The 55185-nt window shown below is 69.3% G+C and carries 59 protein-coding genes (2 of these 59 running past the window's edge); 27 read left to right on the top strand and 32 right to left on the bottom strand.

The features are described 5' to 3' along the window. On the bottom strand, positions 1–140 hold the 5' portion of the coding sequence (locus tag N177_RS10815) for a ferredoxin reductase family protein (protein ID WP_023432360.1). It extends 1324 nt beyond the left edge of the window; the window shows 140 of its 1464 coding nt (coding positions 1–140); it begins with the start codon at positions 138–140; its stop codon lies beyond the left edge, outside the window. Positions 141–382: 242 nt separating this feature from the next. Here N177_RS10815 and N177_RS10810 point away from each other — a divergent pair, with 242 nt between their 5' ends. Further along, on the top strand, positions 383–604 hold the full coding sequence (locus tag N177_RS10810) for a hypothetical protein (RefSeq protein ID WP_023432358.1): 222 nt from the start codon (positions 383–385) through the stop codon (positions 602–604). A 39-nt stretch (positions 605–643) separates the two neighbouring features. On the opposite strand, the gene N177_RS10805 is transcribed toward N177_RS10810, so the two are convergent. Then, entirely contained in the window at positions 644–1705 is a 1062-nt protein-coding gene (locus tag N177_RS10805) for a helix-turn-helix domain-containing protein (protein WP_023432357.1), read from the bottom strand. A gap of 208 nt (positions 1706–1913) precedes the next feature. Between N177_RS10805 and N177_RS21665 the strand changes: the two genes are divergently transcribed. From N177_RS21665 to N177_RS10780, 5 genes are all read left to right on the top strand, one after another. Then, complete coding sequence (locus N177_RS21665) at positions 1914–2186, top strand: hypothetical protein (RefSeq protein ID WP_160170928.1); 273 nt, start codon at positions 1914–1916, stop codon at positions 2184–2186. Between the two features lie 113 nt (positions 2187–2299). Further along, on the top strand, positions 2300–2755 hold the full coding sequence (locus N177_RS10795; protein ID WP_040485570.1) for a YeeE/YedE family protein: 456 nt from the start codon (positions 2300–2302) through the stop codon (positions 2753–2755). After that, on the top strand, positions 2755–3201 hold the full coding sequence (locus N177_RS10790; protein ID WP_023432354.1) for a DUF6691 family protein: 447 nt from the start codon (positions 2755–2757) through the stop codon (positions 3199–3201). Before N177_RS10795 ends, N177_RS10790 begins: the two co-directional genes overlap by 1 nt. Next, positions 3198–4112, top strand: coding sequence for an MBL fold metallo-hydrolase (locus N177_RS10785; RefSeq protein ID WP_023432353.1), 915 nt, complete (start codon positions 3198–3200; stop codon positions 4110–4112). Before N177_RS10790 ends, N177_RS10785 begins: the two co-directional genes overlap by 4 nt. 97 nt (positions 4113–4209) lie before the next feature. Beyond that, the gene (locus tag N177_RS10780) at positions 4210–5955 is read left to right on the top strand and encodes a SulP family inorganic anion transporter (protein ID WP_023432352.1); all 1746 of its coding nucleotides are present in this window, start codon (positions 4210–4212) and stop codon (positions 5953–5955) included. A gap of 44 nt (positions 5956–5999) precedes the next feature. Here N177_RS10780 and N177_RS10775 read toward each other — a convergent pair whose 3' ends face one another. Beyond that, complete coding sequence (locus N177_RS10775; protein WP_023432351.1) at positions 6000–7940, bottom strand: hybrid sensor histidine kinase/response regulator; 1941 nt, start codon at positions 7938–7940, stop codon at positions 6000–6002. A gap of 339 nt (positions 7941–8279) precedes the next feature. Here N177_RS10775 and N177_RS10770 point away from each other — a divergent pair, with 339 nt between their 5' ends. Together N177_RS10770 and N177_RS10765 are read left to right on the top strand one after the other, a co-directional pair. Further along, entirely contained in the window at positions 8280–8645 is a 366-nt protein-coding gene (locus tag N177_RS10770; RefSeq protein WP_152527895.1) for a hypothetical protein, read from the top strand. A gap of 33 nt (positions 8646–8678) precedes the next feature. Beyond that, positions 8679–8954, top strand: coding sequence for a hypothetical protein (locus tag N177_RS10765; protein WP_023432348.1), 276 nt, complete (start codon positions 8679–8681; stop codon positions 8952–8954). Between the two features lie 64 nt (positions 8955–9018). Here the strand turns inward: N177_RS10765 and N177_RS10760 are convergent, their stop codons facing one another. Next, a complete protein-coding gene (locus N177_RS10760) occupies positions 9019–10242 on the bottom strand; it encodes a LysR family transcriptional regulator (RefSeq protein ID WP_023432347.1) in 1224 nt (407 codons plus the stop codon). Positions 10243–10506: 264 nt separating this feature from the next. Between N177_RS10760 and N177_RS10755 the strand changes: the two genes are divergently transcribed. From N177_RS10755 to N177_RS10740, 4 genes are all read left to right on the top strand, one after another. Then, complete coding sequence (locus tag N177_RS10755; RefSeq protein ID WP_023432345.1) at positions 10507–11475, top strand: Bug family tripartite tricarboxylate transporter substrate binding protein; 969 nt, start codon at positions 10507–10509, stop codon at positions 11473–11475. A 99-nt stretch (positions 11476–11574) separates the two neighbouring features. Continuing rightward, a complete protein-coding gene (locus N177_RS10750) occupies positions 11575–11997 on the top strand; it encodes a tripartite tricarboxylate transporter TctB family protein (protein WP_023432344.1) in 423 nt (140 codons plus the stop codon). 1 nt (position 11998) lies between these two features. Then, a complete protein-coding gene (locus tag N177_RS10745) occupies positions 11999–13555 on the top strand; it encodes a tripartite tricarboxylate transporter permease (RefSeq protein ID WP_023432343.1) in 1557 nt (518 codons plus the stop codon). Beyond that, positions 13552–14574 carry an amidohydrolase family protein gene (locus N177_RS10740; protein WP_023432342.1) on the top strand — a complete coding sequence of 341 codons (1023 nt, stop codon included), beginning with the start codon at positions 13552–13554 and terminating at the stop codon, positions 14572–14574. The genes N177_RS10745 and N177_RS10740 overlap by 4 nt, the downstream gene beginning before the upstream one ends. 25 nt (positions 14575–14599) lie before the next feature. Here the strand turns inward: N177_RS10740 and cuyB are convergent, their stop codons facing one another. After that, the gene (gene cuyB, locus N177_RS10735; protein WP_244444269.1) at positions 14600–15334 is read right to left on the bottom strand and encodes a cysteate racemase; all 735 of its coding nucleotides are present in this window, start codon (positions 15332–15334) and stop codon (positions 14600–14602) included. Then, positions 15335–16357, bottom strand: a complete 1023-nt coding sequence (gene cuyA / locus N177_RS10730; protein WP_040485568.1) for a D-cysteate sulfo-lyase — start codon at positions 16355–16357, stop codon at positions 15335–15337. 114 nt (positions 16358–16471) lie between these two features. Here cuyA and N177_RS10725 point away from each other — a divergent pair, with 114 nt between their 5' ends. Next, on the top strand, positions 16472–17368 hold the full coding sequence (locus N177_RS10725; RefSeq protein WP_023432339.1) for a LysR family transcriptional regulator: 897 nt from the start codon (positions 16472–16474) through the stop codon (positions 17366–17368). 219 nt (positions 17369–17587) lie between these two features. Here the strand turns inward: N177_RS10725 and N177_RS10720 are convergent, their stop codons facing one another. From N177_RS10720 to N177_RS10710, 3 genes are all read right to left on the bottom strand, one after another. Next, positions 17588–19489, bottom strand: a complete 1902-nt coding sequence (locus N177_RS10720; RefSeq protein WP_040485567.1) for a TRAP transporter permease — start codon at positions 19487–19489, stop codon at positions 17588–17590. Positions 19490–19554: 65 nt separating this feature from the next. After that, positions 19555–20526 (bottom strand): TAXI family TRAP transporter solute-binding subunit, encoded by a 972-nt coding sequence (locus N177_RS10715; protein WP_023432337.1) that lies wholly within the window; start codon positions 20524–20526, stop codon positions 19555–19557. Further along, entirely contained in the window at positions 20523–20966 is a 444-nt protein-coding gene (locus N177_RS10710) for an AtuA-related protein (RefSeq protein ID WP_244444268.1), read from the bottom strand. The genes N177_RS10715 and N177_RS10710 overlap by 4 nt, the downstream gene beginning before the upstream one ends. Positions 20967–21129: 163 nt before the next feature. On the opposite strand from N177_RS10710, the gene N177_RS10705 reads away from it, so the two are divergent. Together N177_RS10705 and N177_RS10700 are read left to right on the top strand one after the other, a co-directional pair. Next, positions 21130–21765: a GntR family transcriptional regulator gene (locus N177_RS10705; protein ID WP_023432335.1), complete on the top strand. Its 636-nt coding sequence runs from the start codon at positions 21130–21132 to the stop codon at positions 21763–21765. Positions 21766–21800: 35 nt separating this feature from the next. Further along, positions 21801–23162: an acyclic terpene utilization AtuA family protein gene (locus N177_RS10700; RefSeq protein WP_040485618.1), complete on the top strand. Its 1362-nt coding sequence runs from the start codon at positions 21801–21803 to the stop codon at positions 23160–23162. A gap of 67 nt (positions 23163–23229) precedes the next feature. On the opposite strand, the gene N177_RS10695 is transcribed toward N177_RS10700, so the two are convergent. The 3 genes from N177_RS10695 to N177_RS10685 all read right to left on the bottom strand — a co-directional run bounded on the left by N177_RS10695 (position 23230) and on the right by N177_RS10685 (position 26484). Then, the gene (locus N177_RS10695) at positions 23230–24240 is read right to left on the bottom strand and encodes a taurine ABC transporter substrate-binding protein (protein WP_023432333.1); all 1011 of its coding nucleotides are present in this window, start codon (positions 24238–24240) and stop codon (positions 23230–23232) included. 82 nt (positions 24241–24322) lie between these two features. Next, entirely contained in the window at positions 24323–25183 is an 861-nt protein-coding gene (locus N177_RS10690; RefSeq protein ID WP_023432332.1) for an ABC transporter permease, read from the bottom strand. After that, positions 25180–26484 (bottom strand): M20 family metallopeptidase, encoded by a 1305-nt coding sequence (locus N177_RS10685; RefSeq protein ID WP_425280796.1) that lies wholly within the window; start codon positions 26482–26484, stop codon positions 25180–25182. The genes N177_RS10690 and N177_RS10685 overlap by 4 nt, the downstream gene beginning before the upstream one ends. A gap of 153 nt (positions 26485–26637) precedes the next feature. On the opposite strand from N177_RS10685, the gene N177_RS10680 reads away from it, so the two are divergent. From N177_RS10680 to N177_RS10665, 4 genes are all read left to right on the top strand, one after another. Next, positions 26638–27546, top strand: a complete 909-nt coding sequence (locus N177_RS10680) for a LysR family transcriptional regulator (protein ID WP_023432330.1) — start codon at positions 26638–26640, stop codon at positions 27544–27546. A gap of 171 nt (positions 27547–27717) precedes the next feature. Then, positions 27718–28725, top strand: a complete 1008-nt coding sequence (locus N177_RS10675; RefSeq protein WP_023432329.1) for an ABC transporter substrate-binding protein — start codon at positions 27718–27720, stop codon at positions 28723–28725. 13 nt (positions 28726–28738) lie between these two features. Continuing rightward, on the top strand, positions 28739–29539 hold the full coding sequence (locus N177_RS10670) for an ABC transporter permease (RefSeq protein WP_040485566.1): 801 nt from the start codon (positions 28739–28741) through the stop codon (positions 29537–29539). Then, positions 29539–30402, top strand: coding sequence for an ABC transporter ATP-binding protein (locus N177_RS10665; protein WP_023432327.1), 864 nt, complete (start codon positions 29539–29541; stop codon positions 30400–30402). Before N177_RS10670 ends, N177_RS10665 begins: the two co-directional genes overlap by 1 nt. A gap of 96 nt (positions 30403–30498) precedes the next feature. On the opposite strand, the gene atzF is transcribed toward N177_RS10665, so the two are convergent. The 5 genes from atzF to N177_RS22040 all read right to left on the bottom strand — a co-directional run bounded on the left by atzF (position 30499) and on the right by N177_RS22040 (position 34684). Further along, entirely contained in the window at positions 30499–31905 is a 1407-nt protein-coding gene (gene atzF, locus N177_RS10660) for an allophanate hydrolase (protein WP_023432326.1), read from the bottom strand. Continuing rightward, positions 31902–33338: an amidase gene (locus N177_RS10655; protein ID WP_040485565.1), complete on the bottom strand. Its 1437-nt coding sequence runs from the start codon at positions 33336–33338 to the stop codon at positions 31902–31904. Before N177_RS10655 ends, atzF begins: the two co-directional genes overlap by 4 nt. A gap of 162 nt (positions 33339–33500) precedes the next feature. Beyond that, positions 33501–33824, bottom strand: a complete 324-nt coding sequence (locus N177_RS22325; protein WP_023432324.1) for a polysaccharide deacetylase family protein — start codon at positions 33822–33824, stop codon at positions 33501–33503. Then, entirely contained in the window at positions 33800–34429 is a 630-nt protein-coding gene (locus N177_RS22320) for a polysaccharide deacetylase family protein (protein ID WP_023432323.1), read from the bottom strand. The genes N177_RS22325 and N177_RS22320 overlap by 25 nt, the downstream gene beginning before the upstream one ends. Before the next feature lie 15 nt (positions 34430–34444). Next, a complete protein-coding gene (locus tag N177_RS22040) occupies positions 34445–34684 on the bottom strand; it encodes a hypothetical protein (protein WP_040485564.1) in 240 nt (79 codons plus the stop codon). A gap of 245 nt (positions 34685–34929) precedes the next feature. Between N177_RS22040 and N177_RS10640 the strand changes: the two genes are divergently transcribed. After that, positions 34930–36090, top strand: coding sequence for a M20 aminoacylase family protein (locus N177_RS10640; RefSeq protein ID WP_023432321.1), 1161 nt, complete (start codon positions 34930–34932; stop codon positions 36088–36090). Positions 36091–36150: 60 nt separating this feature from the next. On the opposite strand, the gene N177_RS10635 is transcribed toward N177_RS10640, so the two are convergent. The 10 genes from N177_RS10635 to N177_RS10590 form a co-directional block, all read right to left on the bottom strand. Next, positions 36151–36726, bottom strand: a complete 576-nt coding sequence (locus N177_RS10635; protein WP_200863388.1) for a HupE/UreJ family protein — start codon at positions 36724–36726, stop codon at positions 36151–36153. A gap of 32 nt (positions 36727–36758) precedes the next feature. Then, positions 36759–37403, bottom strand: coding sequence for an urease accessory protein UreG (gene ureG / locus N177_RS10630; RefSeq protein ID WP_040485562.1), 645 nt, complete (start codon positions 37401–37403; stop codon positions 36759–36761). Further along, positions 37400–38080: an urease accessory protein UreF gene (locus N177_RS10625; protein ID WP_023432318.1), complete on the bottom strand. Its 681-nt coding sequence runs from the start codon at positions 38078–38080 to the stop codon at positions 37400–37402. The genes ureG and N177_RS10625 overlap by 4 nt, the downstream gene beginning before the upstream one ends. Continuing rightward, positions 38077–38580 (bottom strand): urease accessory protein UreE, encoded by a 504-nt coding sequence (ureE, locus tag N177_RS10620; RefSeq protein ID WP_023432317.1) that lies wholly within the window; start codon positions 38578–38580, stop codon positions 38077–38079. Before ureE ends, N177_RS10625 begins: the two co-directional genes overlap by 4 nt. Before the next feature lie 15 nt (positions 38581–38595). Then, positions 38596–40305: an urease subunit alpha gene (gene ureC / locus N177_RS10615; protein ID WP_023432316.1), complete on the bottom strand. Its 1710-nt coding sequence runs from the start codon at positions 40303–40305 to the stop codon at positions 38596–38598. Then, positions 40305–40928 (bottom strand): urease subunit beta, encoded by a 624-nt coding sequence (locus N177_RS10610; protein ID WP_023432315.1) that lies wholly within the window; start codon positions 40926–40928, stop codon positions 40305–40307. Before N177_RS10610 ends, ureC begins: the two co-directional genes overlap by 1 nt. Before the next feature lie 28 nt (positions 40929–40956). Continuing rightward, positions 40957–41724, bottom strand: coding sequence for an urease accessory protein UreD (locus N177_RS10605; protein ID WP_210163431.1), 768 nt, complete (start codon positions 41722–41724; stop codon positions 40957–40959). A gap of 67 nt (positions 41725–41791) precedes the next feature. Continuing rightward, positions 41792–42490 (bottom strand): urea ABC transporter ATP-binding subunit UrtE, encoded by a 699-nt coding sequence (gene urtE / locus N177_RS10600; protein ID WP_023432313.1) that lies wholly within the window; start codon positions 42488–42490, stop codon positions 41792–41794. A 2-nt stretch (positions 42491–42492) separates the two neighbouring features. Then, positions 42493–43245: an urea ABC transporter ATP-binding protein UrtD gene (gene urtD / locus N177_RS10595; RefSeq protein WP_023432312.1), complete on the bottom strand. Its 753-nt coding sequence runs from the start codon at positions 43243–43245 to the stop codon at positions 42493–42495. A 301-nt stretch (positions 43246–43546) separates the two neighbouring features. Next, a complete protein-coding gene (locus N177_RS10590) occupies positions 43547–44527 on the bottom strand; it encodes a LysR family transcriptional regulator (RefSeq protein ID WP_023432311.1) in 981 nt (326 codons plus the stop codon). A 134-nt stretch (positions 44528–44661) separates the two neighbouring features. On the opposite strand from N177_RS10590, the gene speB reads away from it, so the two are divergent. The 6 genes from speB to N177_RS10560 all read left to right on the top strand — a co-directional run bounded on the left by speB (position 44662) and on the right by N177_RS10560 (position 50250). Next, a complete protein-coding gene (gene speB / locus N177_RS10585; protein ID WP_023432310.1) occupies positions 44662–45615 on the top strand; it encodes an agmatinase in 954 nt (317 codons plus the stop codon). A gap of 74 nt (positions 45616–45689) precedes the next feature. Beyond that, positions 45690–46757 (top strand): extracellular solute-binding protein, encoded by a 1068-nt coding sequence (locus N177_RS10580; RefSeq protein ID WP_023432309.1) that lies wholly within the window; start codon positions 45690–45692, stop codon positions 46755–46757. 27 nt (positions 46758–46784) lie between these two features. Next, entirely contained in the window at positions 46785–47648 is an 864-nt protein-coding gene (locus tag N177_RS10575) for an ABC transporter permease (RefSeq protein ID WP_023432308.1), read from the top strand. Further along, on the top strand, positions 47648–48448 hold the full coding sequence (locus N177_RS10570; protein WP_023432307.1) for an ABC transporter permease: 801 nt from the start codon (positions 47648–47650) through the stop codon (positions 48446–48448). The genes N177_RS10575 and N177_RS10570 overlap by 1 nt, the downstream gene beginning before the upstream one ends. Further along, positions 48445–49518, top strand: a complete 1074-nt coding sequence (locus tag N177_RS22380) for an ABC transporter ATP-binding protein (RefSeq protein ID WP_023432306.1) — start codon at positions 48445–48447, stop codon at positions 49516–49518. Before N177_RS10570 ends, N177_RS22380 begins: the two co-directional genes overlap by 4 nt. Positions 49519–49521: 3 nt before the next feature. Beyond that, the gene (locus tag N177_RS10560; protein WP_023432305.1) at positions 49522–50250 is read left to right on the top strand and encodes an MBL fold metallo-hydrolase; all 729 of its coding nucleotides are present in this window, start codon (positions 49522–49524) and stop codon (positions 50248–50250) included. 24 nt (positions 50251–50274) lie between these two features. On the opposite strand, the gene N177_RS10555 is transcribed toward N177_RS10560, so the two are convergent. From N177_RS10555 to N177_RS10535, 5 genes are all read right to left on the bottom strand, one after another. After that, positions 50275–50829 (bottom strand): HpcH/HpaI aldolase family protein, encoded by a 555-nt coding sequence (locus N177_RS10555; protein ID WP_023432304.1) that lies wholly within the window; start codon positions 50827–50829, stop codon positions 50275–50277. Positions 50830–50992: 163 nt separating this feature from the next. Then, positions 50993–51409 carry an aldehyde dehydrogenase family protein gene (locus N177_RS22245; protein WP_280113384.1) on the bottom strand — a complete coding sequence of 139 codons (417 nt, stop codon included), beginning with the start codon at positions 51407–51409 and terminating at the stop codon, positions 50993–50995. A gap of 66 nt (positions 51410–51475) precedes the next feature. Further along, on the bottom strand, positions 51476–52237 hold the full coding sequence (locus N177_RS10545) for a DUF2243 domain-containing protein (RefSeq protein ID WP_023432302.1): 762 nt from the start codon (positions 52235–52237) through the stop codon (positions 51476–51478). Positions 52238–52424: 187 nt separating this feature from the next. Then, positions 52425–53726: an NAD(P)H-dependent oxidoreductase gene (locus N177_RS10540; RefSeq protein WP_023432301.1), complete on the bottom strand. Its 1302-nt coding sequence runs from the start codon at positions 53724–53726 to the stop codon at positions 52425–52427. Between the two features lie 13 nt (positions 53727–53739). Then, positions 53740–54600 (bottom strand): branched-chain amino acid aminotransferase, encoded by an 861-nt coding sequence (locus N177_RS10535; protein WP_023432300.1) that lies wholly within the window; start codon positions 54598–54600, stop codon positions 53740–53742. A gap of 179 nt (positions 54601–54779) precedes the next feature. Between N177_RS10535 and N177_RS10530 the strand changes: the two genes are divergently transcribed. Then, a protein-coding gene (locus N177_RS10530) for a c-type cytochrome (RefSeq protein ID WP_023432299.1) crosses the window boundary here: on the top strand, positions 54780–55185 show its 5' portion. 41 nt of this gene lie beyond the right edge of the window; the window shows 406 of its 447 coding nt (coding positions 1–406); the start codon lies at positions 54780–54782; its stop codon lies beyond the right edge, outside the window.

Here is a 55185-nt window from a genome sequence, read left to right as displayed (position 1 = left end):
GCATCCGCGGGGGGAACGCCCGTGCCGACGGCGAGGACCAGGGGAAGGAGAGCCGCGGCGACGTAGAGCGACGCCAGTGCCCAGCCCGGCAACGCCGCGCGCGCCGGAGCGGAAGCCGCGAACACGCTCTGATCTCGCATCGGCTCTCCCTGCCAGGCCACCGGGTCCCCGTCGTCTCCCCAGCCTACGGGCCGTCGGCGGGCGTGCAACTCCGTCAAAACACGGGTGGGTTGCGACCGCCGCTGCTGCGCCTTCTCTTCGGGAAAGCGCGGTCGCCACGGGCCCATGGTGACGCTGGCCAAGCCGGCGGGCCCGAGGGCTTTGACGGACAGGGCGTCGCGCCTATGTCGAGGCGGGTGAGACCTCATCGAGGAGATGACGGATGACATTGACACGAAGCGAGGTGACCGAGGTTCTGGGGCCGGTCGGCAACACGCTCGCGGCCGACATCATCGCGACCGGGGCGACGCGCCAGGAGCTCCTCGAGGCCTGGATGTGGGTCAACAGCGACGAGGCGCTCGTCGGCGAGGGGAGGGAGCTGCCACGCGGTCGCGTGGCGCAGCTCGCCGACCTTCTCGCGCCGCAGGACGACGAGGACCTCTGATCGTGCACGCCAGCGCCGCCTTCCATCCCGCGGCTGGACCTAGACGGCCAGGTGGTGCAGCCAGTGCTCGTAGCGGTGGCCGGCGCCCGAGGCGGTCCGGGCCGCCGGGGCGAGGTCGACGCCCTCGTGGCGAGCTTCGCGGGGGGAGCGGCCGAAGCGCCGGCGGAAGGCGCGGCTGAACGCGCTCTCGTTGCGGAAGCCGCAGGTGGCCGCGATCTCGTAGACCGGGCGAAAGCGGTTGCGCGGGTCGGCCAGAGCCGACAGCGCCCGGCGCAGCCGCCGCTCCCGGATGTGGGCGTTGACGCCGCCGAGCGGCGCGAACAGGGCGTAGAGCTTCGTGCGGGACAGGCCGGCCGTCCCGCAGATCTGCGAGGCCGATAGCCCGGGGTCCGAGAGGTTCTGCTCGATCAGCCGCTTGCAGGTCCCGAGCTGGGCCACGCGCGGAGCGGCGTCGAGCCCGGCCGCGTGCTCGCACCCGTTGAGGCAGGCGGCGACCATCGTCGTGGTGGCCCGGGAGACTTCCCGGGCCTGGGTCGTGGTCAGCCGCCGGCCGACGCGCGTCAGGGCCACCAGATGGTCGCGCAGCATCGCTGCCAGCGGCTCGGCGGTTCGCAGCGTCCGCATATGCTGGTCGTCGGGGGCGAACAGCGCGTCTGACAGGGCCTCGCGCGGTATCACGAGGGAGAGGTTCGTGAAGCTCGGCGTGCGGCTCGTCATCTCCCGGGCGAGGTCGAAGACGACGAGAGCCTGACCGTCGGCGAAGGTCGAGCGGGGCCCGTCGCCGGCTTCCATTTCCCCTTCGGCGAAAAGCTGGACCATGTAGTGGTCCATCCCGTCGCGCGCGATCGTCGAGGCGGAGCGGCGCCAGCTCTGGGCCCGGCTCGTCGTGCGCGCCAGCATCAGCTGGCCGAGAAGCCACGCCTCGACCTCCGCGTCGAAATCGAGAAGCCTCGTCTCCCTCTCGGCTTCCACGTCGAAGATGCAGGAGATGCTCTCCTTCCAGAGCCCGAAACGCTCTCCCGGCGGCGCATCGACGACACGGAAGACGGAGTGCGGGACGGGCACGGCGGTGCGCGTGCGATGCTCGTCTTTCCCGTTCATGGCGAACGCCCCCCTTCGCGCCGCGTTCGGCCCCCGCCGCCCTCGGCACCGTGCGGTAGCTGCCGGAACCCACGACCCCACGACCCGTTTCCATCGGCCGGGACGGACGGCACGGTTTCCCGGACGCCAGGCAAGGTAGAAGTCGCATCTTATCAGGCCGTGAATCCTACGGTCGGACGGGATCGCAGTGAGGAGACGTCGCGCCGCCATGTCCGGACCGCCAATCGAAAGCTCGAACCGCCAAGCTCCCTCTCGCCACGTGCGGGATGGAGCCCTCGCGGCGGGCGGACGTCGTGCGGCGGCGGTCGCGCTCGCGGCGGTCGCGGCGGCCGTCGCGTTGTCCTTCCTCATCGAGAGCGCAGGTCCCCTTCTGGCCGCCGGCCTCATCGATGCGGGGAACACGGCGGACGTCGCGGCGGCGGAGCCTCCGGTTCCGCAACCCTCCCAAGCGCGACCCGGCGAGCCGCTCCGCCTCTTCTGAGCCCGTAGCCTGCCTCTTTCGTATATTAGGCTTGACTAATGTAAGTAGAGCCAACATATGTCGCCTCAGACCCGGCGGCGCCCCTCGCGCCACGGCCGGTGCGAGAGGTTGAGATGTTGTCCGTTCCCACAGAATTCACGCCCGTGGCATCGCTTCTCGGCGGCGTCCTGATCGGGCTCTCCGCCGTGATGGCGATGGCCCTGTTCGGCCGGATCGCCGGCATCACCGGCATCGTCACCCAGACGATGTGGGCCAAGGCCGCCCACAGGGCCGGGGACTGGAGCTGGAGGGCCGCCTTCCTTCTCGGGCTGCTCGCCGCACCGCTCCTCTATGCCCTCGCCACGGGATCGCCCGTGGAGCAGACGGTGTCCGGCAACCTGCCGCTGATGGCGGTGGCGGGGCTGCTCGTCGGCTTCGGCACCGCTCTCGGCTCCGGCTGCACGTCCGGCCACGGCGTCTGCGGTCTCGCCCGCCTGTCGCCGCGCTCGCTCGTGTCCGTGCTGGTCTTCATGGGCGTCGCGGTCGCGACCGTCACGATCGCCCGTCACGTTCTGGCTGGAGTTCTCTGATGCGTCCGTTCCTCGGTTTCGCGGCCGGCCTCGTCTTCGGCCTCGGCCTCGTCATATCCGGCATGGCCGACCCGGCGAAGGTCCTGAACTTCCTCGACCTCTTCGGCACATGGGACCCGAGCCTCGCCTTCGTCATGGGCGGTGCGGTGGTCGCCACGTTCCTCGGCTACCGCCTCGCCTGGCGGCGGTCGCGGCCGGTGCTCATGCAGCGCTTCGAGCTTCCGAGCTCGAAGACTATAGACGGCAAGCTCGTCGCGGGCGCCGCGATCTTCGGCCTCGGCTGGGGGCTCGGCGGCTACTGCCCGGGGCCGGCGCTGACCGCCCTGCCGCTCCTCGCGCCCGGAACCCTCGTCTTCGTCCCGGCCATGCTCATCGGCATGTGGGCAGGAGTGCGCACCCGCAACACGAACTTCTTCTCGACCTCCAACAAGGGAGCAACCGCATGAGCGATCGCATGAATGAACGGGTCGTGCGCCATTCCCCCTCGCGCGGGCCCGGAAGCCCGGACGTATGGGGCATCTACGAGCCCGACACCGGCTCGATCCAGTACCTCTGCGCCGACCCGGCGACGAAGAAGGCGGCGCTGATCGACGTCGTCTGGAACTTCGATCCGAAGCACTACCGAACCGACCTCGGCTCGATGAACCAGATCCTCGACCTCGTGAAGGAGAACGGTCTGACGGTCGAGTGGGTGCTCGACACCCACCCGCACGCCGACCACTGGATGGCCTCGGCGCATCTGAAGGCGGCGACCGGAGCACCGACGGCGATCGGCGAGAAGGTTCGCGAGATCGCCGGGATCTGGCGCGAGATCTACCACATGCCGGACGCCTTCGACCCGGACAGGGACTTCGACCGCCTGTTCAGGGAGGGCGAGACGTTCCGGATCGGCGAGCTCAAGGCGAAGGTCATGCTGTCGCCCGGCCACACGCTCGGCTCGATCACCTATGTCGTCGGCGACGCGGCCTTCGTGCACGACACGCTGATGCATCCCGACGCCGGCACCTCGCGCGCCGATTTCCCCGGAGGGGACGCAGCCGTGCTTTGGGATTCGATCCAGGCGATCCTCACCCTGCCGCCGGAAACGCGGCTCTTCGTGGGGCATGACTACGGCACCTCGGACCGCAAGGAGCCGATGTGGGAGGCCACCGTCGCCGAGCACAAGGCGTCGAACATCCACGTGAAGGACGGCACGACGCGTGAGGACTGGATCAAGCGCCGGCAGGACCGGGACAAGACGCTGTCGCTGCCCGACCGCATCCTCGCCGCGCTCCAGGTGAACCTCCGCGGGGGACGCCTGCCGGAGGCCGAGAGCGACGGCCGGCACTACCTCAAGCTGCCGGTCAACCGCTTCTGACCGGGAGCGAAGGCGCCCTCTCTTCGCCCCCGGGGAGAGGGTGCCGACCTTCCAATGCGGCTGATCGACCCGGCCGCACCACGTCCGGACGACACCCATGAGCCGACCTCAGCTAGCCCGCCACCTGCCGATCCTCGGCTGGGCCCGCACCTATAACGGTCACACGCTGACGAACGATCTCGTGGCGGCGGCGATCGTGACGATCATGCTGATCCCGCAGTCGCTCGCCTACGCGATGCTGGCGGGGCTGCCGCCGGTCGTCGGCCTCTATGCCTCGATCCTGCCGCTCGTCGCCTACGCGATCTTCGGCACGAGCCGCACCCTCGCGGTCGGGCCGGTCGCGGTCGTGTCGCTCATGACGGCAGCCGCGGTCTCGGAGGTGGCGGCGCCCGGCTCGCCGGAGTACGTGGCAGCGGCGGCGGCGCTCGCCCTGATGTCGGGTGCGATGCTTCTCCTCATGGGGATCCTGCGCCTCGGCTTCGTCGCCAATCTCCTGTCGCATCCCGTCATCTCGGGCTTCATCACGGCGTCGGGGATCCTCATCGCGGCCTCGCAGCTCCAGCACATTCTGGGCGTGCGGGCGGGGGGCCACACGCTGCCCGAGGTGACGGCCTCGCTCTGGTCGGCCGCGGCACAGACGAACCTCTTCACGCTGGCGATCGGCTGCGGCGCGCTCGGCTTTCTGTTCTGGGTGCGCAAGGGCCTGAAGCCGCTTCTCCTGAGAGCGGGACTGCGCGACTACGCCGCCGGCCTCGTCGCGCGCGCCGGTCCGGTGATCGCGGTGGCGGCGAGCATCCTGCTCGCGGCCGGCCTGGGCCTGGCAGAGAGGGGCGTCGCGGTCGTCGGCGACATACCGTCCGGCCTGCCTCCTTTCGGCATGCCGCTGCTCGACCTCTCGCTCTACGCCTCGTTGGCCCTGCCGGCGCTGATGATCTCGGTCATCGGCTTCGTCGAGTCGGTCTCCGTCGCGCAGACGCTCGCCGCCAAGCGCCGCCAGTCGATCGTGCCGGACCAGGAGCTCGTGGGCCTCGGCGCCTCCAACATCGCGGCGGCCTTCTCCGGCGGCTATCCCGTCACCGGCGGCTTCGCACGCTCCGTCGTCAATTTCGACGCGGGCGCCGAAACCCCCGCCGCCGGCGCCTTCACGGCCGTCGGCATCGCGGCGGCGTCGCTGTTCCTGACCCCGTTCCTCTACTACCTGCCGAACGCCGTCCTCGCCGCGACGATCATCGTGGCGGTGCTGAGCCTGGTCGACCTCGGGTCCCTCCGGCGCAGCTGGCGCTACTCCCGGCACGATTTCGCGGCGATGCTCGCCACGATCATCGTGACGTTGGGCTTCGGCGTGGAGGCCGGCATCGTCGCCGGCGTCGCCATCACGGTGGCGCTGCTCCTGTGGCGCACCTCCCGGCCGCACATCGCCGTCGTCGGGCAGGTGCCGGGCACGGAGCACTACCGCAACGTGCTCCGGCACGAGGTGGCGACGGACGAGAGCGTCCTGTCGATGCGGATCGACGAGAGCCTCAGCTTCGCCAACGCGCGCGCGATCGAGGACTTCATCCTGCGCGAGGTGGCGGCGCGGCCGAGGCTGCGCCATGTCGTGCTCCAGTGCACGGCGGTGAACGAGATCGACGGCAGCGCCCTCGAAACGCTCGAGCTCGTCATGCACCGGCTGGCGGCGCAGGGGATCGACCTGCATCTGAGCGAGGTGAAGGGGCCGGTCATGGACCGGCTGGAGCGCAGCGACTTCCTCAGTCACCTCACCGGCGGCGTCTACCTGACGCACCACCGGGCGATAATGGATCTCGCCCCCGAGCTGACGCGCCGGACCACCGGCGCGCCGTGAGGCCCGTCGGCGCCGGCCGACCCCTCATCCGGACCCGGCGTGGGTCACCATTCGCCGACGGCGCGGATGGCCCGCACGAGATCGTCCTGCAGGAACGGCTTGGACAGGCGCGGCAGATCGTTGTCGGCGTCCGGCGGAAGCTCGGCGTAGCCGGTGGCGAGGATGAACGGCAGGCCGGGGCGCTCCGAGCCCACCCGCTTCGCGAGCTCGGTGCCGGTCATGTGCGGCATGGCCTGGTCGGATATCACGAGGTCGATAGCGGGCTCGCGCCGCAGGATATCGAGGGCCTGCTGGCCGGATGCCGCCTCGAAGACGCGGTGCCCCAGATCCTCCAGCATGGCCGCGGTGCTCATGAGGACGAGGCCGTCGTCGTCGACGGCGAGGATGCGGAGGGGGCGGATCTTCGCCGCCGTCCCTTCCTCCTCGGCCGCCGCCTCCGGTATCTCGGCGACGGCCACCGGCTCGTCCGCCGCCACCGGCAGCCAGATCTCCGCCGTCGTGCCTTCGCCCAGCCGGCTCTTCAGGACGAGCCGACCGCCCGACTGCTCGGCCAGGCCGTGCACCATCGAGAGGCCGAGCCCGGTGCCCTTGCCGACCCCCTTCGTCGTGAAAAACGGGTCGAGCGCCCGGGCGAGCGTCTCCTCGTCCATGCCCTGACCCTCGTCGGTCACGGAGAGGCAGACATAGGGCCCCGCCGGCAGGCCTGTCGGGTGCCTGCCGCCGAGCGTCTCGGACCGCGCGGCGATGACGAGCCGGCCGCCGCCAGGCATCGCGTCCCGCGCGTTGACCACGAGGTTCAGGAGCGCCGTCTCGAGCTGGTTCGCGTCGGACCGGACCGGCGGAAGGGCGAGAGGGAAACGCGTCTCGATCAGGATTTCGGGCCCGATCGAGCGCTGCAGCAGCTCCGCCATGCCGCGCACGAGGTCGGGCAGGTCGACCGGCAGCATGTCGAGTTCCTGCCGCCTCGCGAAGGCCAGCATGCGCTCCGTCAGGGCGGCGCCGCGCCTGGCCCCCTGGACCGCGTTCTCCAGGAGGCGCAACGCCGCCGGATCGTCGTCGGGCAGCCTCTTGCGCAGGAGCTCGAGGCTGCCCAGCACCGCCATCAGCAGGTTGTTGAAGTCGTGCGCCACCCCGCCGGTGAGCTGCCCGATCGCCTCGGTCTTCTGCGCCTGGAAGAGCGCCTCGCGTGCCTCCTCCAGGGCGCGCTGGGCCTCCTTGCGCTCCGTGATGTCGCGGGTGACCTTGGCGAAGCCGATGAGCGTGCCTTGCTCGTCGCGGATCGCGACGACGACGACGTGCGCCCAGAAGCGGCTGCCGTCCTTCCGGATACGCACCGCTTCCCGCTCGAAGCGCCCCACCCGGGCGGCGGTATCGAGCGCGCGCTCCGGCTCTCCGGCGTCGCGGTCCTCCTGGGTGTAGAACCGGGAGAAGTGCTCCCCCAGGATCTCCTCCGGCAGGTAGCCCTTGATCCGCTGGGCGCCCTGGTTCCAACTCGTCACGCGGCCGCCGGGATCGAGCATGTAGATCGCGTAGTCGCTGACACCCTGGACGAGGACCCGGAACTGCTCCTCGCTCCGCCGGAGCGCCTCCCGGGCGAGCTTGCGCTCCGCCAGGTCGTGGGTGATCTTCGCGAAGCCGATGAGCGTTCCGGCATTGTCCCTGATGGGGTCGATCACGACATGGGCCCAGAAGCGGCTGCCGTCCTTGCGCAGCCGCCAGCCCTCGGCCTCGAAGCGTCCGTCGCCGGCTGCGGTCGCGAGGGCCCGCTGCGGCAGGCCAGTCCGGCGATCCTCCTCGGTGTAGAAGCGGGAGAAGTGCTCTCCCAGAACCTCGCCCTGCTCGTAACCCTTGAACCGCTGCGCGCCGGGGTTCCAGCTCGTCACGTGACCGCCGGCGTCCAGCATGTAGATCGCGTAGTCGGTGATCGCGTCGACGAGCAGCCTGTAACGCTGCTCGTCGGAGTTCTTCGTCAGGGGGATATGCACTCCCGTGGTGTCCTCAGGGTCGATCAGGGCGCTGGCTCCAAGGCATATCCGCCGATTCATAGGCCTAGCTACGTTGCGTTCACAAGAACGTCATCGTGGACGCCTGGATCGTGAGGGACACACCCACCTCCGACATTCCGGCCGGGCGTTGCAGGAACGCAACCAGTGGCGGCCGGGAACAGGGCGGCAGCTTCCGGGCCGTTTCCCCGGGACGACGTGCTTCCTCCCTCCGTCGCCAGGCCGTGATTTCACCGCGCACCACGCGTTTCCAGTCGGATTCCTCTTGTTCTGCGGCCGAAGTGCGGCAAGATCACGCAGGGGAAGAGACGAGCGGGGCAGATGGAAAGGCGAGGGATCGCTCCCGTCCCGGGGATGATCGGGGCGGTCGCGACGGTGGTGGTGGCGACACTCCTGGTGGCGCTCCTCGCCAGGAAGCAACCCTGGATCGGGCTCGGGCTGGCGCCGGATGACGGCGGATTGCGGATCGTCTCCGTCGATCCGGCCGGCCCGGCCAGCGAATCGCTGGAGCCGGGAGACAGGCTCGTGGCGATCTCCGCTCCCGCCGGCGGCAGGATCGCGCTCGAGCCGTCCGACATCGCCGAGGACCCCGACGCCTTCGACAGCTACGCGTCCCTGGACAGGTTCTACGAGCGGCAGGAGGCGATATCCCGGCTTCTCGCCAGCGGAGGGATAACGCTCCGATGACGGCCGACTTCGCCGCCGGCACCTTCGCGGGCGATGCGACGGGGCTCGCGACCAACGCGGGGGGGCACGGCGATCGACGGCGGATCGGCGAGCTTCAGCGGGACGATAGACGGCAGCAGCTTCGCGGCCGACACGGTCGCGCTGCAGGGAGGCGGCGGTGCGGCCTTCACGGTGGACGAAGGCTACATGGCCGGTGGGTTCTTCGGCGCCGATGCGAAGGAGGTGGCCGGTGTCGCCGGCGCGGCGGGCGTCAATCCCGCCGGCGCCGCCTATGAGGTCGAGACGATGTTCGCGGCAGGCAAGCAGTAGGCCCCGCGACGGGACATGGCGGCCCCGCCGCCATGTCCCGTTCCTTGCCCAGGGTCCCACCCCGTCAATGGCCCCTGGCCACGTCGCGCAAAACGGCGAGCGCGTCGGCGGCGGCCGCGGTGAGGATCGCCCCTTTCCGCTGCAGCAGGCAGATCTCACGCGCCGGCAGGTCGAAGGCCAGGTCGAGGGGGACGATCGACACGTCCTCGCCCTCGGGGGAAAACTCCGACACCGAGCGGAAGCAGATCTGCCGCGATTCCATCACCAGCTTCCGGATGATCGTGTAGGAGCTCGTTTCGACCGCACCTTCCGGGTCCCGCCCCGCCACTGCGCGGAAGGTCGAAACCAGCAGAGCCCGGGTGACCGTCCCGACCGGCGGGAGGATGAAGGGGTAGTCCAGAACCTCCCCGGCGGGCACGGCCTTCCGTCCCGCCAGCGGATGGTCGCGCGACACGAAGAGCTTCATCCGGTCACGCAGGAGGGTCTCGACCTTCACCCCCTCGAGCATCACCGCCTCGGGCCGGGCGCAGATGATCACGTCGACCTCGCCCGCATGCATCGCGACGAGCAGGGAATCGAGCGGCCCCTCGACCGTGCGCACGACGATCTGGGGGAACCGGCCCACGACCTCCTTGATCGCCCGGGGGAGGACGGCGTTCCGGGAGTATGCGAGGCCGCCGATGCAGACGAGGCCCGATGGCGCGCCGCGAAGCGACGCGATGTCGTCGTCGATCCGGCGCAGCTCCGACAGGATCCTGCGCGAAGCCATGGCGACGGACGCTCCTGCCGGCGTTGGGATCATGCCCCGCGGCGTGCGCACGAAGAGCGCGACGCCGAGATCCGTCTCGAGGGCCCGGATGGAGGAGGAGACGGCCGGCTGCGTGACGGAGAGCAGGTGCGCGGCGCCCTGCACCGAGCCGAGATTGTGGACGGACACGAGGGCGCGCAGCCGCGAGACGTCCACCTGCATCCGGAACAGGCAGGCCTGTCGGCCGCGCAACCCCGCATGCCCCGACCGCTCCAGAAGGTCCCGCAGGCTCGCGAGCTCGTTCTCGATGATGCGGCAGCGCGCATCGCACGCCAGGCCCGCAGGGGTCGGTGCCACGCCGGCCCGGGATCGGGTGAGAAGCGGGCGCCCGAACCGCGTCTCAAGCATTTCGAGCGACCGGGCTATCGCGGAATGGCTGCGCCGCAGCGCGTCTCCTGCGGCGGAAATGCGGCCGCAGTCGACCACGGCCATGAAGGCCGAGAGATGCCTGAGGGAGAGTTTGGCGCTGGCCTCGCGCACCGCCAGGTCCTTTGCTCGGTGACGGTCTTGCGGCGGCGGCTTCACTCCGACCGGTGGATCTGCAAAGCCGAGCTGTCCCTTCATGTCATGCAAATCGCCCGGGAACAAAGGACTTTCCTCCGGGCTTCGCGGCGGTTGCGATCCCGGCCCGAAGGCTGATGCTGCCAGGGGTATAAGCGGATTCGACGGTCGCATAGCGAGATTGTCGTGGCCGCCTGGCGTCCGGGCATGGCTATCTCACGGGAAAAAACCGGGAGGAAAGCCATGTTGAAGAAGATTGTCGGACTGACCGCTGGCCTTGCCTTCGCGCTGGGAGCAGCAGGGGCAGCCAATGCCCAGTACCCCGAGCGTGCCGTGACGATCGTCGTGCCGTTCTCGGCGGGCGGCAACAGCGACGTCATCGCACGGATCGTCGCCGACCATATGAGCGGCGAGCTCGGACAGCCGGTCGTGGTCGAGAATCGCGGCGGCGGCGGCGGCACGGTCGGCGCCAGCATGGTCGCCGGGGCCGAGCCGGACGGCTACACGCTGCTGCTGGCGACGGCCGGCACGCACTCGGTCAACCCGGGGCTGCGCGACGTCGGCTACGATCCGATCGAGGACTTCGACCCGATCAGTGTCGCCGTCATCTCGTCCGTCCTTCTCGTCGTGCACCCTTCCGTCGAGGCGGAGACGGCTGAGGAGTTGATCGAGCTGACCTCGTCGGGCGAGGGGCAGTTCAACTACGCCTCCGGAGGGATCGGTACCGTCGCCCACGTTGCGGGCGAGCTCTACAACGAGATGACCGGCTCGCAGCTCGTGCACGTTCCCTACCAGGGCGCGGGCGCCGCCCTGAACGACGTCGTCGCGGGGCGGATCCATGTCTACATGAACAACATCCCGGCGATCCTGACGCATGTCCGCTCCGGGGCCCTGCGGCCCTTGGCGCTGGCCGCCGACGAGCGCTCGAATCTGTTGCCGGACGTGCCGACGACGGGCGAGGTAGGGCTCGAGGGCTTCGAGATGGGGTCGTGGTTCGGCATCGTCGCCCCGGCCGGCACGCCGGACGAGGCGGTGACCCGGCTCCACGAGGCGATGGCGTCGATGAAGGACTCCGAGAAGGTGAAGGAGCGGCTCGAGGCGGTCGGCTCCGAGGTCGCCGTGTCGGAATCTCCGGAGGTCTTCGGCGAGTATATGCGGGAGCAGCTCTCCTGGTGGGCCGACGTGCTCGACAACCCCGCTTTCCGCGAGTGAGGCAGGCCCACGGCCGCACATTCCGCCCGACCGCAGCCACCAGGTGACGACCGGTCGGGCGGCAGGCGCCCGCCGGCTTTCGCTTAGCAGGGAGTGACCATGCGCAGGGATCTCTTGTGGCTCGTGCTCGCCGTGCTCGGCGGCGTCGCCTTCGTCGTCGCACTGGGCTTCAGGATGGGGACGGTCTCCAATATCGGCTCGGCCGTCTACCCGCTGATGCTGTCGGGGACGATCGTGCTGATCTCCGGCTACGCCCTGCTCGCCGGCGGAGACGCAGCTTCTAAGCCGTTCGACGTCCGGCCCTTCGGGGCCATCGTTTCGGCCGTCCTCCTCTTCGTCCTTCTCGTCGAGCGCGTGGGGCTCGTCCCGGCGGTCGTCGTCTCGATGGTCGCGGCCTATGCCGGCCAGAGCGAAGGAGGCTATCTCTCCTTCCTCGTCTATGCCGGGCTCTTCGCCCTCGGCACGTGGCTCCTCTTCTCCTTCGTCCTCGGGCTTCCCCTGCCGGCGGTGAAGGTGGGCTGACGTGGAGAACATCGCTCTCGGCCTCGAAATGGCGCTGACGGTGGAGAACCTCGTCGCGTGTTTCGCCGGCGTCTTCATCGGCACCGCGATCGGCGTCATCCCGGGCATCGGCGCCATGGCGGCGATCGCGCTCCTCCTGCCGATGACCTTCGCGCTCGATCCCACGACCGGCATCGTGATGCTGGCCGGCGTCTATTACGGCGCGGAGTATGGCGGCTCCACCGCCTCGATCCTCCTCAACCTGCCGGGAACCCCGTCGAACGCCATCACCTGCCTCGACGGCTATCCGATGGCGAAGGCCGGGCGCGCGGACACGGCGCTCTTCATGACGACGATCGCCTCGTTCGTCGGCGGCAGCATCGGCATCGTCGTCCTGTCGCTCCTGACGCCGGCCATCGTGCAGGTGGCGAAGGCGTTCGGCCCGGCCGAGTACTTCGCCCTGATCCTGTTCTGCTTCGTGGCGGTTTCGACCGTCGGTGGGGCCGACCCGAAGCGCAACTTCGCGATGGTGGCGATCGGCGCGCTTCTCGGCACCGTCGGTGTCGACATCTACGACGGCGTCGATCGCTACACCTTCGGCTCGCACTACCTGATCGACGGCATCGGTCTGGTGCCGGTGGCGATGGGCCTGTTCGGCCTGTCCGAGATCATCATGTCCGTTCGAGCCGGCTCCCATCGCGTGCGCCATCGGGTGAGCTTCGTCTCGATGCTGCCGACGGGGCAGGAGTGGCGGCGCAGCGCCCTTCCGATGGTCCGGGGCGCGCTGGCCGGCTGCTTCTTCGGCCCGCTGCCGGGAACGGGGCCGTCGGTCGCCGCGATCGTGAGCTACGCCAACGAGAAGAAGCTCTCGAAGCGGCCGCAGGAGTTCGGGCACGGCGCGATCGAGGGGCTCGCGGCTCCCGAGGCGTCGAACAACGCGGCCGTGCAGACGGCCTTCGTCCCGACCCTCGCCCTCGGCATTCCCGGCACGCCGACCATGGCGATCATGATCGGCGCGCTGATGATCCACGGCATCGTGCCGGGGCCGCTCTTCATCAGCCAGGAGCCGCAGCTCTTCTGGGGGCTCGTGATGAGCTTCTGGATCGGCAACGTCTTCCTGCTGCTCCTCAACATCCCGCTCATCGGCCTGTGGGTGTCGTTCCTGAACATACCGTACAGGCTACTCTACCCCTCCATCGTCATCCTGATCTGCGTCGGCTCCTACAGCATCAACAACAGCGTGGCGGACGTGCTCGTGATGCTCGTCGTCGGCGTGGCCGGATACGTGCTCCGGCTTCACGGCTTCATGCCCGCGCCGCTCCTCATCGGCTTCGTGCTGAGCCCGATGCTCGAGGAGAACTTCCGCCGGGCGATGATCATGGGGCGGGGCGACCCGACCTACCTTCTCTCGAGCCATATCAGCGCCGGCGCCCTCGTCCTCGCCGGGCTTCTCATCCTGTCGGTCGTGGCGGGCGAACCACTGCGGCGGCGGATCGCGGCCGCCCGGAAGCGCGAGCGCGCGACGGACAACTCCAACGTGACCGACGACACCCAGCCAGGAGCTCGCAAGACACCATGATCATCGACTGCCATGGCCACTACACCACGGCACCTGCCCAGCACGAGGGCTGGCGGAAGATGCAGATCGACTGCCATGGCGACATGGCCCGGATGCGCGGCCAGGAAGGGCCCGTCATCTCAGACGACGAGATCCGCGAGAGCCTCGAGAAGACCCAGCTGCGCCTGCAGCGGGAGCGGGGCACCGACCTCACGATCTTCTCGCCCCGCGCCGGCGGCATGGGCCACCATGTCGGTACCGAGGAGATGAGCCGCCAGTGGTCGCGCATCTGCAACGACCTCATCAGGCGGGTCTGCGACCTCTATCCCGACAATTTCGCGCCGGTCTGCCAACTGCCGCAGTCGCCGGGCTGTCCGCCCGGGAACGTGATCCCCGAGCTCGTGCGCTGCGTGGAGGAGATGGGGTTCGTCGGCTGCAACCTGAACCCCGACCCGAGCGGCGGCCACTGGCGCGATCCCCCGCTGACCGACCCGTGGTGGTTCCCGGTCTACGAGAAGCTCGTCGAGCTCGACGTGCCGGCGATGATCCACGTCAGCCAGTCGTGCAACCCGAACTTCCACTTCACCGGCGCGCATTACCTGAACGCCGACACGACGGCCTTCATGCAGCTCCTGACCTCGGACCTCTTCGAGCGCTTTCCGGGCCTGAAGCTGATCATTCCCCATGGCGGCGGCGCCGTGCCCTATCACTGGGGCCGCTACCGCGGCATCGCGATCGACATGAAGCGCCGCGAGCCGAAGGCGCTGATGGGGCAGGGGCTCTATTTCGACACCTGCGTCTACCACCAGCCGGGCATGGATCTCCTGACCGGCGTCGTGCCGGTCGACCACGTGCTCTTCGCCTCCGAGATGCACGGCGCCGTGCGCTGCGCCGACCCGGAGACCGGCCACCACTTCGACGACACGCGCCGCTATATCGAGGCGAACCAGGCCCTGAGCGAGGAGGACCGGCGGAAGATCTTCCACGGCAACGCGCTGAAGGTCTTCAGCCGGCTGAAGCTGCGGGCGCGGGCCGCATGAGCGCGGCAGAGGGCGGGGCGGCCCGTCAGGCGGGCTCCGCCTCCACCGCCTCGCCGCAGGAGAAGGCGATCGCCGCATCCGCCAGGACGTCGACCGTGTCGATGGCCGGCGGCCCCGAAGGTATGGCGTCGGCGATGATCGAGAATTCGGAGCAGGCGACGATCAGCACGTCCGCGCCGCGCGTGCCGAGCTCCTCGGCCGCCTGCGCCAGGGCGTGCCGGGCCTCCCTGCTTCGGCTCGACACCTTCACCCGGCGGATGGCGTCGAGGAGCCTGTCCTGGTTCTCGGGATAGACCGTACCGAGCCCCCGCGCCGCGAAGGCGCGGTCGAAGATGCCGGTGATCTTCAGGGCCGGCGACCCGAGGATGCCCGCCCGGCGGGCCCCCAGCCCCTCGGCCCTGGCCGCCGAGAGCTCGACCATGTCGAGGAACGGGATCCGGACGGCGCCGGCGATCGTGGCCGCGTAGTGATGGGCGGTGTTGCACGGCATCGCCAGCGCGTCGGCGCCCGCGGCCTCGAGCCCCCGCGCCATCGCGGCGAGCACGGGCGCGGGATCCTCGCCCGTGCCCTCGATGATGGCCTTCACGCGGGAGGGCACCTGCGGGTTGTTGTCGACGATCATCGGCACGTGGTCCTGATCGTCGCTCACCGTCGTGCGCTCGATGATCCGCTGCATGAGGAGCACCGTCGCCTCGGGGCCCATCCCGCCGAGAATGCCGATGCGCCGCCTGTGGGGAAGCTCCGACACGAGGCTACCCAATCAGGCCGCGGTCTCGAGCACCGGCCGGCGCTCGAAATAGGAGGTGTAGCCGAAGAGCGCGGCCGAGCCGCCCGTGTGCAGGAACACGACGCGCTGCCCCTTCTTGAACTCGCCCTTGCGGACGAGATCGATCAGACCCGCCGCGCCCTTGCCGGAATAGACGGGGTCGAGGAGGATGCCCTCGAGCTCGGCGAACATCCCGATCGCCTCGAGCGTGCTCTCTGCGGGAATGCCGTAGCCTTCGCCGACATAGTCCGTGTTCGCGACGACGTCCTCGCGCGTGACGACCCCCGGGCAGCCGAGCTTCTCGGCCGTCTTCTGGGCGAGCGCGAAGACGCTCTCCTCCTGCTTCGGCCGCGGCGCGCGCACCCCGATGCCGAGGAGCGGCACGTTCGCGTTCATCGCCTTCAGCCCGGTGACGAGCCCGGCCTGCGTGCCCGCGCTGCCCGTCGCGTGAACGAGCGTGTCGATCACGAGGCCCTCGTCGTTCGCCTGGCTCAGGAGCTCGAAGGCGCAGTTGACGTAGCCGAGGGCGCCGGTCGCGTTCGAGCCGCCGCCCGGGATCGTGTAGACGCGCTTGCCGTCGGCCCGCAGGCGCTCGGCCACCGCCTCCATCTCCGCGTTCATGTCGAGACCCGGGCCCCGCTTCTCGGCCGTCGCGCCGTGCAGGCCGTCGAGGAAGACGTTGCCGTTCTCGTTGTAGTTCTGGTCCTTCGAACCCGTGCGGTCCTCGAGCAGGATGTGGCACGCCATGCCGAGCTTCGCCGCCGCCGCCGCCGTCTGGCGCGCGTGGTTCGACTGGGTCGCCCCTTGCGTCATCACCATCTCAGCGCCCTGCTCGGCGGCCTCGGCCATCAGGAACTCGAGCTTGCGCGTCTTGTTGCCGCCCGTCGACAGGCCGGTGCAGTCGTCGCGCTTGACCCAGATCTCGGGCCCGCCAAGCTCGCGCGACAGGCGGTCGAGGCGCTCGAGCGGGGTGGGCAGGTGGGCGAGGCGGATGCGGGGAAAGCGCGAGATGTGCATGATGACCCGTCGGCTGTAAGATGCATGAACCTCCATCATCCCCATCGCCGGAGGCGGCGCAAATGCAAATGCGCCGAGGGATCATGCCAAACCTGCATGTTGGGAGCGGACGTGATGCGGCTGGAATGGCTCGAGGATATTCTCGCGGTGCTGGAGACGGGCTCGCTCGCGGCCGCCGCGGAACGGCGCTGCGTGACGCAGCCGGCCTTCTCGCGGCGGATCATGGCGATCGAGGCGCATCTGGGCGTCGAACTGATCGAGCGGGCGCGCAAGCCCTCCCGCCCGAAGCCGGCGCTGCGTGACCAGCGCGAGCGCATCCACGAACTCGCTGCGGGCCTGCGCGATCTTCGCAACGACCTGCAGCGGCATGACCGCGAGACGCAGAACAGCCTCGTGATCTCGTGCCAGCACGCCATCACGACGTCGGTGGCGCCCACGCTCGTGCGCGGCCTCGGCGGCGAGCCGCACCTCAACGTCCGGCTCCGCTCCGGCAACCGGGAGGAGTGCTTCGCGCAGCTCGTGACGCGACAGGCCGACATCGCTCTGCTCTACCAGACGCACAGGGAGCCCCTCGCCGGAGCGGACGACTATGTCGAGCTCATCGAGCTCGGCCCCGAGCCGCTGCTCCCGGTCTTCCCGACCCGTCGGCTCGACGAGCTCGCGGCGGCGCGCACGGCGGGAGGCATACCCGTCGTCGCCTATCCCGCCGACGTCTTCCTGGGGAAGGTCACCCGCCAGGAGATCTTCCCCGATCTTGAGCTCCTCGTGCACCCCCGTGCGGAAACGGCCCTCACGCCCGCGATCAAGGAACTCGTCTGCGCGGGCGTGGGGGTGGGCTGGCTTCCCCGCAGCCTCGTCGCGGCGGAGCTTCGGGCAGGCGTCCTTCAGGACCTGTCGGGCGACCTGCCGAGCTGCACGATGACGATCGCCGCCATGCGCCTGCGAACGAACCGGCTGGCGAGCGTCGAGCGGGTGTGGCGCGCGGTGGGAGAGTTCCGGGCGGGAGAGTGAGCGCCCGGCCGCACCCGTTCTGGCCTCTCGATTTGCGCCAGGTCACCGGGGGACGCCGAGATCGTCGTCGTGGAGCCGAGCCGGCAGCACTACTTGCAGCCGGGTGACACGCTCGTCGCCGCCGGCGCCTGGCGGCCGGAGGACCTGGACGTCCGGGCGTCGCACCGTGGAACACGCGAGGCGGCGGTTCCGCTCCGTCTTCGCACCGCGTCGGAAGGGCTAAGGCACCTGCTCCAGCGGAACGGCGGCGGCATCCGGTTCCCCGGGGTGACGCTGCCGGAACGGCTGGCCGACGACGATGCCGGTCACCGTCATCGCGAATGCAAGCCCGAGCGCGAGGTGCGAGGGCACGATCGCGAGCATGGCCGCCGGCAGGTAAAGCGCCGCGCTGGCGATCCGGCTGCCGCGGATGCGCGTGCCGGAGAGGAGGAGCGAGAACGCCATCACGAGCACCGTGCCCGAAAGGGCGGCCTCGGCGATCTGCCATGGCGTGCCCGACCAGAGCATGCCGGGATAGGACAGGAACATGAAGGGGACGACATAGGTGACGGCGCCGAGGCGCACGGCGTTGAGCGCGGCCGGCCACCAGTCTGTCTTCGCGATCGAGGCGGCGACGAAGACCGCGATGCAGACCGGCGGCGTGATGACGGAGATCGTCGCGTAGTAGAAGACGAACATGTGCGCGACGAGCGGCTCGACGTCGACCGAGATCAGCGCCGGCGCCATGACGGCGGCCACGAGCACGTAGGCTGCCGTCGTCGGGATGCCCATGCCGAGGACGAGGCAGGCGAGCGCGACGATGAGGCCTATGAGGAACAGGTTCTTGCCACCGACCGCCACGGTCAGCGAGGACAGTGTGACGCCGATGCCGGTGAGGTTGATGAGCGACACGAGGATCTGGGCGCCGGCAAGCATCAGCGCGATGATGACGATTCCCGTGCCCGCCTCGACCAGGCCGTAGATCAGCGCCCGTGCCGTCGACTTCGGCTTGCGGTTCACCGCGAGATCGCCGATCACGAAGGGCACCACCATGCAGATGATGCCGGTCGCTGCCGAGAGCGCCACGGAGCGGCCCGACAGGAGCATGAAGAGGAGGCCGCCGAGGCCGCCGACGACGGGGATCAGCCGCACCGGCGCGAGCGCCGTCCTCGCGGAGGGGATGTCCTCCGGGGGCACGTAGCCGATGTTCTTCCTGAGCGCGATCAGGTGGATGGTGACGAAGACGCCTATGTAGAACAGCAGGGCGGGGATCAGCGCCGCGAGCGCGATGCGCAGATAGTCCGTGCCAATCATCTCCGACATGATGAAGGCGGCGGCCCCGAGGATCGGCGGCGTGATCTGCCCGCCGGTCGAGGCGACCGCCTCGACGGCCGAGGCGAGCGGGGCCGGATAGCCGATCCGCTTCATGAGCGGGATCGTCATCGTGCCGGTCGTCGCGACATTGGCGACCGCGCTGCCGTTGACGGTGCCGAAGGCGGCCGAGGCGACGGTCGCCATCTTCGCGGCACCGCCCGTCGAGCGGCCGGAGATCAGCAGCGCGAGGTCCATGAAGGTGTCGCCGCCACCCGTCCGCAGAAGCATGGCGCCGAACAGGACGAAGGCGGCGATGATGGTCGCGGCGATCCCCGTCAGCGACCCCCAGATGCCGATGTCGGAGAGGAAGACCGTCTCGGTGACGAAGTAGATGTCGAAGCCGCGATGGCCGAGGCGGCCGGGTATCAGGTGGCCGAGGAAGACATAGGCGACGCCGACGAGCACCAGGATCGGAAAGGCGATCCCGACCGTGCGGCGGGCGAGCTCCAGGATCGTCACGACGAGGACGATCGTCAGCCCGATGTGAAGCGGCCCAGCCATGGGCAGGCTGGTGAGGATCCAGTTCGCGCTGAACGTGACGAAAAGGCAGGCTGCCATCGAGCCCGCCCAGAAGACGGCATCGACGAGGTTGGCGACGAGCGGGTGGCGGGAGGCGAAGGGGGAGGGGAAGGACAGGACGCCGAGCGTGATCACCAGCGCGACCATGATCGAGCGCTGGATCAGCGAGTCGAACGGCCCCATCGACGCCGTGTAGAGGATGAAGACGCCGATGACGAGCGCCACGGCCTGTCGCAGGCGTTCCCGCATGTCGAGTGCCCCCTTCGAGGAGAGACGGCCGGGCCGCTTCGTCCCGACCGCAGCTCCGTCGCGTCTCACATGCCTTCGGGACGCAGACCGTCGGCCACCTCGACACCGATCTCCTCGTAGTAGCGGATGGCGCCGGGGTGCAGCGGGGTGGTCGCGAGCGAAATGGTCATCTCCGGGATCTCGGAGCCCTTGAGGCCGGAGAAGGCCGCGGCCTGGGCCGCTTCGTCCTCCACGATCGCCTTCGTGATCTGGTAGGCGACCTCCTCGTCGAGATCGGGCTTGGCGACGGCGGCAACCCCGAAAGCCCAGGTCTCGTAGGCCGGGTAACCGCTCCCTGCCTCGTTCTCGCCGATCGAGAGGACGGAGAGGTTCGGGAATTCCTCCTTCACGGTCGCCGCCTGCTCGTCGTTGAGGCCGACGATCTCGATCGGCGTGAGGGTGGCGATGTCGACGCTCGAGGCGTCGAGCCGCTTGCCCGACCCGCTCTTCACGTAGCCGACGACGCGGTCGTCCTTGATCTGGTTGACGATGTCGCCGGTCGAGCCCCGAGCCCACTTCGGCTCGATGCCGAGCGCCGCGAAGACGGCTTCCGACGTCGACTCGGTGGCCGACCCGGTGATGCCCGGGTTGAAGGGCTTCCCCGCGAGATCCTGCAGTCCCTCGATGCCGGCGTCCCCGCGGACGACGACATTCTGCGGCGCCGAGGCGTAGACCCACAGGGTGAGGGGCTTGTACGCGTTCCCCTCGAACTCGCCGCGGCCGTTGTAGACGTCGTAGGCGACGTTCGTGGTGACGAGGCCGAGATCGACCTGATTGCGCTGCAGGCGGCGCAGGTTGTCGAGCGTCGCGCCGGTCTCGACCACGTTCGCCTCGACGCCCTCCACGTTCTTGTTGATCAGCTGGGACACGGCGACGAAGTAGCCGTAGTGGCTCGACGAGGACGACGTCGTCCCGATCGCCAGCCGCGTCTGCGCGGCGGCCGGCGTGGCGATGAGTACTGCGGTCGCAGCCGCGAGTGCGAAGGTTGCCAGTCTCATTGTCGTTCCTCCCGTTCCGGTTGTCTTGGAAAGTCGTCGACGAGATCGGCCGGCACCTCCACTTCCATCGAGAGGAGGCGGAAGGCGGCGGTCTTTCCATGCGTGTCGAGCGCCAGAGCCGAGTTCACGCCCCCCTCGAGCGCGTCCTCGACGACGAAATTGAGCGCCATCAGCTTCGGCAGCTCGTAGCGGGTGACGGAGGTCGCGCCGCGGTGTCGGAAGAGGTCGAGAACGCGCTCTTCGGTGACCTGGGAGAGCACGACGGGCCATGCCTCCGGCCTGTAGGGGATGACGGAGATGTTCTGACGGTTGCCCTTGTCGCCCGAGCGGCCATGGGCGATCCGGTGCAGCCTCACGCGCACCGTCTTCTCCGCCGCGGCGGCGTGCGCCGCGGGATCCTTCGCAACCCGAGGGGGCGGTGCCGTCCGCACTCTGTCCACTCTCGTCTCCCTGCCGTTGCCGGATTCATCGCCATAATTATCGATAAAGTCAACGATGATTGAGATCGCCGCGTCCTGGCGCTAGATTGTCCCGATGGACGAACCCGAGCCCAACCCGGCCGCCCCGGCCTCCGGAAAGCGACGCCCCCGTGGATGGGCGGAGGTGCACGAGGCCCTGCAGGCCGACATCCTCATGGGCCGCCTCCGGCCACGCGAACGGCTCGTCGAGGACGACCTCATTCTCCGCTTCGAGGCGACCCGCCACGCGGTCCGCCGCGGCCTCGACGAGCTCGAGAGCGAGGGGCTCGTCGTCCGCCAGCCGAACCGCGGCGTGCGCGTGCGGGACTATTCGCGCAAGGAGGTGGAGGATCTCTACGAGATCCGCACGGCGCTCGAGAGCCTGGCGGCGTCGCGCATCCTGGTCCCGGCTGACGCCGACTACGTCGCCCGCCTGAAGGACATCGCGGCGCGGCACGAAGCCGCCTCTCGCGAGCGGCGCTTCATGGAGCTGTCGCGTCTCAACAACGCCTTCCACGAGACGCTCTATTCCGGCTGCGGGAACCCGGAGCTTTCCGCCGCCATCCGGCACTACTCGGTGATGACCCAGCCCATCAGGACGCGGGGCTTCCCGGACCAGGGCCTTCGCGAGACGGCGATCCGCGAGCACTGGCAGATGATCGAGGCGATCGAGAAGGGCCGCCTCGACGACCTCGTGACGCTGTGCCGGGACCACATCACGTGGCCCAAGGACTTCTATCTGAGAACGAACGGCCCCGCCGACGCGCTGGCCGCGGAATAGGTGCGATGGGCGGGAAGAAGGGGAGAGACCTCTCGATGACCTACAGGATCGGCTCCGGGGCCGGGTTCTCGGGGGACCGCGTCGATGCGGCGGGCCCCGTGGTAAGCGCGATTGCGGCGCACGGCCAGGGCGGCGCGATCATCTTCGAGACGATCGGCGAGCGGACGCTCGCTCTCGGCCAGCTCGCGCGGCAGCAGAACGACGAGGCGGGGTACGAGCCGCTTCTCGCCGACATCGTCGAACCGATCCTGAGGCCCTGCCTCGACCACGGCATCGTCGTCGTCGGCAATTTCGGCTGCGCCAACCCGCACGCCGCCGCGCGCCTCATCGCGGACGTGGCGCGGCGGCAGGGTCTCCGCCGGCCTCGGATTGCGGTCGTGGAAGGCGACGAGATCGGCGATGCGATAGATACCGACCGCCACGAGGTCTGGGAGGGCGACCGCCACCTGCCGCGCCCGCATGGCCAGCTTCTCTCGGCCAATGCCTATCTTGGCGCCGAAGCCATCGCGGCGGCGATCCGGGAGGGGGCCGAGATCGTCGTGACGGGACGGGTGGCCGACCCGGCGCTGGCGCTCGGGCCGCTCGTCGCCCATTTCGGCTGGGACTGGGACGATCTCGACCGCATTGCGGCCGGCACGCTCGTCGGGCATCTCCTCGAGTGCGGCAGCCAGGTCACCGGCGGCTATTTCGCCGATCCCGGCTTCAAGGACGTGCCCTCGCCGGAGACCATCGGGTTTCCCATCGCCGAAGTCGAGCCGGACGGCAGCTTCGTCGTGACGAAGCCGGAGGGAACGGGCGGGCTCGTCGATCTCCGCACGGTCAAGGAGCAGATCCTCTACGAGATCCACGACCCTGCCGCCTATCTGACCCCCGACGTGACGCTCGACATCACCGGTGTCGAGATCGAGGACGTGGGGCCGGACCGGGTGGCGGTTCGTGGCGCCAGGGGGCATACCCGCCCGGACAGTCTCAAGGCCACGGTCGGCTTCTCCGGAGACTGGTTCGGCGAGGCCGAGATCTCCTTCGCCGGCCCCAACGCGCTCGCCCGGGCGAAGCTCGCCATCGAGACGCTGTCGAAACGTCTAGAACTGCGCGGGCTCGACGTCCGCCACCGCCTCGACATCATCGGGGCGACGAGCGCCTTCGATTCCGACGAGGGCGCGCTGCGGTCCTCGTTGCCCGCTCTCGAGCTGGAGGATGTGCGGGTGAGGCTCGCGGTGCGCGACGACGAGCGGCGGCGGGTCGAGCAGTCGTTGCAGGAGATGACCGCGCTCTATTGCTGCGGCCCCGCTGCCGGTGGCGGCGTGCGCAGCCGCATCGTTCCGCGAATCGAGACCCGCTCCTATCTCGTGCCGCGCGACGTGGTGCGGCCGGGCTTCAGGATGGCGACGGTCTAGCCGCACAGCGAGTGCGCGCAGACCGTGACACCCCGGCTGCCCGGCGCCCGACGGTCGGGATCTCGCCCTACTCGCCGACCACGCCCGCGACATAGGAGGGATCGATCTTCGCCGCGAACTCCTCCCGGGTCAGGAGCTTGGGCAGCCGGTCCTGCTCGACGAGGAACTCCGCCGTCGAGACGAGCGTGTCGGCGAACTCGCCGATCTCGCCGGGACTGCCGAGATACTCGGCCGTCAGCTGTTCGTCGCAGGGCACCATCTCGGTGCCGTTCATCATGCGGGTCGCGTCCTCGACCGAAAGGGAAAGCTCTTCCGCGATGATCTCCGCCGTCTTCTCCGGGTTCTCGAGCCAGAAATCGATGCCGGCGCACTCGGCCTTGATGAAGCTCGTGACGAGGTCGGGATAGGTCTCCGCGAACTCCTCCATCACCACGCCGATGTCCCAGGTGGGATAGCCACGCTCGGCCATCTCGCCGGAATGGACCATGATCTCGCCGCCGTTCTGGACGGCCTTGTTGAGGTTCGGTTCCCAGAACCACGCGGCATCGATGTCGCCGCGCACCCAGGCGACGGCGATGTCGGAGGGCGGCAGGTCGAGGATCTCCATCGTGGCGGGATCGATGCCCTCCTCGGCCAGAGCCTTCAGCAGGAGATAATGCGTCGTCGAGCCGAAGGGTGCGGCGACGCGCTTGCCCTTGAGATCCGCGAGGGATTCGATACCCGCCGAGGTCCTCACCGCCATCGCCTCGACATAGCCCAGCATGTTGAGGACCAGAATGCCCTTGATGGGCAGGCCGCGCGTGAGGCCGATCGCCGTGGGCGGGTTGCCGAGGCCACCGAAATCCACCTGACCCGCGGCTATCGCCCGCAGCATGTCGCCGCCGCCGCCGACCTTGATGTACTCGATCTCGACGTCCGGGATCTCCTCGGCGACCAGGCCGAGATTCTTCGTGACGAGCTGGGCGTTGACCAGGTTCAGATACCCGATCGTGATCTTCTCGGGCTTGTCCTGGGCGCTCGCGCCGTGACCGCAGACCAGACCGAGCGCGAGAGCCGTGACCTTTGCGATCGTTTTCATGCGTCTCATTCTCCTGAACAGTTAGGGGTGGCAGTCCGATCGGGCGGCACGGGATCGCTCCCGGGGCCGCCGTTAGTCCGGGTCACTGGCGGCCCCTGAGCGTCCACGGCATCAGCAGGCGGCCGACGAGGCGCATCACGGCGTCCAGCGCCACGCCGGTGAGGCCGAGGACGATGAGGCCCATGATCACGACGTCCGAGAGCAGGAACTTCGCCGCGTCCCAGATCATCCAGCCGATGCCGGCCGTCGCGGCGACGATCTCGGCGGCGACGAGGACGGTGTAGGTGAAGCCGAGCGAGATGCGCATGCCTGCGAGAATGGTCGGCCCGGCGGCCGGCAGGTAGACGCCGAAGAGGATCTGCCGGTGCGAGGCGCCGAGGCTGCGGGCGGCGCGGACATAGATCGGGTCGATCGTCCGCACGGCCTGGATCGTGGTGATGATGAGGCCGGGGAGCGCCGCCAGGAAGAGGAGCGCGAGCTTCGACTCGTCGCCGATGCCGAGCCACATGACGAGGAGCGTGTAGAGGCCGAGCGGCGGCAGCGGCCGGTAGAACTCGATGAGCGGCGTCAGAAGCGCGTTCGCATCGCGCGACACCCCCATGAGGACGCCGAGCGGTATGCCGACGACGCAGGCGAGGGCGAAGGCGACGAGGATGCGGTAGAGGCTCGCCGCGACGTGCTCGAGGAGGGTGGAACCCTGGTAGCCGGAGATGGCCGCCTTGACGAAGGCGTTCCACACGGCCGCCGGTCCCGGCAGGAAGAGCTCGTTGGCCAGCCCGGTGGAGGTGACCAGAACCCATGCGAGGAACAGCGCCACGACCGTCGCCGACGACAGGAGGAAGCTGCGCTGACCGAGGAAGCGGGGCACGCGCAGATGCGGGCGAAGGGCCTTGGCCAGCGCGCCGACGCGCGCGATGGGCTGTGTCACCGCGTCCACCGTCATGACGACCTCGCACCGAGGATCTGCATGATCGTGAGCGCGTAGATCTGCGCCGCGCGCACCGCCTTCGTGACGGAGATGCTCTCGTTGTCCGGCGCCCACCCGTCCTCGCCGGGCCCGAACGTCACCGCGTTGATACCGGCCTCGCGCAGGCGGATCGTGTCGTTGAAGGCGTTCTTGCGGTTCGGCACCGGCTTCTCGCCGCCCATCAACCGAGCGTAGGTCTCGGCGAGGGAGCGGCACGGCTCCTCGTCGGCGGGCACGGGCTCGGTCGCCTCCACGAACAGCGAGCCCGGCACCTGCCCCACCTTGACGGAGATGCCGTTGCTCGCGCCCAAGGCAGAAGCGGCCACCCTCTCGATATCGGCGATGATGCCCTGAAGCGTCATGCCCGGCACGAGGCCGACCACCGCGAGGGTGATCGTGCAGGCGTCGGGGGTGAACTGCATCTCGCCCTCGAGCCCGCCGCGAATGCGCACGACGGCGGCGCAGGGCGGCGTGTGCCCCATAAACTCCGCCGGCTCGTGCGTGAAGCTCATCGCCTCGAGCGCCGGGACGAGGCGCCCCGCCTCGACGATCGCGTTCGTGCTCAGGTCGGGCCGCCAGATATGCGACTTCGCGCCCTCGACGGTCACCTCGACGAGGCAGTGGCCCGCATTGGCGACGGAGAGGTTGATGCCCCACCCGGCGTCGCCCTCGACCGGCCCGCCCCAGGCGGTCGGCTCGGCGGTGATCGAGTAGTCGGTGCGGATGCCGATCTCTTGCGTGAGGTAGATCGAGCCGTGCGTGCCGTTGCGCTCCTCGTCGACGCAGAAGCAGTAGACGAGGTCGCCGTCGAGCCTCACGCCCTCCTCGGCCAGCGCCTCGGCCGCGAGCAGCGCGGCGGCGAGGTTGCCGCGCGTGTCGGAGGTGCCCCGGGCGTAGAGCAGGTCGCCGTGCCTGGTCGCCCTGAAGGGGTCGAAGCCGGTCTTGTCCCATTTGTGCGGCTCGACCGCAGGATAGGTGTCGAGGTGGTCGTTGATCATCAGCGAGGGCCCGCTGCCCTCGCCCTTGAGCGTGCCGACCACGTTCGGCCGGTGCGGCTCGGATTCGTAGAGCTTCACGTCCATGCCGAGCGCCTCGAGCTTGCCGGCGACGAGCATGGCGATCGCCTCCTCCTCGGCGGGCGGTAGGTCGGGATCGAGCGCGTTGCCGGAGCGGGGCTGGCCGGTGCGGATCAGCGTCGTCGCGAGCTCGACCCACCGTTCCTCCGTCACGCGCGACAGAACGCGCCTCTCGAGCTCCGATAGCGGCCTGTTCAGCATGAGCGGCATGGTCTCCCGGTTGTGCGGCGGAGGAGCCTCTTGGCGAGGCATTCCGGCCGTCCACATCACGCTAGCGGATGGACCTGGTGCGATCTGCTGCTATTTTCGCCCGCTCGCGTTGCCCAAAACGCAACGCTCATGGGAGGGACCTCGATGCGGAACCTGCGCGTCTACCGATATGTCGACGCGGTTGCCCGCCTCGGTTCGATCCGCAAGGCCGCGGAGCACCTGGCGGTGACGCCCTCCGCCCTCAACCGGCGGATCCTGGCGCTCGAGGAGGAGCTCGGCGTGCAGCTCTTCGAGCGCCGCTCCCGCGGCGTGCGCCTGAACACGGCCGGCGAGCTCGTCATCCACCTGTTCCGGCGCCAGCTCGCCGATGTCGAGCGTGTGAAATCGCAGCTCTCGGACCTGTCCGGCCTCCGCCGCGGGCATGTCTCGATCGCCTGCAGCAACGCCGTCCTGCCGTTCTTCCTGCCGAGGCAGATCCATCTCTATCAGGAGGAGCATCCGGGCGTGACGTTCAGCGTCCAGATCCGCGACGGCGAAGCGGCCGAAAAGGCGCTGCTCGAATATTCGGCCGACCTCGCGATCGTCTTCGAGCCGCTCCGCCTGAACGACTTCCAGACCGTCCTTACGGTGCGCCAGCCCATTCATGCGGTCATGGCCCGGGACCACCCGCTCGCCCGGACGGAGACGCTCAGGCTGACCGACTGCCTCGCCTATCCCCTGGCGCTGCCGAGCGCCCCCTACGCGGTGCGCCTCCTGCTCCAGGCCGCGGCCGAGAAGGCCTCGCTGCGGCTCGAGCCCGCCGTGGAGTCCGAGAGTTACATCCTACTGCGGACCTTCGCCGGGCTCGGTCAGGCGATCACCTTCGAGATCGAGATCGGCGTCCCGCCACACCTGATCGACGATAGCCTCGTGAGCGTGCCGGTCGAGCTGGGAGGCAATCTCCACGGCCTGCTGCACCTCGCCCAGCTGCGCGGCCGCACGCTCTCCGTCGCCGCCGCCGGCTTCGCGCACCACCTGTCGAACGTGTTCGTGAGCGAGTACGAGGCCGTCTGACGCCTCCTCAGCAGGGCGACCCACGCGGTCTCAGGCGATCCTCCCGCGCCGACGCAATTAATTGCTTACCTCCTGTGCACGCCTGAATTCTGATCAAAGCTCAAGGTGCCGCTCCGCAAGAAGCGCGGCCCAGCCTTCCAGAGACAGCATGCCGTGAAGGAGAGACATCGCATGTTCGATACACGCTCCCGATGGGGACGACGCGGGCCACGCGCCATTCTGGTGGCCGCCGCCGCGCTTCTGGGCCTGGCCGGCACGGGTGCCGGCGCCGCCGATATGAGCGCACGTCTCGCCCAGAACCTCTCGCCGATCTCCGGCGTCACGATCGTCGCCAAGGAGAAGGGCTTCTTCGAGGAGCACGGCCTCGACATCGCCGTGAGCAATTTCACCTCGGGCAAGCAGTGCCTGAACACGGTGCTCGGCGGGGGCGCGGAGATCGCCACGACGGCGGAGGCGCCGACGACGGCGGCCGCGATGTCGAACCAGCCGATCGCCTTCCTCGCCCGGATGGAATACTCAGACCTGAAGACCCTGACCCGCGCCGATGCCGGCATCGCCGAATGGGCCGACCTGAAGGGCAAGAAGCTCGCCTTCACCGCCGGCACGGGCAGCGAGGTCTACACGATGTCGCTGCTCGACAAGGCGGGGCTCACGGCGGACGACGTCAGCCTCACCAATCTCCGGCCGCAGGACATGCTGCCGGCGCTGCTCGCCGGCGACATCGACGCCTTCAACATCTGGGAGCCGCACGTCTCGAACGCCAAGAAGGTGCTCGGCGACCAGGTGAGCGAGCTCGACACGCAGGGCGTCTATTCCGAGACCTTCAACATCGTCGTCATGAAGGACTATCTCGAGGAGAACCCGGAGCTGATCAGGGCCTTCCTCGCGGCGATGATCGATGCCGAGGCGTGGATGAAGGCGAACCGCGAGGACGCGATCACCCTCGTCGCCGACGCCGCGGGCATGGAGCGGGCCGACCTCGCCCCGATCTGGGACGACTACGTCTTCCACGTCACGCTCGACCAGAAGCAGATGGACGTGCTCCAGGCGCATGCCCAGTGGCGCCTCGATTCCGGCAACCATCCGCCGGACGCGACCATGCCCGACTTCTCCACCGTCGTCGTGCCGGGTCCCTTGAGGGACGTCGCGCCGGACCGGGTCCAGCTTCCCTCGAGCTGATCGGAGGCCCGCCATGGCGATGGCAACCGCGACCGGAGGACCCGGCTTGAGCGGCCGGGCCGGTGCTAGGCGGATGGCGAACCGCCTGGCTCTCGCCCTCTCCCTGCCGCTCTTCTTCGGCCTCTGGGAGCTCGTCTCGCGGTCGGGGGTGGTCAACGCCATCCTCTTTCCGCCGCCCTCGAAGGTCGTCGCCGCGCTCCTGGCCTGGGCCGAGAGCGGCGATCTCGCCATCGATTTCGCGATGAGCGTTTCCCGCGTCCTCGTCGGCTTCTTCGCCGGCGCGATCGCCGGCATCGCCATCGGTGTCGCGACCGGCCGCTACGAGTTCGTCTCGAACCTCCTGACGCCGGTCTTCCAGCTCCTGCGGCCGATCCCGCCGATCGCCTTCGTGCCGATCGTCATCCTGTGGTTCGGCCTTTCCGAGCTGGGCAAGTACTTTCTCGTCTTCTACGGCGTGTTCTTCACCGTCTGGATCGCCGCCCATCTGGGCGTCCAGCGGGTCGACGAAAAGCTCGTCCGGGCGGCCCGCACGCTGGGCACGCCCGAGCACCGGATGATGCAGGAGGTCCTCCTGCCGGGCGCGCTTCCCTATATCTTCGTGGGCCTCAGGACCTCCGTCGGGATCTCCTTCTACACGCTGGTCGCGGCAGAGCTCGCCGGCACGTTCGCAGGCCTCGCCTACCGGATCGACATCTCCATGCAGAACCTGCAGATGGCCCAGATGATGGGCGGGCTCGTCATGCTCGGGCTCATCTCCGCCGTGGCCGACAAGGCCTTCTCGTCCTTCGCCCGGCGCGCGGTGTGGTGGAGCTGATGTCGGGCAAGGAGCGCCTCTCACGCGGCACCGCGGCCTCGCTCGGCACCGCCTCGCGGCGCGGAGCGATCGAGATCGACCGCGTCTCCATCATCTTCGGCCGGGGCGCGAAGGAGTTCATTGCCGTCGACCGGGTCTCCGCGAGCATCGCAGCCGGCGAGTTCGTCTGCCTGCTCGGGCCGTCGGGCTGCGGCAAGTCGACGGTGATGAACGCGGTCGCGGGTTTCGAGCACCCGAGCGAGGGGCGCATCACGCTCGACGGCGCCACCGTCACCGGTCCCGGCGCCGATCGCGGCATGGTCTTCCAGCAGCCGACGCTGTTTCCGTGGAAGACGATCCGCGCCAATGTCGCCCATGGTCCCCGCATGCTCGGCAAGTCGAAGGCCGAGGCGATGGAGATCGCCGACGGGCTTCTGGAGATGGTCGGCCTCGCCGCCTTCGCCGACAACCACCCGCACACGCTCTCGGGCGGCATGCAGCAGCGCACGGCGATCGCGCGAGCACTCGCGAACACTCCGAGCGTCCTCCTGATGGACGAGCCCTTCGGCGCGCTCGACGCACAGACCCGGTCGATGATGCAGGAGAGCCTGCTTCAGATCTGGGCCGACGTGAAGCCGACGGTCATCTTCGTCACGCACGACATCGACGAGGCGATCTTCCTCGCCGACCGCATCCTCGTCATGAGCGCGAGTCCGGGCCGCTTCATCAGCGAGATCCCGGTCGACCTGCCGCGACCGCGCGACGCGGAGATGACGCTCGAGCCCGCCTTCATGGAGATCAAGCGCCGCTGCGCCGGCCTCATCCGGACCGAGACGCTGAAGGCCTTCGAGCAGCAGAGTGCCGCGCTCCGCGCCAGGAAGTGACGAGAGAAGGCCCGCGTGGCCAAGGCTGCAACCGTTGCGGGTGCGGGGACGGGCCGTCCCCGCCGTCCACGTGTCAGAGGTCGTCGCCTGTCCTCGTCATGCCGGCACGGCGACCGGGGCGGGGCGGCTCGCACCGCGGCGATCGTGGAAGCGCCCGCCGAGCTCCGCGAGCCAGGCGTCCGTGCCGGCCGGGCCGGCGAACGTGACGCCGCGCGGAAGCCCGTCGGCGCCGAAGCCGTTCGGAACGGCGATGGCGGCGAGATCGGCCGGGTTCACGAAGTTCGTGTAGTAGCCGTGGTCGAAATTGACCTTGAGCGGCTCCGCCTCTAGCTCGGCGATCGTGAACGGGCGCCCGACCGTCGGCACGAGCAGCGTGTCGAAGCTCTCCCAGAGCGTCGCGACCTGGCGGCGCAGCTCCTCCAGCCGGTAGAGCATCCGGTAGGCCTCGTGAGCCCGGATCTCCTCGGCGTTCAGGATGATCATCCGGGTGATCGGGTGCCCGGCCTCGGGATTCCGCTTCAGGAACTCGCCGAAGATCGCGAAGCGCTCGGCGACCATCGGGCCCATGAACATCATGTCGTTGATCTCGAGGAAGGGCGCGTAGTCGACCTCGTGACGCGTGCCGCCCATGGCCTCGAGCGCGCGGATGCCATCCTCGAACATCGCCTCCGACACGCTGTCCCCGTGGAACTCGAGCTGGCTCTCGCGCGGCACGCCGAAGGCGAAGCGGTCGCCGGCAAGCGCCCGGTATTTCGTCGGCACGTCGAAATTGGCGCGCGAATAGGGCCAGGTCGGATCTGGCGCGGCGGCGACGTCGAGCACGTCGAGGGCGTCGGCCGCCGAGGTGGCGTAGACGGAGATGCAGTCGAGGGTGCGGCAGGCGGGCGTCATGCCGCGCGTCGAGATGAGGCCGCGCGACGGCTTGAGACCGACGGTCGCCGTATAGGAGGCGGGCACCCGGCCCGAGCCGCCGGTGTCGGTCCCGAGGCCGAAGCTCACGTGTCCCAGGGCAACCGAGACGGCGGCGCCGGAGCTCGAGCCGCCGGGCAGGTAGCGCGCGTCAAAGGGGTTGCGGGCGATGCCGTAGGGCGTGCGCGCGCCGACGAGGCCCGTGGCGAACTGGTCGAGATTCGTCTTGCCGACGAAGATCGCGCCCGCCGCCACCAGCCTCTCGACCCCCGGGTTCGATTCCTCCGGCACGTAGGCGTATTCGGGGCAGGCGGCCGTCGTCGGCACCCCGGCGACGTCGACGCAGTCCTTCACGCCGAAGGGCAGGCCGTAGAGCGGCATCGCCGCCCGCGCCTCGGGCGACAGCTCTTGAAGCGCCCGCGCCTTCGCAAGCACCCCTTCGCGCGGCTCCAAATGGATCCAGACCCCGTCCGTCTCCCGCGTCGCCTCGATCCGGTCGTAGGCCATGTTCACGGCGTCGACGGGGGAGAGCGTGCCTGCGGCATAGGCGCGCCGCAGCACGTCGAACTCGAGGCCGTTCGTAGTGTGGGTCATGCGCTTGCGGGCTCCGCTCTGGTTGCATGGTCGGCCGCCGCCGCGGCCTCGAAGAGAAGGTGGGCGGCTCTTAGAACCGACGCGTCGGCATGTTTCGGGCCGACGAGTTGGATGCCGATCGGCCGGCCGTCCGGGCTCGCGCCGAGAGGAAGGCTCGCCGCCGGCTGCTGCGTCATGTTGAAGGGGAAGGTGAAGGGCGACCACTCCGCCCCGAAAGCCTCGCGGCCAGCGTCGGGCGGCCCCGCCTCGTTGTCGAATGGCAGGATCGGCAGCGTCGGCAGGAGAAGCAGTGGGTAGCGGGCGTGCAGCGCCTGAAATCGGTTCGCCAGCGCCCCGCGCGCATCCTCCGCGTCCTGCAGCTCCGCAACCGTGACCCTCGAGCCCGCCTCCGCGATCCGCGCGAGCCCCGGCCCCACCGCCGCCCGCGCGCGTTCGTCGAGCCGCCGCCACAGCTTGAAGGCGCCGGCACACCAGAGGACGCGGAAGGCGTCGATATCGCCGTCGATCATGGGATCGAGCCGGTCCACCTGCGCCCCGAGTGCCTCGAGTCTCTGCGCCGCGTCCCCGACGGCCGCCGCGATTTCGGGCGCAACCGGCGTGCCGTCGAGCGAGACGAGCACCGCGACCCTCGCTCCGGAGAGAGAGGGGCCTCTGCCCATGCGAAAGCTCTCGCCGGGCGATCGGGGCAGCGCCTGCCAGTCCCGCGCATCCGGACGCGCGATCGCATCGAAGAGGAGCGCCGCGTCGCGCGGGGTCCGGGCGATGGGCCCGGCGTGGAAGAGGCTGCCGGTGTGCGCGGCCGGCGCATGGGCGACGCGTCCGTAGGTCGGCTTGAACCCGAAGACGCCGCAGAACGATGCCGGGATGCGGATCGAGCCGGCGCCGTCGGTCCCGACATGCAGCGGCGCGAGGCCGAGCGCTGCCGCCACGGCCGCACCGCCGCTCGACCCGCCGGCGGTCCAGGCCGGATTGCGCGGATTGCGCGTCATCCCCGACAGAGGGCTGTCGGTGACGCATTGCCAGCCGAACTCGGAAGTGGCCGTCTTTCCGATCGGGATCGCGCCCTGCTCGCGCAGCCTGGCGACCGCCGGTGCGTCGCGTGTCGCGGGAGCGGCGTCGGTGGCGAGGCTGCCGCGCCGTGTGGGCATGCCCGCGACGTCGATCAGGTCCTTCACGCCGAAGGGGATGCCGTCGAGCGATCCCAGAGGCTCTCCCTGCGCGAACCGCGCGTGCGACTCGTCGGCGAGGCGAAGCGCCGCGGTCTCGTCGAGATGCACATAGGCGTTGTAGACGGGGTTGAGCCGGCCGATCCGGTCGAGCACAGCCCTCACGACCTCGCGGGGGCTCGCGGCTCCCGAGCGATACATCGTCGCGAGATCGGCGGCGGAGAGATCGCAGAGTTCTGCGGGTCGCGATGGGGCGGGGGCGTTCATCTTCCGGATGTCAGACCGTCCCCCGCTCCCGGTCTGTCGATTAATTGCAGCCGGCGGAGGCGATCCGAGTCCGCCCCTCCGCCCGCAGGAGGTCGTCGTTCTCCGCCACGATGTGTTGGCGGCTTGCTCAGGAAGACGACCGACGGTGTCGGCCGTTCGTCGTCAGCCGGCCTCCGGCGGGAAGTGGTCGTGCCAGTGGCGTGCGATGTCGATGCCGCGGCAGAACCAGACGCCGTCGACGCTCTTCATGTGCTCGATCAGTCGCACCAGCCCGGCGGCGCGGCCTGGCCGGCCGATCAGCCTGTCGTGCAGGCCGATCGAGAGGAGCTTCGGCGAGCCCCGCTCGCCCTCGCGGTAGAGCAGGTCGAAGGCGTCACGCATGTAGCGGAAGAAGTGGTCGGCGGTCGGGAAGCCGGAGTTCTCGTTGAAGCGGTTGTCGTTGGCCTCGTAGGAGTAGGGGATCACGAGGTGCGGGCCGGTCGGCATGCCGATCCAGTAGGGCAATTCGTCGGCGAGGGAGTCCCTGTCGTAGAGAAACCGCCTTCCTCGGCGAGCAGGCGCCTTGTGTTGGGGCCGGGGCGGCCGGTCATCCAGCCGAGCGGGCGCTCGCCCAGGAGCGCCGTCAGCCCGTCGACCGCCTGGCGTATGTGCTCCCTCTCGACGTCCTCCGGCACCTCGACGTAGTCGATCCAGCGATAGCCGTGACTGACCACCTCGTGGCCGTCGCGCACGAAGGCGCGCGCGAGGTCCGGGTTCTGCTCGAGCGACCGCACGACCCCGAGCACGCTCACCCTTGTGCCGTGCTCGCGGAAGATCTCGAGGATGCGCCACGCGCCGCGCCGGCTGCCGTACTCGAACACGCTCTCCACGAGTGGCACGCGCCTGCCGGTTTTCGTTTCGACACCGATGTCGTTGGGCATGCCCTCCGACACCTGATCGCCATTCGCGAGCGTCGCCTCGCCGCCGCCCTCGATGTTCAGGTTGAAGTTCACCGCGATGCGCGCTCCGCCCGGCCACATCGGGTCCGGCAGCCTCTCGCCGTAGCCGACGAGGTCGCGCGCGATCATGGGGTCGGGTGGGAGTGATGGCATGGGCGAGCCTCTTCCTCAGGCGTCGTAGTCGAAGAACCAGTCGACGTCCTCCGTCGGCCCGTGCATCCAGCTGTTCGCGATCGAGATGCGTTGAACCTCGCCCACCCGGGGGATCCGCGTGGCCTCGTAGACGGAGAAGGCCGTTCGGAGGTCGTCGAAGCCTGCGATGCAGCGGCTCAGGACCGCGGCATCCTCGATCGCCATCGCGCCGCCCGCCGCCATGTAGGGCCGCATCGCGTGGCAGGCGTCGCCCATGAGCACGATCCGACTCGATGGCCTGAGCGAGCTCGCCGACGCGATCGCGATGCTGAACGGCAAGACGGATCCGGCGCTGCCGGGGGGTGGCGAGCCATCTTGAGGAGGCGGACGGAGCTGCCAGAGCGTGATGAGGAAACGTGGGAACCGCTTTTCGCCCGCGTTCCGCTCCAAACCACTAGAATCGACCGGAAGATCATCGTGATCTAGTGTCCGCCGACAAACAGCCCGTGAAGGAGCTCCACATGACCGTCATTCCCCGGATCTCCGCCTTCACCGAGGAACTCGTCGGGATCCGCCACGACCTGCACGCCCATCCCGAGATCGGCTTCGAGGAGACGCGGACGGCCGCCATCGTGGCGGAGCGGCTGGCCGGATGGGGCATCGAGGTCCACACCGGCATCGGCGGCACGGGCGTAGTGGGCATCCTGAGGGGCGCGCGCGATGGCGACCGCAGGATCGGCCTTCGCGCAGACATGGACGCGCTGCCGATGGACGAGCTGACGAACCTGCCGTTCAGCTCCAAGAATCCCGGCCGCTTCCACGGCTGCGGTCATGACGGGCACACGACGATGCTGCTGGGTGCGGCGCGCTACCTCGCCGAGATGCGAGACTTCGCGGGGACGGCCGTCTTCATCTTCCAGCCGGCCGAGGAGGGGCTCGGCGGTGCCCGCGCGATGATCGCCGCCGGGCTCTTCGAGCGGTTTCCCTGCGACGAGGTCTACGGACTGCACAACGCGCCCGACCTCGAGCCCGGACACGTCTCCGTCTTCCCCGGCAAGGCGATGGCCGGCGCGAGCTTCTTCGACGTCACGATCCGCGGCCGCGGAAGCCACGCGGCGCGGCCGCAGGACGCGAAGGATCCGGTGGTCGTCGCGACCGCGCTCGCCCAGAGCCTGCAGAGCGTCGTCAGCCGCAACGTCGATCCGCTGAAGGCCGCCGTCCTGTCGATCACCCGCATCTCGGCCGGCTCGGCCTACAACGTCATCCCCGAGGAGGCGGAGCTGGCGGGCACGATCCGCTACTTCGACGACGCTGTGGGCGAGCTCGCGGCGGCGCGGCTGAAGCGGCTCTGCGAGGGCTTCGCGACGAGCTTCGACGTCGAAATCGAGGTCGACGTCCGGAACGTCTTCTCGGTGCTCGAGAACCGTCCCGCACAAACCGAGGAGCTGCGGCAGGCGGTGGCGGACGTCGTCGGCGAGGCGGGAGCCGACACGACGCCGCGCCCCTTCATGGGCAGCGAGGATTTCGCCGACATGCTGCAGGTCGTTCCCGGCGCCTATTGCTGGGTCGGTCACGCGGGCAACGTGCCGCTGCACAATCCGGGCTTCATCCTCGACGACGGGATCCTGCCGGTCGGAGCCTCGATCCTCGCGCGGATCGTCGAGCGCCGGCTCGAAGCCTGACCCCGGGCTCCGCTCGGTCCAGCGATCTGCAACCGCTCCTCCGCTCCGGACCGGACCGCCTCAGGCGAAGCCGAGAGCAGCCCCGGCGACCACGACCACCCATCCCAGCGCGCGCGGCACGGCCGACAGGCGGGAGGCGCCGCGGGCAACCAGAGCGACAGCGGCTCCAGCGGCATGAAGTCCTGCCGTCGCAAGAAGAAAGCCTGCGGCATACTCGGCCGCGGCCGCGGATGTCGGGATCTCCAGAAGGTGGGCGTGGCCGTGGAACATCCCGAAGGCGGTGAGAGCCGAGGCTCCCGACCAGAGTGACACGGGCAAGGCCCGGGCCAGTGCCGCGCCGACGACGATGAGGGAAGCGAGGATCGCGGGCTCGACCATCGGGAGCGCGACCCCGCCGAGCGCCAGGAGAGAGCCGAGGACCATCCCCGAGAGGAAGGCGCCAGGCCACATGAGCGTGGCCTTGCCCCCGGCCACCACGGCCCAGACGCCCACGGCGAACATTGCGAGCAGGTGGTCGATGCCGAGGATCGGGTGCGCCAGCCCGGCCGCGAACCCGGAGGCGGACCCGTGGCCGACATGGGCGAGGGCGGGGGAGGTGGCTGCGACCAGCGTTGCGAGCGCCAGTCCGGTCTTCATGTGCATTCTCATTCCTCTTGCTGGTGCTACTTTCAGGCCGGGAGGCGATCGTGAGAGGCCGCGGGCGCAAGGCCGCCGGATCGCTCGATGAAGCCGACGATCTCGGAGAGGCCGCGGGCCCGCAGAAGATCGGTGAAGATGTGCGGGCGGCCTTCGCGAACCCTCGCCGTGTCCGCCTCCATCACGTCGAGATCGGCTCCGACATGAGGGGCGAGGTCCGTCTTGTTCACGACGAGGAGGTCCGATCGCGTGATGGCCGGGCCGCCCTTGCGCGGGATCTTCTCGCCCTGGCAGACGCTGATCACGTAGATGGTGAGGTCGGCGAGCTCGGGCGAGAAGGTGGCGGCCAGGTTGTCTCCGCCCGACTCGATGAAGACGACGTCGAGATCGGGGATACGCCGCTTGAGGTCCGTGATCGCCGCGAGGTTGATCGACGCGTCCTCGCGGATGGCCGTGTGCGGGCAACCGCCCGTCTCCACGCCGACGATACGATCCTCCGGCAGGGCCTGAAGCCTGTTGAGGATCAGCGCATCTTCCTTCGTGTAGATGTCGTTCGTGACGACCGCCACCGAATAGCGATCGCGCATCGCCTTGCAGAGCTTCTCGGTCAGCGTGGTCTTGCCGGAGCCGACGGGGCCGCCGATGCCGACGCGCAATGGTCCGTGGGGCGAAGTCATGTCCTGAAGAGCCTCACATGCTGTTCTTCGTGCTTCATCGAGGCGATGTCGGCGCGGAAGCCGAACCCGCCGAGATCGTCGAGGGTCGACCGGGCCGCCCGTTCCGCGAGGGCCGAGATCTCCGCTTCGAGAGCTGCCACCACGAGCTGACCGTCCGTTTGGCCGAGTGGGACGAGGCGGATCGCTGCCGAGACGAGGTTGGACGCCACGGCGTGCAGGTAGGCGAGGAGCGTGGCCTCGAGCGGCACGCCGTGACGCGCGGCGGCCGCCGCCACGGCGACGGCGTAGGCTCGCTCTCCGACCGCCTCCCCAGGGCCCGTACCCCAGGCATCGCAGGCTGTCCGCTCGAAGGCCGCACCCTGCGACGTCGTCTCGATCCGCCTCTCATGGGAGGGGGCGAGCGCCAGGGCGAGCGCGTCGATCTCCTCGAGTTCCTCGCGCTCGCCGGCCCTGGCGGTGCGCCAAGCGGCCGCGAGAAGCACCCCCTCCTGCCAGCCGGCCCCGTGGTTCAGGATTCCGGCGATCCACGCCCGGCACGTCGCGGCGTCGCGCACCGTGCCGTCGTGGACGGCCCATTCGAGGCCGTGGCTGTGGCTGAACGCCCCTATGGGGAAGGCCGGCGAGAGCCAGCTCATCAGTCGGTAGAGGCCGGACGGGCCGAGCCGATCGGCGCTCACGTGGCCTCCTGCGGATGCTGGCCGTCACGCGCGGAGGCGGGGTGGCTTGAGGCCGCCCCGTGGCGATGATCGTGGTGATGGTAGGCGCCTGTCTCGGGGTGGAACGGCGCCTCGACGTGGGCGACCTTCCCGCCGAGCCCGACGATCATCGCCTCGATCACATGGTCGGGCCGCAGCCTCACACGGTCGACCTCGATCTCGACCGGCAGATGCCGGTTGCCCAGGTGCCAGACGATGCGCATCAGGGCGTGGCGGTTGCCCGCCGTCACCTCCATGAGCTTCTCCGGCGCAGCGCAGACGAGAATGACGCGGCCGTCCTCGAGCTCGAGCCCCTCGCCCTCCCGCAGCGCCCGTGCCTCGGGCAGGTCGAGCAGGAACTCCGTGCCGTGATCACCGGTGAGCACCATCCGGCGGCGGTGGCGCCCGTCGTGGTCGAGCGTCACGGTGTCGATCGGGGGCTCGAAGGAGCCGGACGGCAGAACCCTCGTTGCACGCAACATGGAAGCCTCTCGGTCTCAGAACAGGAAGTAGAGCTGCGCCATCGGCAGGATCTCGGCCGGCTTGCACGTCAGGAGCTCGCCGTTGGCGCGGACCTCGTAGATCTCGGGGTCGACCTCGATCTCCGGCGTCATGTTGTTCAGCACCATGCTGGCCTTCGAGATGCTGCGGGTCCCGACGACCGGCAGGAGGGTCTTTCCCACGTCGAGCCGCCCCGCGATGCCGGCGTCGAGGGAGGCCTGCGAGACGAAGGTGACGCTCGATCTCGTGAGCGACCGGCCGAACGCGCCGAACATCGGCCGGTAGTGCACCGGCTGCGGCGTCGGGATCGACGCGTTCGGATCTCCCATGGGAGCGGCGACGATCGTGCCGCCGATCAGCACGAGGTCCGGCTTCACGCCGAAGAACGCGGGGTCCCACAGCACGAGGTCGGCCCGCTTGCCGGTCTCGACCGAGCCGATATGGGCCGCGAGACCGTGTGCGATGGCCGGGTTTATCGTGTATTTCGCCACGTAGCGACGGACGCGGAAATTGTCGTTGTCGCCGCGTTCGTCGGCGAGCCGTCCGCGCTGGACCTTCATCTTGTGCGCGGTCTGCCACGTCCGGATCAAGACCTCGCCGACACGGCCCATCGCCTGGCTGTCGGACGCGATGATCGAGAAGGCGCCCATGTCGTGCAGGATGTCCTCGGCCGCGATCGTCTCCTTGCGGATGCGGCTTTCGGCGAAGGCGACGTCCTCGGGGATCGACGGGTCGAGGTGGTGGCACACCATCAGCATGTCGAGATGCTCGTCCACCGTGTTCACGGTGTAGGGTCTCGTCGGGTTCGTCGACGAGGGGATGACGTTCTGCAGCCCGCACACCTTGATGATGTCGGGCGCGTGGCCGCCGCCCGCGCCCTCGGTGTGGAAGGCGTGGATCGTCCGTCCCTTGAAGGCCGCCACCGTGTTCTCGACGAAGCCCGACTCGTTCAGCGTGTCGGTGTGGATCATCACCTGCACGTCGTGCTCCTCGGCGACCGAGAGGCAGGTGTCTATCGCCGCGGGCGTCGTGCCCCAGTCCTCGTGGAGCTTGAGGGAACACGCGCCGCCGAGCACCTGCTCCACGAGCGGCGCCGCGGTCGAGGCGTTGCCCTTGCCGGCGAAGGCCAGGTTCATGGGCAGCCCGTCCGCCGCCTCGATCATCCGGGCGATGTGCCAGGCGCCCGGCGTGCAAGTCGTCGCGTTCGTTCCGGTGGCGGGTCCCGTGCCGCCGCCGAGCATCGTCGTGACGCCGGAACAAAGCGCGTCCTCGACCTGCTGGGGGCAGATGAAGTGGATGTGGGCGTCCATCGCGCCGGCGGTCAGGATCTTTCCTTCGCCGGCGATCGCCTCGGTCGAAGGGCCGATCACGATGTCGACGCCCGGCTGGATGTCCGGGTTGCCGGCCTTGCCGATGCCGACGATCACTTCGTCTCTCAGGCCGACATCGGCCTTCACGATGCCCCAGTGGTCGACGATCAGCGCGTTGGTGATCACCGTGTCGACCGCGCCCTCGGCCCGGGACGCCTGGCTCTGGCCCATGCCGTCGCGGATGACCTTGCCGCCGCCGAACTTCACCTCCTCGCCGTAGATCGTGCGGTCTTCCTCGACCTCGATCCACAGATCGGTGTCGGCGAGCCGGACCTTGTCTCCGGTCGTCGGTCCGAACATGTCGGCATAGGCGGGGCGGGAGATCCGGTAAGGCATCAGAGGTCTCCCATGATCTTCTGATTGAAGCCCGTGACGCGCCGACGGCCGGCCAGGGGCACGAGCGTGACCTCGCGTTCCTGGCCCGGCTCGAACCGCACCGCCGAGCCGGCCGGGACGTCGAGCCGCAGGCCGCGCGCCTTCTCGCGGTCGAAGTCGAGCGCGTCGTTCGTCTCGAAGAAATGGTAGTGCGACCCCACCTGCACGGGCCGGTCGCCGGTGTTCGCGACCGTCAGCGTGACCGTCTCGCGGCCGGCGTTGAGCTCGATCTCGCCGGCGACCGCCGCGATCTCGCCCGGCCGCAGCGGCGCGGCAGCTTCGCCGCGGATCGGCATGTGCACGGTGACGAGCTTCGTGCCGTCCGGAAAGGTCGCCTCGACCTGCACGTCGTGAAGCATCTCCGCGACGCCGGCCATCACCTGGTCGCTCGACAGCACGTGGGCACCGGCCTCCATCAGATCGGCCACGGGCCTGCCGTCGCGCGCGCCCTCGACCACGAACTCGGTGATCAGTGCCACCGCCTCCGGATAGTTGAGCTTCACGCCGCGCTCGAGCCGGTTTCGCGCCACCATGGCGGCCATGGCGACGAGCAGCTTGTCCTTCTCCCGTGGCGTCAGCTTCACGACTACGCACCCCCCTCAAACGTTTCGCTCAGATGCTCCAGACCCTCGGCACGACCGCGCCCAGCGCGACGAGGGCCGCAAGGGCCGCGCGCTTGAGCGCGAGACCGCCGGGCGCCGCCATGCGCACCGCAAGCATGCCGTCCCAGGCACTCGCGCCCGCTTCTACGTCCACCGTCGTTTCCAGCGCCGCTCGCGTGGCCGAAAGCCTCTCCTCCGCGCGGGGCTCGAGGAGAAGAATGCTTGCGAAGGCACGGTTCGCACCCAGCACGGCGCTGCCGCCCGCCGCCGCCGCGATGTCTGGGCCGAGCCTCGCCTCGTCCGCATAGACGAGGCGCCCCGCGCGGCGCACGCGCCAGCTGTCCCGAAAGAGGCCCGCCCGCACCGTCTCGCCATGCGCCGTGCGCCCGAGGACGACCGGCTCGCAGAGGAGGATGCGGCCGCTCTCGGCGACGTCGACCTCGAGACGACGCCTGAGCCGCCCGCGGTCGAACAGGATCGTCTCCTGCGGCAGCCACTCCAGTCGGCCACCGGCACCGACGCGCAGGTCGACCCTCAGCTCGGCCTCGCCGCCCGAGGATCGATAGACCTTCTCGGCGGCCTGTGTCGTCAGGGTCGCTGCGGCGCCGTCGCGGATCGTGGCCGAGACGTCGAACCTGTCGCCGCCCGTGACGCCGCCGGCCGTGTTGATGAGGACGGCTTCCGGAACGGGGTTGCCGGAGACGCGGGGGAAACGCAGGCGGAGGGCGCCGCGCTGATAGGCTTCCTCCACCCGCCCGCCACCGGCGGCCCGGATCACGCTCAGGCGTGCGCTCCCGCTCGATCGCTCGAGGGACGTCCGGGCGGGCCGGTCGGCTGCGAAGCGCTCAGACCGTGAGACGGCGGCGTACATCCTCCTCCACCATCTCTTCCCTGCGACCCGACATCACGATCTCGCCACGATCCATCACCGCGAAGCCGTCCGCAAGGTCGCGCGCGAAGTCGAAATACTGCTCCACGAGCAGGATCGCGATGTCGCCCTTCCTACGGAGGTAGTCGATGGCGCGCCCGATATCCTTGATGATCGACGGCTGAATGCCCTCGGTAGGTTCGTCGAGGACGAGGAGCTTCGGCTGCGTGACGAGCGCGCGGCCGATCGCGAGCTGCTGCTGCTGGCCGCCCGAGAGGTCGCCGCCGCGCCGGCTGCGCATGGATTTCAGGATCGGAAACAGCTCGTAGATCTCGTCCGATATCGCGTGCTTCTCGCCGCGGGGGAGGGCTGCGAAGCCCGTCTGCAGGTTCTCGTGGACGCTCAGCAGCGGAAAGATCTCGCGGCCCTGCGGCACGTAGGCGATGCCGCGCCGGGCCCGCTCGTAGGGCCTCAGGCGCTGCACCTCCTCGTCGCGCCAGACGACGCGGCCCCGCGACACGGGATGGTGGCCGACGATCGCCTTGAGAAGCGAGGTCTTGCCGACGCCGTTGCGTCCGAGCACGCAGGTGACCTCGCCGGGCGTGGCGGCAAGCTCGATGGAGCGCAGCGCCTGGGCGGCCCCGTAGTGGAGGTCGACGGAGTGAAGGGCGAGCACCGTTACCTCCCGAGATAGACTTCGACGACCCGGCTGTCGGCCGAGACGTGGTCGAGCGAGCCTTCGGCGAGCACCGAGCCCTCGTGCAGCACGGTCACCTTCACGCCGAGGCCGCGCACGAAATCCATGTCGTGCTCGACGACCACGACGGACTGCGTCCTCGCGATCTCCTTGAGGAGAATGGCCGTCTGCTCCGTCTCCGCGTCCGTCATGCCGGCGGCCGGCTCGTCGACCAGCAGAAGCTGCGGCTCCTGCGCGAGCAGCATGCCGATCTCGAGCCACTGCCGCTGACCGTGACTGAGATTGGCGGCCAAGGTGTCGCGCTGCTCGGTGAGCCTGATCGTCTCGAGGATCTCGTCGATCCGGTCGCGCTGGTCGTCGTCGAGCTTGTGGAAGAGCGTCGCGAAGGGACCGCGCGGAGCCTTCAGCGACAGTTCGATATTGTCCCGCACGGTCTGGCTCTCGAACGTCGTCGGCCGCTGGAACTTGCGGCCGATGCCGAGATTGGCGATCTCGGCCTCGTCGAGCTTCGTCAGGTCCGTCGTGCCGGCGAAATAGACGGTGCCCGTGTCGGGGCGGGTCTTGCCGGTGATCACGTCCATCATCGTCGTCTTGCCGGCGCCGTTGGGCCCGATGATCGCGCGCATCTCGCCGGGACCGATGACGAGCGAGAGGGCGTTCAGCGCCTTGAAGCCGTCGAAGGAGACGCTCACGTCGTCGAGATAGAGGAGGCTTCCCGTCAGTTTCTCGGACATTCCGCCTCACTCCGCCGGTTGGGGGCTCTTCTCGGAGACGCCGGCCTCGGCGTCCGCCGAACGCCTTCGCCGCGAGGGGCCGCCAGCCTGCCATCCGTGCCACCACGACAAAGTAGGCATAGAAAGCACTATCCGGCTTTTGCCTATGAAGTGACCATCTGGCGGCCGGTGCCGCGCCCCTGCTGCTCATAAAGCCGCGTGCCGGCGCCCGGAGGACCGGGCGAAAGCAACCCCCGCCATGCGCGGGTCGCGGTTCTAGGGGCTCGACCTCACTCTGCGCCGCGGCCGATGAGCGGACAGGTCAGGCCGAGGTCGTCGCGCTGCCGAAGGGCGGCCCGCCGGACCGGTTCGGAACCGGCGTCTTCGCCTCCGGGCGCGCGGATGCAGGTCCGCGATGGGCTTCTGAGCAGCAACGTATGAAGCTGCGCAGGACCTCCGTCATCCGGTGCCCCGTCCTTGTGACGAGCTCGAAGCGGCAGACATAGGCGATCTCGTCGCGCAGGATCTCCCGGAGGTCGCCCGACGCGATCCAGGGCTTTGCCACGTGGTCCGGCAGGAAGCCGACATAGCGGCCGGACATGACCAGCATCAGCTGCGGCTCGATCTGGTGCACCGTCGCCTCGACGGGCCCGAGGTCGAAGCGCTTGTGGTCCTGCTCGCGCCAGTAGCCGCGGCGCACCATGGCGTGCTTCTGCAGGCTCTGGCGGCTGATCTGATCCTCGGGCTTCGTGAAGAGCGGGTGACCGCGGCCGATGTAGAGGAAGTGGGCCTCCTCGTAGAGGAACGTGCAGTCGAGCCCCGAGATCGTGTGCGGGAACGAGCCGAAGCCGCAGTGATAGGTGCCGTCGTGCACCCGCGCCTGAAGCTCCTGCGGCCGCTCCTGCACGAGCTGCAGGGAAACGTAGGGCGCGAGTGTCTTGAAGCGGGCGATCGCGGCGGTGAGGCGGCAGTTCGGATCGCTCGCGAGGCTGTCGACGAGGCCGATCCTGAGCTCCCCCGTCAGCCGGCCGCGCAAAGCCTCGGTGTCGGCCTCGAAGTCGGCGATGCCCCGGAAGAGCCGCCGGACGGCCTCGTGCACCCGGCGCCCCTTCTCGGTCAGGGCGAAGCCCACCCGGCCCCGCTGGCAGAGCTTGATGCCGAGACGCTGCTCGAGCGCCGTCATGTGGTTCGAGATGGTCGACGAGGCGATGTTGAGCTCGGCCTCCGCCGCCGAGAACCCGCCATTGCGGACGACGGCGTCGAAGACCTGCAGGAGGCGGAGGTCGGAGCCGGAGAAGCGCATGCTTTCACCTTGAGGATCGTCAAGCCAACGTTTGAGCGTCTCCTATTCCATCAAAGTTTCGCAAAAGCCTAATCTGCCCGGACGGGACCAGACGTGGCGGCAGTGTCGGCCGCCGACGAGGGAGGGAAAGAGGCGTGGGCGGAAGAGCGCTCAACCAGCCGCTCGGCGGCAACGACATGCCGCGCTTCGGCGGCCCGGCGACGATGATGCGCCTGCCGGCCCAGGCGACGGCGGAAGGCCTCGACGCCTGCTTCGTCGGCATTCCGATGGATATCGGCTCGTCGAACCGCGCCGGCACGCGGCACGGCCCACGGCAGATCCGCGACGAATCCCGCATGCTGCGGCCGTTCAACATGGGCACCGGCGCGAGGCCTTTCGAGAGCCTGCAGGTCGCCGATATCGGCGACGTCGCGATCAACACGTTCGACCTGAAGAAGACGGTGGGCCTCATCGAGGCGGCCTATGACGGCATCCTCGGCCACGGCTGCATCCCGCTCACGCTCGGCGGCGACCACACGCTGACCTATCCCATCCTCAAGGCGATGGCGAAGAGGCACGGGCCGGTGGCGCTCATCCATGTCGACGCCCATGCCGACACGAACGACGAGATGTTCGGCGAGAGGATCGCGCACGGCACGCCCTTCCGGCGCGCCTTCGAGGACGGCTGCCTCGAGGCCGGCAAGGTCTTCCAGATCGGCCTGCGCGGCACGGGCTATTCTCCGGCCGACTTCGACTGGGCGCGTGAGAAGGGCTTCACCGTCGTGCAGGCGGAGGAGTGCTGGTGGAAGTCGATGACGCCCCTGATGGAGGAGATCAGGGGCAGGATCGGGCCGGATCACCCGGTCTATCTGTCCTACGACATCGACTCGCTCGATCCCGCCTTCGCACCGGGCACGGGAACGGTCGAGGTCGGCGGGCTGACGACCTGGCAGGCGCTCGAGATCGTGCGCGGCTGCCGCGGGCTCAGCCTCGTGGGCGGCGACCTCGTCGAGGTCTCGCCGCCCTTCGACCCGTCAGGCAACACGGCGCTGATCGGTGCGAACCTGCTCTACGAGATGCTCTGCGTCCTGCCGGGCGTCGCCTATTGAGGCCGTGACGGGCCGCCGCGAAGAGCGGCCGCAGCGGCACCCGACGAACATCGGACACACCGAAGGGGAACGAGATGACCACGATCATGGGGAAGAGCCTTCTGGCGGTCGCTGCGTCCGCAGGCGCGCTGATGGCGGCGGCGCCCGCGATGGCGCAGCAGGAGCTCAACGCGCTCGTCTGGTGCGACCACACCGATCCGGGGCTGATCCGGCCCTTCGAGGAGGCGCACGACGTCCGCGTGAACCTCAAGGAATACGAGGGCACGGGCACCGCGCTCTCCCTCATCGAGCAGTCGCGGCCGGGCGACTGGGACGTCCTCGTCGTCGACGGCATCGACGTGCCGCGCGTCGTCGAGGCCGGCATACTGGGCGAGCTGCCGGCGGAAGCCGTGCCGGAGACGATCTTCCCCGAGGTCGCGCTCGAGGAGCAGCAGGTGATCGACGGCAAGCGCTACGCCGTCACCGAGAAGTTCGGCTACAACACCGTCTCCTTCAACAAGGCGGAAGTCGATGCGTCCACGATGCAGGACATGACGAAGCTGTGGGAGGACGAAAGCCTGAAGGGCAGGATCGCCGTCTACGATTACTACCTGCCCGTGATGGGCATGGTGGCGATGGGGCTCGGCAAGAACACGGCGGAGCTGACGGCGGACGACCTGCCGGAGATCCGCGACACGCTGTTCAAGCTCAAGGACAATGCCGCGCTGGTCGGCGAAGTGGTGGCCTCGCAGACGGCACTGGCCACGGGCGAGGTCGACGTGCTCGTCGGCGGCGGCGAGTGGGTGACGGCGGGTCTCAGCCAGGACAACCCGGACCTCGACTGGATCCTGCCGGAGCAGGGCGGGGTGATGTGGTCGCAGTCGATCGGGATCTTCGCCGATTCCGAGCGCCAGGACCTCGCGGTGGAGTTCGTGAAGTACATCCTCTCGCCGAAGGGGCAGGCGAAGCTCGCGACCTCCTCCTGCTACTGGGCGATGCCGGCGAACGAGGCGGCGGGCGAGCACCTGAGCGACCAGCAGAAGCAGGCGCTGCGCTGGGACGACCAGGAAGAGTACCTGAAGAACGTGCAGCTCTATCCGGCTCCCGACGCCGAGCTCGACGCCCAGATGCAGGACGTCTGGGCGGAATTCCTGCAGCACTGAACGCGCGGCACCGGGCGGGGGCGAGACATGGCGATCGTCGACAGGCGCGGCAGGGGCGACATGAGGCCCTGGGCCTTCGTCGCGCCCGCCCTCCTGTGGACGATCGCCTTCTTCTGCGTCCCCTTCGCGGTGATGGCTGTCGTCTCGCTGTGGGAGCGCGTCGGAACGGAACTGGTCGCGAGCTGGAGCTTCGCCAACTACGCGAAGTTCTTCGCCCGCGGGCACTTCCTCCAGGCGATGCTGAACTCGCTCGAGGTCACGCTCATCGTGACCGTCCTGTCGATCCTGCTCGCCTACCCGCTGGCCTGGATCCTCGCCGAGAAGGTGCCGCCGCGCTGGCAGCGCATCGGCCTCGTCTGCGCGATCCTGCCCTTCTGGACGTCCTACGTCGTGCGCTCCTACGCCTGGGTCCTCGTCCTCGCCAACAACGGCGTCGTCAACCAGGCGCTGCAGGGCGTCGGCCTCGTCGACGAGCCGCTGTCGCTCGCCAACAGCCGCACCGCCACGATCATCGGCTTCGTCCACTTCTTCGTGATGCTCCTGACTCTGACGATCTACGCGAACCTCGTGCAGCTGCCGAAGAACTACCGGCGCGCGGCCGCCGATCTCGGAGCGGGGTCGGTCGCGACCTTCGTCCACATCATCCTGCCGCTCACCCTGCCGGGCATCATGGTCGGCGCGTTCCTCACCTTCGTGCTGTGCATCGGCGACTACATCACGCCGCAGATTCTCGGCGGCAACTCCGAGCTCGTGATGCCGCAGCTGATCATGCTGCAGATCGGCCGGCGCGCCGACTTCCCCACCGCCTCGGCGCTCGCGATCCTGCTGATGGTCGTCGTCACGCTCGTCTACGTCGCGTGCGCACGCTGGCTGAAGCTGGAGCGCGCCTGATGCGGGCAGGGCAGGGAATGCGCATCGGCAACATTCTCGCGGCTTTCTATGCGGCGGCGATCTACGGCTTCATCTTCCTGCCTGTCGTGGTGCTCGTCCTGTTCTCGTTCCAGGACGGCCGCTTCCCGATCCCGCCCTTCCAGGGCTTCTCGCTGCGCTGGTACGAGGAGCTTCTGGCGGACCGCCGCCTCACCGCCGCGCTCGTCAACTCCGTCTTCGTCGCGCTCCTCTCTTCGGCGGCGGCGGTGACGCTCGGCTTCCTCGCCGCCTATGGGCTCGCCCGCTTCCGCCTGCCAGGCGCCGGCCTGCAGAAGGCGCTCCTCGTCGCGCCGCTGACCGTCTCCTACCTCATCATCGGCATGGGGCTGCTGATCACGTTCAACGCGATCGGCTTCCCGAGGTCGCTGCTCGCCGCCGGCATCGGCCATGTCGTGATCAACATGCCGCTGTGCTTCGCCATCGTCTTCTCGCAGATGGGCGAGCACCAGGCGAACGCCGAGCGCGCCGCCCGCGACCTCGGCGCGCGGGAGTGGCAGGTGCTCGCGCTCGTCACCGTGCCGATGATGTGGCCGTCGCTCTTCGCGAGCTTCTTCCTGTCGATGACCTTCTCCTGGGACGAGTTCATCATCTCCTTCCTGCTCACCCGCTTCGACGTCACGCTGCCGGTGGAAATCTGGAACATGCTGCGCTCTGGCCTGAACCCGAAGACGAACGCCGCCGGGAGCCTCGTCTTCGGCATCTCCGTGGTCCTCGTCCTGATGCTCGAGTTGACGGTGCTCCGGCGGAGGCGGCCGGCATGACGAGCGCCGGCATCGACATCAGAGGCGTCACCCAGCGCTTCGGCAGCTTCGTCGCGCTCGACGACGTGTCGCTTCAGATCGGGCAGGGCGAGTTCGCCGTGCTCCTGGGGCCGTCCGGCTCCGGCAAGACGACGCTCCTGTCGATCGTCGGCGGCTTCCTCGTGCCGCAGGCGGGCAATGTGTCGATCGGCGGCGAGGACATGACGCTCGTGCCGCCGGCGAAGCGGCCGACGACGACGGTCTTCCAGGACTATGCGCTCTTTCCCCACATGACGATCCTCGCCAATGTCGGCTTCGGCCTGCGGATGCGCGGCGTCGGCCGCCGCGAGCGCGACCGGAAGGCGGAGGAGATGCTCTCCCTCGTCGGCCTCGGCGGGCAGGGCCGCAAGAAGCCGCACGAACTGTCGGGCGGCCAGCGCCAGCGCGTGGCGCTCGCGCGGTCGCTCGCCGTCGACCCCGCCGTCCTTCTCCTCGACGAGCCGCTGGGCGCGCTCGACATGAAGCTCAGGCGGCAGATGCAGGAGGAACTGAAGCGGATCCAGCGCGAGGTCGGCACGACCTTCGTCCATGTGACGCACGACCAGGAGGAGGCGATGGCCATCGCCGACCGGATCGTCGTGATGAACGGGGGCCGCATCGAGGATGACGGGCCGCCGGAGCGGGTCTATCTCAGGCCACGCTCGAGGTTCTCGGCCGACTTCATGGGACTGAGCTGCTTCCTCGCCGGCACCATCGCCCACATCGAGGCGGGGCGCGCCCGCGTCTTGACGGCGGCAGGCGACATCCTCGTCGAGGAGGCGGGCTCCTGGCGGCCGGGCGACCGCGTGACGCTGTCGATCAGGCCGGAGCACTTCCACACCGAACCGGGCGAGGACGGCCGCCAGTCGCTCGGCCAGGCGGTCGTCGAAAGCGTCTCCTTCCTCGGCACGCACCATCAGGCGAAGGTTCGCCATACGGAGGATGACGGCTTTCGCGCCACGGTGCTCCTGCCGCAAACCGGCGAGCCGCGTCCGGGCGACCGCATCGGCCTGTGGGTTCGCCCCGACACGCCGGTCATCCTGGGGAGGTAGAAGATGGACCGCGTGCCGGCGGAGAAGTGGTACGAGACGCGGCGGGTGGCCGACGATGTCACCTATATCGGCGAGCCGCACATCCTGGAGTTCTATCGCTGCAACATCTGGCACGTCCGGGGCCGCGACCGCGACATGCTCGTCGACAGCGGCATGGGCGTCGTCAGCCTGAGGCAGCACGTGCCGCTGGTGACCGAGCGGCCGCTGACGGCGGTGGCGAGCCACACCCATTTCGACCATATCGGCTGCCACCACGAGTTCGACGAGCGCTGCGTGCACGAGGCGGAGGCCGATCTGCTGGCGCACCCGACGCGGGGCAACACGCTCGCCGACCCCTACGTGACGGACGAGATCTTCACCGCGCTGCCGCCGGAGCCCTACGTCTCGGCGAGCTATGCAGTGAAAGCGGCGCCGGCGACGCGCATTCTCCGCGACGGCGACGTGATCGACCTCGGCGACCGCCATTTCGAGGTCATCCACACACCGGGCCATTCACCGGGCGGGATCGCGCTCTACGAGAAGGCCACGGGGATCCTGTTCTCCGGGGACATCGTCTATGACGGCCCGCTCATCGAGGACACCTACCATGCGAACGCCGCCGACTACGTCTCGTCGATGAAGCGGCTCTACGACGTGCCGGTGTCGGTCGTCCACGGCGGGCACTTCCCGAGCTACGGGCCGGAGCGGCACAGGGAGATCATCCGCGCGTGGCTGGAGGCTAAGGGCGCCTGAGAGCGGCGATGGCAGGGCGGCCGATCAACCCTGCCGCATCGCCGAGAGGACCGACCGGGCTCCGCGCAGGAGGAGGCCCAGGTCCACGGCGCCTGCGACGAACTGGTAGCCCCAGCCGCGATAGCGCACCGCGTCCTCGGCCGTCGTCGCGAGGATGCCGGCGGCCTTGCCCGTCGCGGCGATCCGCTCCGCCGACCGCCTCAGGGCCTCCTGCACCGGCTCCGCACCGGCCTTGCCCAGATGCCCCATCGAGGCCGCGAGGTCGGAGGGGCCGATGAACACGCCGTCGACCCCCTCGACCGCCGCGATCGCCTCGAGCCTGTCGAGCGCGTCCGTGGTCTCGAGCTGGACGAGGACGCAGATCTCGCGGTTCGCCACCTCGAAATAGTCGGACGTCAGGCCGAACCGGCTCGCCCGCGTGGCGCCCGCGACGCCGCGGATCCCCTCGGGCGGAAAGCGCGTCGCGGCGACGGCCGCCGCGGCCTCCTCCGCGCTCTGCACGAATGGCACGAGCACGGTCTGCGCGCCGACGTCGAGCATGCGCTTGATCAGCACCTTGTCGTTCCACGCCGGCCGCACGACCGCGTGGCTCTACGGCAGACAGGCCGCCGCCTGCAGCAAAGGCTGCAGCCCGGATATGTCGACGGCCGAGTGACGCCCGAGGCCTTCGAGCCGCAGAAGGGCGTGCGCAGGTCGCGCAGGAACCAGCAGTTCACCCAGGTGATGCCCGCCTCGATCTCCTTCACCCCCCGGCGTTCGCGAAGCAGGAGCGGCCGAACCCGTCGATCGTCTTCTCCATGTCGGCGTCGTCGAAGACGATCGCCGGGTTCTTGCCGCCGAGCTCGAGCGATACGGGGCGGATCCTTTCGGAAAGGCCGGTCGACAGGGCGAGCGACTCGACCCGGCACATGTCCTCGAGATACCAGGCGAGCACCACCGCCTCCTGAAGGCTTGCGCCCGCCGTCACCGCGCCGTTGCCGCGCATCAGGACGCCGGCGCTCCGGCCCATCGCGTCGATGACCCCGTGCGCCTTCTCGTCGTCGCGCACGAGCTGCGGGTCTTCCGACGGTCCGACGCGTGGCCGGAAATAGGTGCCGAAGCGGTGCCGCATCTCCGGCACCCGGCCGAGCGCCGCAAGCGCCATCATCTGCGGCCCCATGAAGCGCACGACGCCTCCGGCCGCTTCTGGTAGATCCGCCGATCGCCGGATGCAGGCGCGCCTCGCCTAGGCCCTCACCCAGTCGAAACAGCCTGCCGTCAGGCCCGAGCCCTCGACGAGCAGGGCGCCGGCGCGGTAGAAGCTCCAGCGCTGATCCGGCCCGACGTCCACGACCACCACGCCCATCGCCGGGTCCGACCAGACGAGCCGGCCGTCGGCATCCGCGATCGCGGCCATCACCTCGGCCGGCCCGACGCCGTGCGAGAAGACGACCGTGGTGAAAGACTGGCCGGGCGGCGGCTGAAGCGCCCAGGCCCCGGATCCCACCGTCACGGCGCCGACCAGCAGGAGGGCGAGGCCCGCCCGCGGCAGTCCCTCTCCGGAGCCGCCGTCGCGCCGGAGGAGATAGAGGCCCGCGACCGCCGGCAGCATGCCGAAGGCGAAGAACCAGGCCAGGTCCCACATCAGAGGGTTCGGGCTGTCGAGCTTGATGCGGTGGATGCCGAGCAGCCAGTGCGACAGTACCCCGTCGAGCATGTGCCAGAGGCCGAAGCCGATCAGGAGGCCGCCGAGGAGGTGAGGCCCCGATCCGCCTTCCAGGCGCCTGTGGGCGCGCCAGAGGCCCCAGAGCCCGGCGGCCGCGACGACATACATCAGGGCATGGAAGTAGCCGTCCCACAGAACCTGGGCCCTCAGGTCCTCCGTCCCGGGGACGAGGCTCAGAAGATGGTGCCACTGCAGGATCTGGTGGAGCAGGATCCCGTCGAAGAAGCCGCCCAGGGTGACGCCCGGGACGATCGACCAGCGCGTCCAGCGCGATGTCAGCATGGCTCTCTCCCCGTTACGACCGGGACATGTCGCCTCGACAAGGCCCCGTGAGAGCTGGTGCCCCGCACGCCGGGGCTTCTCCGGCCGCGGCAGCCTGCGCCTCTGCCCAGCGTCGATCATGCGCCGGCCCTACCGGAGGCCACGTGGAAGTGCCCGCCTCGGTTGCGGCGGTTGGGGGGATGGCCGATCAGCCGAGGAGGCCCGCCGCCTCGTCCCGCATCCGGGTCGCCGGTCCGTCAGGGATCGCCTCGACGTCTGCCCGGGTCAGGATTTCTCCCCGCGCCACCGGCCGCACGAGCGCCACGCCGTGGGCGAGGCCGATCGGCAGCGCACCGGCTTCCACCGAGCGCCTGGCGGGGATGCACTTGCCCCACACCGTGCGGCCGCCCTCGCCGTCGAGCCGGTCGCCGGGCACGAGATCGCGCTTGGCCACCGCCACCGCATCCGCCGAGAAGCGCCGCGTCTGCCCCGTCGGCTCGTGCCTCAGCGCGGCGGACAGGACCGAGATGCCGAGCTCCATGCCGATCAGATGGAAGGGCTTGTACATCGCCGCATAACGGCGGGTCGGGTCGGTCGGCAGGCCGTATTGCCTGAAGCAGGCGGCGGAATATTCGTTCGGGGCCTCCAGGACGACGTAGACGCCCCAGCGCAGGTCGCGGAAGACGGGGCGTCCGTCGCGCTCCAGCGAGGAGACCACCTCCACGACGCCCCGACCGCGCGCCTGCCCGCCCACGTCCTCCGGCCGCAGCACGTGCGCCAGGTCGTCGACGCCGCAGGGCGGGAAGGCCAGCCCGTCCTCCGGCGGCTCGAGCCCGCAGGCATTGGCGATCGCCGCAGCCTCGATCGCCGACTTCGTGCCGTCGAGGAAGGAGTTGAACATCTGGCTGTTCATGCCGGCCGCCCGCGCCGAATCCGGCGTCATCCCGTAGTGCGACCACACCTCGTCGGGCGTCACCTCGTGATAGGCAGGCAGGTACTTCGTGCCCTTTCCCGCCGCCTGCACGCCGAAGCCTGCCGCCCGCGCCCAGTCGACCATTTCGGACACGAGCGCCGGCTGGTCGCCATAGGCCATGGAGTAGACGACGCCGGCACGGCGGGCCCTCTCGGCGAGCGCCGCACCGCAGAGGACGTCGGCCTCCACGTTCACCATCACCACGTGCCGTCCCGCCTCGATGGCGGCGAGCGCATGGACGACGCCGGCGGCCGGATGCCCCGTCGCCTCGATCACCACGTCGAGGTCTTCGCCGCACAGGGTGGTGCCGTCGTCGAGGAAGCGGGTGCGCGCGACGAGGCTCTCGTCCCAGCCGACGCCGCGGCAGGCCTGCCGCGCGCGGTCGGGGTCGAGGTCGGCGATGGCCGCCACCTCGAGGCCGGGCGTCGTCGGCACCTGCGACAGGAACATCGAGCCGAACTTGCCCGCGCCGATCAATCCTGCGCGGACCGGCCTGCCCTCCGCCGCCCGCTCAGCTGCCAAGTGCGCGAGATTCATCGCAAGATCCTCTTCAGAGCTGCCCGTGGGCGAACGCCCAGTAGAGCTCGCGCGCCTTCGCGGCGACCGGCCCGGGCTGCAGGTGGCGGTCGTCGATCCGGTTGATCGGCGTCACCTTGGAATAGTTGCCGGTCGAGAAGAGCTCGTCCGCCTCGAGGAGGTCGCGGTAGGTCACGATGCGCTCGTGAACCTCGATGCCCGCCCCGCGCAGGAGCTTGATCACCCGCTGCCGGGTGATGCCGTTCAGGAAGGTGCCGTTCGGGTAGGGCGTGTGCACCGCGCCGTCCTTCACGAGCATCAGGTTCGCCGTGGCGAGCTCGGCCACGTTGCCCATCGCGTCGAACACGACCCCGTTCTCGAAGCCCTTGGCATGAGCCTCCATCACGGCCCGGCCGGAGTTCGGGTAGAGGCAGGCCGCCTTCGCGTTCACCGGCGCCTGCTCGATCGTCGGCCGCCGGAAGCTCGTGGCGGTGATCGAGAAGCCGGTGGGCTCGAGCATCGGCGCCTCGTAGATCGCAAGGGCGAAGCGGGTCGATTCGGGCAGTGGCGGCACCGAGACGTAGCCACCTTCCTCCGCCCAGTAGAGCGGCTTTATGTAGAGCGCCGTGTCGCCGGAGAAGCGTGCGACGCCCTCCCGGACGAGCTCGACGATCTCCTGCCAGCGCTTCGTCGGCCTGAGGCCCAGCGCTTCCGCCGAGGCGTTCACCCGCTGGCAGTGCAGGTCGAGATCCGGCATCACACCCTCGAAGGCGCGTGCCCCGTCGAACACGCAGCTGCCGAGCCACAGGCCGTGGGTCAGGGGCCCGAGGATCGGCGGGTTGCCCTGAAGCCATTCGCCGTCCACCCAGCAGAGGCTCCGCGACGCGTTCGCCATTCCCGTCTCCTTGTCCGATCGGGACTTTAAATGCTCTCCTGCGGCGAGCGTCAATGCGACCGCACTTGTCCACGCAGCCGCGCCGCGTCACGCTGCTTTGACTTGATCCTGCTGCGGCCACCGGCGACGGTCGTGCCGCTTTGGCCCGCTACCGGGCCGTTTACGGAGGAGGAGATCCCGTGAAAAAGGCACTTGTCGCCGCATCTGCGGCCTTTCTCGCCTTCGCGGCGGTCGCGGCCGTCGCGCAGGACGATCCGATCGAGACACGGCAGCAGATCATGAAGGACGTCGGCAAGGCGACGGGCGCCGGCGCCAAGATGGCCAAGGCCGAAGAGCCTTTCGACGCGGCCACGGCCGAGGAGGTCTTCACGACGATCCACGCGAAGATCGAGCAGTTCCCGCAATATTTCCCCGAAGGCAGCGAAACCGGCGGCGACACCGAGGCGAGGCCGACGATCTGGAGCGATCGCGAAGGCTTCGAGAAGGCGGCCGACAACCTGCAGCAGGTTGCCGCGAAATACATGGCCGACGTGCCGCAGGATCTCAAGACGTTCCGCCCCGCCTTCGCGGAGATGACGAGGATGT

Source organism: Lutibaculum baratangense AMV1, assembly GCF_000496075.1.
GTDB classification, from domain to species: Bacteria; Pseudomonadota; Alphaproteobacteria; order Rhizobiales; family Tepidamorphaceae; genus Lutibaculum; species Lutibaculum baratangense.
Note: the sequence above shows the minus strand (reverse complement) of the source record. Positions and strands in the feature narration are given on the sequence as shown.

Coding starts and splice junctions, on each gene's coding strand:
- N177_RS10810 (WP_023432358.1), top strand. CDS start 383: ATGACATTGACACGAAGCGAGGTGACCGAGGTTCTGGGGCCGGTCGGC.
- N177_RS10805 (WP_023432357.1), bottom strand. CDS start 1,705: ATGAACGGGAAAGACGAGCATCGCACGCGCACCGCCGTGCCCGTCCCG.
- N177_RS21665 (WP_160170928.1), top strand. CDS start 1,914: ATGTCCGGACCGCCAATCGAAAGCTCGAACCGCCAAGCTCCCTCTCGC.
- N177_RS10795 (WP_040485570.1), top strand. CDS start 2,300: ATGTTGTCCGTTCCCACAGAATTCACGCCCGTGGCATCGCTTCTCGGC.
- N177_RS10790 (WP_023432354.1), top strand. CDS start 2,755: ATGCGTCCGTTCCTCGGTTTCGCGGCCGGCCTCGTCTTCGGCCTCGGC.
- N177_RS10785 (WP_023432353.1), top strand. CDS start 3,198: ATGAGCGATCGCATGAATGAACGGGTCGTGCGCCATTCCCCCTCGCGC.
- N177_RS10780 (WP_023432352.1), top strand. CDS start 4,210: ATGAGCCGACCTCAGCTAGCCCGCCACCTGCCGATCCTCGGCTGGGCC.
- N177_RS10770 (WP_152527895.1), top strand. CDS start 8,280: ATGGAAAGGCGAGGGATCGCTCCCGTCCCGGGGATGATCGGGGCGGTC.
- N177_RS10765 (WP_023432348.1), top strand. CDS start 8,679: ATGCGACGGGGCTCGCGACCAACGCGGGGGGGCACGGCGATCGACGGC.
- N177_RS10755 (WP_023432345.1), top strand. CDS start 10,507: ATGTTGAAGAAGATTGTCGGACTGACCGCTGGCCTTGCCTTCGCGCTG.
- N177_RS10750 (WP_023432344.1), top strand. CDS start 11,575: ATGCGCAGGGATCTCTTGTGGCTCGTGCTCGCCGTGCTCGGCGGCGTC.
- N177_RS10740 (WP_023432342.1), top strand. CDS start 13,552: ATGATCATCGACTGCCATGGCCACTACACCACGGCACCTGCCCAGCAC.
- cuyA (WP_040485568.1), bottom strand. CDS start 16,357: ATGCACATCTCGCGCTTTCCCCGCATCCGCCTCGCCCACCTGCCCACC.
- N177_RS10725 (WP_023432339.1), top strand. CDS start 16,472: ATGCGGCTGGAATGGCTCGAGGATATTCTCGCGGTGCTGGAGACGGGC.
- N177_RS10720 (WP_040485567.1), bottom strand. CDS start 19,489: ATGCGGGAACGCCTGCGACAGGCCGTGGCGCTCGTCATCGGCGTCTTC.
- N177_RS10715 (WP_023432337.1), bottom strand. CDS start 20,526: ATGAGACTGGCAACCTTCGCACTCGCGGCTGCGACCGCAGTACTCATC.
- N177_RS10700 (WP_040485618.1), top strand. CDS start 21,801: ATGACCTACAGGATCGGCTCCGGGGCCGGGTTCTCGGGGGACCGCGTC.
- N177_RS10695 (WP_023432333.1), bottom strand. CDS start 24,240: ATGAAAACGATCGCAAAGGTCACGGCTCTCGCGCTCGGTCTGGTCTGC.
- N177_RS10690 (WP_023432332.1), bottom strand. CDS start 25,183: ATGACGGTGGACGCGGTGACACAGCCCATCGCGCGCGTCGGCGCGCTG.
- N177_RS10685 (WP_425280796.1), bottom strand. CDS start 26,484: ATGCTGAACAGGCCGCTATCGGAGCTCGAGAGGCGCGTTCTGTCGCGC.
- N177_RS10680 (WP_023432330.1), top strand. CDS start 26,638: ATGCGGAACCTGCGCGTCTACCGATATGTCGACGCGGTTGCCCGCCTC.
- N177_RS10675 (WP_023432329.1), top strand. CDS start 27,718: ATGTTCGATACACGCTCCCGATGGGGACGACGCGGGCCACGCGCCATT.
- N177_RS10670 (WP_040485566.1), top strand. CDS start 28,739: ATGGCGATGGCAACCGCGACCGGAGGACCCGGCTTGAGCGGCCGGGCC.
- N177_RS10665 (WP_023432327.1), top strand. CDS start 29,539: ATGTCGGGCAAGGAGCGCCTCTCACGCGGCACCGCGGCCTCGCTCGGC.
- atzF (WP_023432326.1), bottom strand. CDS start 31,905: ATGACCCACACTACGAACGGCCTCGAGTTCGACGTGCTGCGGCGCGCC.
- N177_RS10655 (WP_040485565.1), bottom strand. CDS start 33,338: ATGAACGCCCCCGCCCCATCGCGACCCGCAGAACTCTGCGATCTCTCC.
- N177_RS22325 (WP_023432324.1), bottom strand. CDS start 33,824: ATGCCGACCGGCCCGCACCTCGTGATCCCCTACTCCTACGAGGCCAAC.
- N177_RS22320 (WP_023432323.1), bottom strand. CDS start 34,429: ATGCCATCACTCCCACCCGACCCCATGATCGCGCGCGACCTCGTCGGC.
- N177_RS22040 (WP_040485564.1), bottom strand. CDS start 34,684: ATGGGCGACGCCTGCCACGCGATGCGGCCCTACATGGCGGCGGGCGGC.
- N177_RS10640 (WP_023432321.1), top strand. CDS start 34,930: ATGACCGTCATTCCCCGGATCTCCGCCTTCACCGAGGAACTCGTCGGG.
- N177_RS10635 (WP_200863388.1), bottom strand. CDS start 36,726: ATGAAGACCGGACTGGCGCTCGCAACGCTGGTCGCAGCCACCTCCCCC.
- ureG (WP_040485562.1), bottom strand. CDS start 37,403: ATGACTTCGCCCCACGGACCATTGCGCGTCGGCATCGGCGGCCCCGTC.
- ureE (WP_023432317.1), bottom strand. CDS start 38,580: ATGTTGCGTGCAACGAGGGTTCTGCCGTCCGGCTCCTTCGAGCCCCCG.
- ureC (WP_023432316.1), bottom strand. CDS start 40,305: ATGCCTTACCGGATCTCCCGCCCCGCCTATGCCGACATGTTCGGACCG.
- urtD (WP_023432312.1), bottom strand. CDS start 43,245: ATGTCCGAGAAACTGACGGGAAGCCTCCTCTATCTCGACGACGTGAGC.
- N177_RS10590 (WP_023432311.1), bottom strand. CDS start 44,527: ATGCGCTTCTCCGGCTCCGACCTCCGCCTCCTGCAGGTCTTCGACGCC.
- N177_RS10580 (WP_023432309.1), top strand. CDS start 45,690: ATGACCACGATCATGGGGAAGAGCCTTCTGGCGGTCGCTGCGTCCGCA.
- N177_RS10575 (WP_023432308.1), top strand. CDS start 46,785: ATGGCGATCGTCGACAGGCGCGGCAGGGGCGACATGAGGCCCTGGGCC.
- N177_RS10570 (WP_023432307.1), top strand. CDS start 47,648: ATGCGGGCAGGGCAGGGAATGCGCATCGGCAACATTCTCGCGGCTTTC.
- N177_RS22380 (WP_023432306.1), top strand. CDS start 48,445: ATGACGAGCGCCGGCATCGACATCAGAGGCGTCACCCAGCGCTTCGGC.
- N177_RS10560 (WP_023432305.1), top strand. CDS start 49,522: ATGGACCGCGTGCCGGCGGAGAAGTGGTACGAGACGCGGCGGGTGGCC.
- N177_RS22245 (WP_280113384.1), bottom strand. CDS start 51,409: ATGGGGCCGCAGATGATGGCGCTTGCGGCGCTCGGCCGGGTGCCGGAG.
- N177_RS10545 (WP_023432302.1), bottom strand. CDS start 52,237: ATGCTGACATCGCGCTGGACGCGCTGGTCGATCGTCCCGGGCGTCACC.
- N177_RS10540 (WP_023432301.1), bottom strand. CDS start 53,726: ATGAATCTCGCGCACTTGGCAGCTGAGCGGGCGGCGGAGGGCAGGCCG.
- N177_RS10535 (WP_023432300.1), bottom strand. CDS start 54,600: ATGGCGAACGCGTCGCGGAGCCTCTGCTGGGTGGACGGCGAATGGCTT.